The 57,671-nt window shown below is 61.5% G+C and carries 47 protein-coding genes (1 of these 47 running past the window's edge); 35 read left to right on the top strand and 12 right to left on the bottom strand.

All coding sequences use genetic code 11. The features are described from left to right. Positions 1 to 1,167, top strand: partial view of an ABC transporter ATP-binding protein gene (locus VSX56_RS17170; RefSeq protein WP_350938867.1) — the 3' portion only. The gene continues 513 nt to the left of window position 1, outside the view; only the last 1,167 of its 1,680 coding nucleotides appear in the window; the start codon falls outside the window, past its left edge; its stop codon occupies positions 1,165 to 1,167. 30 nt (positions 1,168 to 1,197) lie between these two features. On the opposite strand, the gene VSX56_RS17165 is transcribed toward VSX56_RS17170, so the two are convergent. Continuing rightward, complete coding sequence (locus VSX56_RS17165; protein WP_339115188.1) at positions 1,198 to 1,692, bottom strand: Lrp/AsnC family transcriptional regulator; 495 nt, start codon at positions 1,690 to 1,692, stop codon at positions 1,198 to 1,200. A gap of 165 nt (positions 1,693 to 1,857) precedes the next feature. Between VSX56_RS17165 and VSX56_RS17160 the strand changes: the two genes are divergently transcribed. The 4 genes from VSX56_RS17160 to VSX56_RS17145 all read left to right on the top strand — a co-directional run bounded on the left by VSX56_RS17160 (position 1,858) and on the right by VSX56_RS17145 (position 7,299). Then, complete coding sequence (locus VSX56_RS17160; RefSeq protein WP_350938864.1) at positions 1,858 to 3,183, top strand: NAD(P)/FAD-dependent oxidoreductase; 1,326 nt, start codon at positions 1,858 to 1,860, stop codon at positions 3,181 to 3,183. A gap of 119 nt (positions 3,184 to 3,302) precedes the next feature. After that, positions 3,303 to 4,766 (top strand): aldehyde dehydrogenase family protein, encoded by a 1,464-nt coding sequence (locus tag VSX56_RS17155; protein WP_350938862.1) that lies wholly within the window; start codon positions 3,303 to 3,305, stop codon positions 4,764 to 4,766. Between the two features lie 18 nt (positions 4,767 to 4,784). Further along, entirely contained in the window at positions 4,785 to 5,831 is a 1,047-nt protein-coding gene (locus VSX56_RS17150) for a tartrate dehydrogenase (protein ID WP_350938860.1), read from the top strand. Position 5,832: 1 nt separating this feature from the next. Then, a complete protein-coding gene (locus VSX56_RS17145; protein ID WP_350938858.1) occupies positions 5,833 to 7,299 on the top strand; it encodes an NAD-dependent succinate-semialdehyde dehydrogenase in 1,467 nt (488 codons plus the stop codon). A gap of 150 nt (positions 7,300 to 7,449) precedes the next feature. Here the strand turns inward: VSX56_RS17145 and VSX56_RS17140 are convergent, their stop codons facing one another. The 7 genes from VSX56_RS17140 to VSX56_RS17110 form a co-directional block, all read right to left on the bottom strand. Continuing rightward, entirely contained in the window at positions 7,450 to 10,581 is a 3,132-nt protein-coding gene (locus tag VSX56_RS17140) for a M10 family metallopeptidase C-terminal domain-containing protein (RefSeq protein ID WP_350938856.1), read from the bottom strand. A 326-nt stretch (positions 10,582 to 10,907) separates the two neighbouring features. Beyond that, positions 10,908 to 12,173, bottom strand: a complete 1,266-nt coding sequence (locus tag VSX56_RS17135) for a cytochrome c (RefSeq protein ID WP_349295112.1) — start codon at positions 12,171 to 12,173, stop codon at positions 10,908 to 10,910. Between the two features lie 12 nt (positions 12,174 to 12,185). Continuing rightward, the gene (locus VSX56_RS17130; protein ID WP_339115181.1) at positions 12,186 to 13,958 is read right to left on the bottom strand and encodes a GMC family oxidoreductase; all 1,773 of its coding nucleotides are present in this window, start codon (positions 13,956 to 13,958) and stop codon (positions 12,186 to 12,188) included. A 29-nt stretch (positions 13,959 to 13,987) separates the two neighbouring features. Next, positions 13,988 to 14,731 carry a gluconate 2-dehydrogenase subunit 3 family protein gene (locus tag VSX56_RS17125; RefSeq protein WP_349295111.1) on the bottom strand — a complete coding sequence of 248 codons (744 nt, stop codon included), beginning with the start codon at positions 14,729 to 14,731 and terminating at the stop codon, positions 13,988 to 13,990. A 635-nt stretch (positions 14,732 to 15,366) separates the two neighbouring features. Then, complete coding sequence (locus VSX56_RS17120) at positions 15,367 to 16,713, bottom strand: TRAP transporter large permease (RefSeq protein ID WP_350938853.1); 1,347 nt, start codon at positions 16,711 to 16,713, stop codon at positions 15,367 to 15,369. After that, complete coding sequence (locus VSX56_RS17115; RefSeq protein WP_350938851.1) at positions 16,710 to 17,213, bottom strand: TRAP transporter small permease subunit; 504 nt, start codon at positions 17,211 to 17,213, stop codon at positions 16,710 to 16,712. The genes VSX56_RS17120 and VSX56_RS17115 overlap by 4 nt, the downstream gene beginning before the upstream one ends. Positions 17,214 to 17,260: 47 nt before the next feature. Beyond that, the gene (locus VSX56_RS17110; RefSeq protein WP_350938850.1) at positions 17,261 to 18,304 is read right to left on the bottom strand and encodes a TRAP transporter substrate-binding protein; all 1,044 of its coding nucleotides are present in this window, start codon (positions 18,302 to 18,304) and stop codon (positions 17,261 to 17,263) included. A 735-nt stretch (positions 18,305 to 19,039) separates the two neighbouring features. Between VSX56_RS17110 and VSX56_RS17105 the strand changes: the two genes are divergently transcribed. The 14 genes from VSX56_RS17105 (at position 19,040) to VSX56_RS17040 (ending at position 30,965) form a co-directional block, all read left to right on the top strand. Further along, entirely contained in the window at positions 19,040 to 20,197 is a 1,158-nt protein-coding gene (locus VSX56_RS17105) for an amidase (RefSeq protein ID WP_350938848.1), read from the top strand. Continuing rightward, positions 20,194 to 21,336 (top strand): acyl-CoA dehydrogenase family protein, encoded by a 1,143-nt coding sequence (locus VSX56_RS17100; RefSeq protein WP_350938846.1) that lies wholly within the window; start codon positions 20,194 to 20,196, stop codon positions 21,334 to 21,336. Before VSX56_RS17105 ends, VSX56_RS17100 begins: the two co-directional genes overlap by 4 nt. 31 nt (positions 21,337 to 21,367) lie before the next feature. Next, the gene (locus VSX56_RS17095) at positions 21,368 to 21,730 is read left to right on the top strand and encodes a hypothetical protein (RefSeq protein ID WP_339115175.1); all 363 of its coding nucleotides are present in this window, start codon (positions 21,368 to 21,370) and stop codon (positions 21,728 to 21,730) included. After that, positions 21,727 to 22,251, top strand: coding sequence for a nuclear transport factor 2 family protein (locus VSX56_RS17090; RefSeq protein ID WP_349295107.1), 525 nt, complete (start codon positions 21,727 to 21,729; stop codon positions 22,249 to 22,251). Before VSX56_RS17095 ends, VSX56_RS17090 begins: the two co-directional genes overlap by 4 nt. Positions 22,252 to 22,262: 11 nt before the next feature. Then, positions 22,263 to 23,537, top strand: a complete 1,275-nt coding sequence (locus tag VSX56_RS17085) for an aromatic ring-hydroxylating oxygenase subunit alpha (RefSeq protein WP_350938843.1) — start codon at positions 22,263 to 22,265, stop codon at positions 23,535 to 23,537. Beyond that, positions 23,534 to 24,028, top strand: a complete 495-nt coding sequence (locus tag VSX56_RS17080; RefSeq protein ID WP_350938841.1) for an aromatic-ring-hydroxylating dioxygenase subunit beta — start codon at positions 23,534 to 23,536, stop codon at positions 24,026 to 24,028. The genes VSX56_RS17085 and VSX56_RS17080 overlap by 4 nt, the downstream gene beginning before the upstream one ends. A gap of 11 nt (positions 24,029 to 24,039) precedes the next feature. After that, a complete protein-coding gene (locus VSX56_RS17075) occupies positions 24,040 to 24,789 on the top strand; it encodes an SDR family NAD(P)-dependent oxidoreductase (protein WP_350938839.1) in 750 nt (249 codons plus the stop codon). A 14-nt stretch (positions 24,790 to 24,803) separates the two neighbouring features. Continuing rightward, a complete protein-coding gene (locus tag VSX56_RS17070) occupies positions 24,804 to 25,763 on the top strand; it encodes a PDR/VanB family oxidoreductase (RefSeq protein ID WP_339115171.1) in 960 nt (319 codons plus the stop codon). Between the two features lie 9 nt (positions 25,764 to 25,772). After that, positions 25,773 to 26,258 carry a flavin reductase gene (locus VSX56_RS17065; protein WP_339115170.1) on the top strand — a complete coding sequence of 162 codons (486 nt, stop codon included), beginning with the start codon at positions 25,773 to 25,775 and terminating at the stop codon, positions 26,256 to 26,258. A 72-nt stretch (positions 26,259 to 26,330) separates the two neighbouring features. Beyond that, positions 26,331 to 27,362, top strand: a complete 1,032-nt coding sequence (locus VSX56_RS17060; protein WP_350938836.1) for a TRAP transporter substrate-binding protein — start codon at positions 26,331 to 26,333, stop codon at positions 27,360 to 27,362. Continuing rightward, on the top strand, positions 27,359 to 27,889 hold the full coding sequence (locus VSX56_RS17055) for a TRAP transporter small permease (RefSeq protein WP_350938834.1): 531 nt from the start codon (positions 27,359 to 27,361) through the stop codon (positions 27,887 to 27,889). Before VSX56_RS17060 ends, VSX56_RS17055 begins: the two co-directional genes overlap by 4 nt. Before the next feature lie 3 nt (positions 27,890 to 27,892). Beyond that, positions 27,893 to 29,173: a TRAP transporter large permease gene (locus tag VSX56_RS17050; RefSeq protein WP_350938832.1), complete on the top strand. Its 1,281-nt coding sequence runs from the start codon at positions 27,893 to 27,895 to the stop codon at positions 29,171 to 29,173. A gap of 9 nt (positions 29,174 to 29,182) precedes the next feature. Beyond that, positions 29,183 to 30,199 carry a ketopantoate reductase family protein gene (locus VSX56_RS17045; RefSeq protein ID WP_349295099.1) on the top strand — a complete coding sequence of 339 codons (1,017 nt, stop codon included), beginning with the start codon at positions 29,183 to 29,185 and terminating at the stop codon, positions 30,197 to 30,199. Between the two features lies 1 nt (position 30,200). After that, positions 30,201 to 30,965, top strand: a complete 765-nt coding sequence (locus VSX56_RS17040; RefSeq protein ID WP_350938830.1) for a class II aldolase/adducin family protein — start codon at positions 30,201 to 30,203, stop codon at positions 30,963 to 30,965. A 60-nt stretch (positions 30,966 to 31,025) separates the two neighbouring features. Here the strand turns inward: VSX56_RS17040 and VSX56_RS17035 are convergent, their stop codons facing one another. Then, complete coding sequence (locus VSX56_RS17035) at positions 31,026 to 31,991, bottom strand: nucleoside hydrolase (RefSeq protein WP_350938828.1); 966 nt, start codon at positions 31,989 to 31,991, stop codon at positions 31,026 to 31,028. Positions 31,992 to 32,155: 164 nt separating this feature from the next. On the opposite strand from VSX56_RS17035, the gene VSX56_RS17030 reads away from it, so the two are divergent. The 6 genes from VSX56_RS17030 (at position 32,156) to VSX56_RS17005 (ending at position 37,710) form a co-directional block, all read left to right on the top strand. Continuing rightward, positions 32,156 to 33,130, top strand: a complete 975-nt coding sequence (locus VSX56_RS17030) for an isopenicillin N synthase family dioxygenase (RefSeq protein ID WP_350938826.1) — start codon at positions 32,156 to 32,158, stop codon at positions 33,128 to 33,130. A gap of 55 nt (positions 33,131 to 33,185) precedes the next feature. Next, positions 33,186 to 34,232 carry an ABC transporter substrate-binding protein gene (locus tag VSX56_RS17025; protein ID WP_349295097.1) on the top strand — a complete coding sequence of 349 codons (1,047 nt, stop codon included), beginning with the start codon at positions 33,186 to 33,188 and terminating at the stop codon, positions 34,230 to 34,232. A 73-nt stretch (positions 34,233 to 34,305) separates the two neighbouring features. Continuing rightward, positions 34,306 to 35,352, top strand: a complete 1,047-nt coding sequence (locus VSX56_RS17020; protein WP_350938823.1) for an ABC transporter ATP-binding protein — start codon at positions 34,306 to 34,308, stop codon at positions 35,350 to 35,352. Further along, the gene (locus tag VSX56_RS17015; RefSeq protein WP_350938821.1) at positions 35,349 to 36,197 is read left to right on the top strand and encodes an ABC transporter permease; all 849 of its coding nucleotides are present in this window, start codon (positions 35,349 to 35,351) and stop codon (positions 36,195 to 36,197) included. Before VSX56_RS17020 ends, VSX56_RS17015 begins: the two co-directional genes overlap by 4 nt. Beyond that, the gene (locus VSX56_RS17010; RefSeq protein WP_350938819.1) at positions 36,194 to 36,976 is read left to right on the top strand and encodes an ABC transporter permease; all 783 of its coding nucleotides are present in this window, start codon (positions 36,194 to 36,196) and stop codon (positions 36,974 to 36,976) included. Before VSX56_RS17015 ends, VSX56_RS17010 begins: the two co-directional genes overlap by 4 nt. A gap of 53 nt (positions 36,977 to 37,029) precedes the next feature. After that, the gene (locus VSX56_RS17005) at positions 37,030 to 37,710 is read left to right on the top strand and encodes a GntR family transcriptional regulator (RefSeq protein ID WP_339115158.1); all 681 of its coding nucleotides are present in this window, start codon (positions 37,030 to 37,032) and stop codon (positions 37,708 to 37,710) included. Here VSX56_RS17005 and VSX56_RS17000 read toward each other — a convergent pair. The 3 genes from VSX56_RS17000 to VSX56_RS16990 form a co-directional block, all read right to left on the bottom strand. Beyond that, positions 37,707 to 38,171, bottom strand: a complete 465-nt coding sequence (locus VSX56_RS17000; protein WP_339115157.1) for a MarR family winged helix-turn-helix transcriptional regulator — start codon at positions 38,169 to 38,171, stop codon at positions 37,707 to 37,709. The genes VSX56_RS17005 and VSX56_RS17000 overlap by 4 nt on opposite strands. A 337-nt stretch (positions 38,172 to 38,508) precedes the next feature. After that, positions 38,509 to 41,823, bottom strand: coding sequence for an error-prone DNA polymerase (locus VSX56_RS16995; RefSeq protein ID WP_350938816.1), 3,315 nt, complete (start codon positions 41,821 to 41,823; stop codon positions 38,509 to 38,511). Next, entirely contained in the window at positions 41,820 to 43,289 is a 1,470-nt protein-coding gene (locus VSX56_RS16990) for a Y-family DNA polymerase (RefSeq protein WP_350938814.1), read from the bottom strand. Before VSX56_RS16990 ends, VSX56_RS16995 begins: the two co-directional genes overlap by 4 nt. Before the next feature lie 218 nt (positions 43,290 to 43,507). Between VSX56_RS16990 and VSX56_RS16985 the strand changes: the two genes are divergently transcribed. The 10 genes from VSX56_RS16985 to VSX56_RS16940 all read left to right on the top strand — a co-directional run bounded on the left by VSX56_RS16985 (position 43,508) and on the right by VSX56_RS16940 (position 57,509). Then, positions 43,508 to 44,665, top strand: coding sequence for an ABC transporter substrate-binding protein (locus VSX56_RS16985; RefSeq protein WP_406871203.1), 1,158 nt, complete (start codon positions 43,508 to 43,510; stop codon positions 44,663 to 44,665). A gap of 80 nt (positions 44,666 to 44,745) precedes the next feature. Further along, positions 44,746 to 47,517 (top strand): methyl-accepting chemotaxis protein, encoded by a 2,772-nt coding sequence (locus VSX56_RS16980; RefSeq protein WP_350938812.1) that lies wholly within the window; start codon positions 44,746 to 44,748, stop codon positions 47,515 to 47,517. 1,361 nt (positions 47,518 to 48,878) lie between these two features. Next, complete coding sequence (locus tag VSX56_RS16975) at positions 48,879 to 49,907, top strand: LacI family DNA-binding transcriptional regulator (protein ID WP_339115152.1); 1,029 nt, start codon at positions 48,879 to 48,881, stop codon at positions 49,905 to 49,907. A 234-nt stretch (positions 49,908 to 50,141) separates the two neighbouring features. Continuing rightward, entirely contained in the window at positions 50,142 to 51,086 is a 945-nt protein-coding gene (locus tag VSX56_RS16970; RefSeq protein ID WP_350938809.1) for a sugar ABC transporter substrate-binding protein, read from the top strand. Between the two features lie 52 nt (positions 51,087 to 51,138). Further along, positions 51,139 to 52,668 carry a sugar ABC transporter ATP-binding protein gene (locus VSX56_RS16965; RefSeq protein WP_350938807.1) on the top strand — a complete coding sequence of 510 codons (1,530 nt, stop codon included), beginning with the start codon at positions 51,139 to 51,141 and terminating at the stop codon, positions 52,666 to 52,668. 36 nt (positions 52,669 to 52,704) lie between these two features. Then, on the top strand, positions 52,705 to 53,724 hold the full coding sequence (locus tag VSX56_RS16960; RefSeq protein WP_350938805.1) for an ABC transporter permease: 1,020 nt from the start codon (positions 52,705 to 52,707) through the stop codon (positions 53,722 to 53,724). A 71-nt stretch (positions 53,725 to 53,795) separates the two neighbouring features. After that, a complete protein-coding gene (locus VSX56_RS16955; RefSeq protein ID WP_350938803.1) occupies positions 53,796 to 54,722 on the top strand; it encodes a sugar ABC transporter substrate-binding protein in 927 nt (308 codons plus the stop codon). 45 nt (positions 54,723 to 54,767) lie between these two features. Further along, a complete protein-coding gene (locus tag VSX56_RS16950; protein ID WP_350938801.1) occupies positions 54,768 to 55,661 on the top strand; it encodes a sugar phosphate isomerase/epimerase family protein in 894 nt (297 codons plus the stop codon). A gap of 14 nt (positions 55,662 to 55,675) precedes the next feature. After that, a complete protein-coding gene (locus VSX56_RS16945) occupies positions 55,676 to 56,686 on the top strand; it encodes a Gfo/Idh/MocA family protein (RefSeq protein WP_350938799.1) in 1,011 nt (336 codons plus the stop codon). Positions 56,687 to 56,708: 22 nt separating this feature from the next. Continuing rightward, positions 56,709 to 57,509: a TIM barrel protein gene (locus tag VSX56_RS16940; protein ID WP_350938797.1), complete on the top strand. Its 801-nt coding sequence runs from the start codon at positions 56,709 to 56,711 to the stop codon at positions 57,507 to 57,509. Positions 57,510 to 57,671: the final 162 nt, after the last annotated feature.

Raw genomic sequence — 57,671 nt, 5'->3', positions numbered from 1 at the left:
GCAGCGGCAATGGCCCTGATCGGAAGCCCCAAGCTGGTGATCTTCGACGAGCCCACCACCGCTCTTGATGTGACCACCCAGATCGAGGTTCTGCGCGCGTTCAAGCGCGCCATGGCCGAGGTGGGTGCGGCGGGCGTCTATGTCAGCCATGATCTGGCCGTCGTGGCCCAGATCGCGGACCGGATCATCGTGCTCAAGGGCGGCGAGATTCAGGAAGAGGGCACCTGCGAGCAGATCCTGCATCAGCCCGCCCATCCCTATACCAGGGAACTTCTCTCGGCGTTCGAGCCGGTGGTTCATGAGCCTTCGGGTGTGCCGGATCGTGCCAAACATACGCCGATCCTTGAAGTGCGCGATCTCTGTGCAGGCTATGGCACGCTGCGCGACGGGGTTCCTGCGGCCAAGATCCTGAAAAACGTGAATTTCACGCTGGATCGCGGGCGCAATCTGGGGGTGATCGGGGAATCCGGCTCGGGCAAATCGACGCTCGCGCGCGCTGTGGCAGGGATCCTGCCGCCCTATCGCGGCTACACTCTGGTGGACGGGCAGGAAATGCCGGGGGATCTGTCCAAACGCTCGAAGGAGCAGCTGCGCCGCGCTCAGATCGTATTCCAGCTGGCCGATACCGCACTCAACCCGGCGCAATCGATCGGCAATATCCTTGGCCGTCCGCTGACCTTCTATCACGGCATGCGCGGAGCGGCGCGCGAGAAGCGGGTGATCGAGCTTCTGGATATGGTGCGGCTGCCTGCGGCGCTGCGTCACCGTCTTCCGGGCGAGCTGTCGGGCGGGCAGAAACAGCGGATCAATCTGGCGCGTGCACTGGCCGCCGAGCCCGAGCTGATCCTGTGCGACGAGATCACCTCGGCGCTCGATACGGTGGTGGCTGCGGCGATCATCGAACTCCTCAAGGAGCTGCAGCGCGAGCTGGAGCTGAGCTATATGTTCATCAGCCATGACCTCTCGACGGTGGAGGCCATCTGCGACGAGGTTCTGGTGATGTATAAGGGCGAGGTGGTCGAGGCGCTGCCTGCCGCCAAGATGAGCGCGGAGGCGACGCATCCCTATTCGCGGCTCCTGATCTCCTCGGTGCCGCAGCTCGATACCAACTGGCTCAATTCGCTGGAACAGGATCCCGAGCTCATCGCCAAATTCGCCAATCGTTGAACAAAAAGCCCCGCTCTTGGCGGGGCTTTTTCATAGCCTGTCAGCGAAGATCCGCGTCAGCGGGATCTGGGTTTTGACGAAGGGCGTCTTCATCACCACGAAACTGAAATATTTGTCGATCCCGATATCGCGGTCCACCAACCCCTCAAGGATGGTCTGGTAATCGCCGATCGAGGCGGTGACGAATTTCGCCAGATAATCGTATCCGCCCGAGACCAGATGGCATTCGACACAGCTATCGACCTTCTCGAGCGCCTCCTGAAATCGGGCGAAATCGATCTGGCGGTGGTTTTTCAGGGTGAATTCCGTAAAGACGGTGAGCGTCTCACCGAGCTTTGTCATATCGATCTGGGCGGCATATCCGCTGATATAGCCCGCTTGCTGGAGCTTTTTCACCCGCATCAGGCATGGCGAGGGCGAAAGTGCCACGAGATCTGCCAGTTCCACATTGGTGATCCGGCCATTGCGCTGCAGCTCCGCCAGAATCTTCAGATCGATCCTGTCCAGTTTATAAGCCGTGCTCATATTCGTTCCTGCGCCTTTACCTGCCCTAGTCATAGCGGATTTTTCCGCGCAAGGAAGGGCATGCGGCATCCGGTATACAACATGATATGCCACAAATGGTTGAGATTTGGCAGATGTGGCTGCGGGGTGACGTGTAGCGTGGGGCCAACGATCGAGGAGACCCCCATGCCCGCACCGCTTTTCACATTCGATACCCCCGCCGATCTGCCGACCGATGCCGATTGCGTGGTGATCGGGGCAGGGATCGCGGGGGTGAGTGCGGCCTATTGGCTGGCGCGCGCGGGCCAGAAAGTCGTGCTGTTGGAGAAGGGCCGGATCGGGGCCGAGCAATCGAGCCGCAACTGGGGCTGGTGTCGCCAGCAAAACCGTGATGCGCGCGAGTTGCCGCTTTCGACGAAGTCTCTGGAACTATGGGAGGAGATGACTGCCGACATTGGCGAGGATATGGGGTTCCGGCGCTGCGGGCTTCTGTATCTCTCCAAAGATCAGGCCGAGATCGAGGGCTGGGCCAAGTGGGGCCGTTTCGCTCGTGGCGAAGGGGTCGATACACGGATGCTGACGGCGGAGGAAGCGGCCGAACGGGGCGCTGCAACCGGCCAGACTTGGGCAGGCGGGGTCTGGTCACCCAGTGACGGGACGGCCGATCCCTCGCGCGCGGCGCCGATGATTGCCAAGGGCGTGATCAAACATGGCGGGGTCGTCTTGCAGAACTGCGCCGCGCGAGGGCTGGAAACCAGTGCCGGCCGGGTCAGCGGCGTCGTGACCGAACGTGGTACCATACGGACCGCGCAGGTGGTGATGGCGGGCGGCGCTTGGGCGTCGAGCTTCCTGCATCAATACGGGCTGGCCTTCCCGCAGGCCTCGGTGCGCAGTTCAATCCTTTCCGTTGCGCCGGGGGCCGAGGGGCTGCCCGATGCGCTCCATACCGCCGCCGTATCGGTGACGCGGCGCGGCGACGGCGCCTATACGCTTGCCATCTCGGGCAAGGCCGCCGTGGACCCCACGCCCGGAATGATCGTTCAAGCGAAACATTTCCTGCCGATGTTCACCAAGCGCTGGAAAAGCCTCGGCCCGGGCGGGTTGCAGGCATGGAAGGCAGGGTTCGAGACCCGCAAGATCTGGGCGCTCGACCGGATCACGCCGATGGAGCGGATGCGGGTTCTGGATCCGACGCCCGCAAAGGGACTGATCGATATGACGCTGAGCCGCGCCCGTGCGCTGCTACCCGCGCTGAAAGCGCTGCCGGTTCAGGCAACATGGGCGGGTTTCATCGATTCTACCCCCGATGGTGTGCCCGTCATCGACACCGAGACCGGCCTGCCCGGTCTGACGCTGGCCGCAGGGCTGTCGGGCCACGGGTTCGGTATCGGGCCGGGGGTCGGGCATCTGGTGGCCGACATGCTTCTGGGACGGACGCCGATCACCGAGATCGCACAATACAGGCTCTCCCGCTTTAACGAGAGCCAATGGGGCAAGGTTTCAAAATTCTGACGCGGCATAATCTGCCGCAAAGCGGCCCGCGCAGTGGAAAATGCTGCGAAGAGGGCCGTTTTAATCAGAATTGATGCGCCAGTCCCGCTTAGGCTGGGGCGAAGAAAGACGAGGATAGTATGAGTTTCGCATTCGACCCTTCCACCGTTGCCCTTCCTTCGGGCCATTTCATCGGCGGGCAATATGTTGCGGCCCCCGAGGCGATCGAGGTCATCTCTCCCTCGACCGGCCAACGTATCGGTGCGATTGCCTGTGCGGATGCGCAGATGGTGGATCGTGCTGTCAGGGCGGCGCGTCAGGCGCTGAAACTGTCGAACTGGGGCGGGATTGCGCCCCGCGACCGTGCCAAGGCGTTGCATAAATGGGCGGATCTCATTGAGGCCGAGGCACCCTATCTGGCACAGCTTGAAGCGATCTGTTCCTCGCGCCCTTATGCGCAGGCGCTCGCGGGCGATGTGATGGTGACCGCCGAGCAGATCCGCTTTTTTGCCGAATTTGCCGATAAGGAATGCGGCGATCTGGTGCCGACGTCTGACAGCCAGTTCGGCTATATCTCGGATCATCCCTATGGGGTAATCGGGGCCGTGACGCCCTGGAACTTCCCGATTTCCATGGCGGGCTGGAAGCTTGGCCCCGCGCTTGCGGCGGGGAATGCCGTAGTGATCAAACCCTCCGAAATGACGCCCTATACCACGCTTTATATGGCGGAACTCTCGGTGCGTGCGGGCATTCCTGCGGGGCTCATCAATGTGGTGCTGGGCGATGGTCCGACTACCGGCAATGCGATTACCGGCCATCCGGGCATCGACAAGGTGTCTTTCACCGGCTCGACCCGCGCAGGCGCCGCGATCATGGAAAATATCGCGCGCCATGGCGTCAAGCCGATGACGCTGGAGCTGGGCGGCAAAAGCCCGATGCTGGTCTTTGCCGATGCCGATCTGGATAAGGCCGCCGCATGTCTGGCGCGGGGTATTCTGCCCAATGCGGGGCAATTCTGTGTGGCGGGCTCGCGCATCCTTGTGGCGGCATCGGTGGCTGATGAGCTGGCCGCCAAGCTGATGGTGGAGTTCGCCAAGCAGGTGCCCGACGTGACCCATGCGGGCAGTGCGGGCTTCTCGCCTATCATCTCGGCCCGTCAGATGGGGCGGATCGATTCCATCGTGCAGGCGGCTCGCGCACAGGGCGGCGAGATCCTCTGTGGCGGCGCGGCGTTTGACCGCGAGGGCAGCTTCTATCAGCCAACCCTCATTGGGGGCGTGGACGAGACCAACCCCGCCGTGACCGAGGAAATCTTCGGCCCCGTGGCGACCTTCCAGACGTTTGAGAGCGAGGAAGACGCCATGGCGCAGGCCGCCCATGACACCTATGGTCTTTGCGCGGGGCTGTTTACGCGCGACCTCAGCCGCGCGCTGCGTCTGGGCGGGCGGCTCGAGGCGGGGACCGTCTGGATCAACCGCTATGGCCGCTCGCGCGATCACATTCTGCCGACGGGGGGCTGGAAAGCCTCGGGGCTCGGCAAGGACTTGGGCCGCGAGGCCTACCGCGCCAACCGGCGCACGAAATCTGTGCTGATCGATCTGTGATCGACCAAAGGAGTGACGATGAAGACCTATACGCTTGCCCTCATCCCCGGTGACGGGATCGGTGTCGATGTAACGGATGCCACGATGGAGGTGCTGGATGTGGCGGCGGCCAAATTCGGCTTCGCTCTCGCGCCCACCACCTTCCCGTGGTCCTGCGAGTATTATGTGGAAACCGGCAAAATGATGCCCGAGGACGGGATCGAGCAGCTGCGCCCCTTCGATGCGATCTATCTGGGTGCCGTGGGCTGGCCGAAAACGGTGCCGGATTCGGTGTCGCTGCACGGGCTTCTGCTGCCGATCCGCAAGGCCTTCACCCAATATGCCAATATCCGCCCGCACCGTCTGTTGCCGGGCGTCGAGGGCCCGCTGAAGGCCGAAGGCTTCGATATTCTGTGCATCCGCGAGAATACCGAAGGGGAATATTCTGGTGCCGGTGGCCGCGTGCATCAGGGACAGGACAATGAGGTGGCGACCGAGGTTGCGATCTTCACCCGCAAGGGCGTCGAACGTATCCTTCGTTTCGGTTTCGAGCAGGCGCGGGCCCGGCGCAAGCATCTGACCTCTGTCACCAAATCCAATGCCCAGAAATACTCGATGGTGTTCTGGGACGAGATGACCGACAAGATCGCCGCTGAATATCCCGATGTGACCGTCAGCCATATGCATATCGATGCGATGGCCGCCAAGATGGTGATGGCGCCGCAGGATCTGGATGTGATCGTGGCCTCGAACCTCTTTGGCGATATCCTCACCGATCTGGGTGCGGCCATTCAGGGCGGGCTTGGCTTTGCGGCCTCGGCCAATATCTGCCCCGATCCGTCGGTGCCCTCGATGTTCGAGCCGGTGCATGGCTCGGCCCCCGATATTGCCGGTAAAAACATCGCCAATCCGATTGCCGCGATCTGGTCGGGCGCTATGATGCTTGACCATCTGGGCGAGAAAACCGCCGCAACCGCAATTCTGTCGGCCATCGAGGCCGCCACTGCCAAGGGCATCGGCACCCGTCCGGGCGCCAGCTCGACCGATGAAATCACCGCGGCCGTGAAAGCCGCATTGGAGGCCTGATATGACCGTGCATGAAACCTTCGACCTGCGCGCCCAGCTGCGCGACCCCGCCCTCTTCATCGAGGCGGCGCTGATCAATGGCGAGTGGCGCGCGCAGGCCGATATGCCCGTGATGAACCCCGCGACCGGCGACGTTCTAGGCCATATGCCCGACAATACCGCCGCCGAGACCGAGGAGGCGATTGCCGCCGCAGCCGAGGCGATGAAGTCGTGGAAGGCCAAGACCCATGCCGAGCGCGCCGATATCCTGATGGCGTGGTATGATCTGATGCTGGAGAATGCCGATGATCTGGCGCTGATCCTGACCGCCGAACAGGGCAAGCCGCTGGCCGAGGCCAAGGGCGAGATCGTCTATGGGGCCTCCTTTATCCGCTGGTTTGCCGAAGAGGCCCGCCGCATCAACGGTTCGATCATCCCGAGCCCCGTGAAGGGTAAGAAGATCTTCGCGATGAAAGAGCCGGTGGGTGTCTGTGCGATCATCACGCCGTGGAACTTCCCGACCGCGATGATTACCCGCAAGGTGGCACCGGGTCTGGCGGCAGGCTGCACGATGGTCATCAAACCTTCCGATTTCACACCCTATTCGGCGCTGGCGCTGTGCCTGCTGGGCGAGCGTGCGGGCATCCCCAAAGGTGTACTCAACTGCCTGACCGGTCGACCCGAGGCTATTGGCGGCGCGCTGACCGCAAGCCCTGTTGTGCGTAAGCTGTCCTTCACCGGCTCGACCCGTGTGGGCGCACTTCTGGCCGAACAATGCGCCCCGACGCTGAAGAAGATGTCGCTGGAACTGGGCGGTAACGCGCCCTTCATCGTGTTCGATGATGCCGATCTGGATGCGGCTGTGGAAGGCGCGATGGCGTCGAAATTCCGCAATGGTGGCCAGACCTGCGTCTGTGCCAACCGTCTGCTGGTGCAATCGGGGATCCATGACGCCTTTGTTGCCAAGCTCGCGGAGAAGGTCGATGCGCTGAAGGTCGGCCCCGGCACTGCCGAGGATACGACCATCGGTCCGATGATCAATGCGGCCGCGATCGACAAGATCAACCGCCATGTCGAGGATGCGCTGTCCAAGGGCGCAACCCGCGCGACCAAGAAACGCGATCTGACGGCGCAATATGCCGATCCGACCGTGCTGGTGGGGGCGACGCTGGATATGCAATGTGCGGGTGAAGAGACCTTTGGTCCTGTTGCTCCGGTCTTCAAATTCGAGACCGAGGAAGAGGCGCTGGCAATCGCCAATGGCACGCCCTTCGGTCTGGCGGCCTATTTCTACACCACCGATATGGCCCGTGCCTTCCGCTTCGGCGAGGCGCTGGAAACCGGTTTGGTGGGGCTCAATACCGGCGCGGTCAGCCATGCCGAAGCACCCTTCGGCGGTGTGAAAGCGTCGGGTCTGGGCCGTGAAGGCGCGCAGGAAGGGATCGAGGAATATCTCGAGACCAAAGCCTTCCATTTCGGCGGTCTCTGATCCACACGATCAAAAACACCGGCACCTCGAGGGGTGCCGGTGTTTTTTTATGGCGACGGCCAAGAGAGCCTTGTCACGGCCTTGATCCGCAGGGGCTGCCTTGTCAGAAGGCACTCCCCGGGCGGAATTGCACCCTTGATCCGCGGATATTCACAGGACGAGATCATCCACGAAGGAGGTCATGTCCGAACCGGCAGCAGCCAATACGGGCTCGTCGGCAGCCGCATCGTCAAGATCGATCAACTCATAGCGGCCTTCGCCAATCGTGATCCAGGAGACCGTTTCATAGACATGCCCTGTCTCGCTATCCTTGGATTGTTCTTCCTGCAAATAGAGCTTGGTGCCATCATTGGTCTCTTTGCTGCGCAAGACGATCGTATCCGCTCCCCGATAGGACTGTGTATCCGCAAAGAGCGCCAAAGTGCTGTCGACGGAAATCTTGGCGGCGGCGCTGCTGATCAGGGCCGAACCCTCGGAGACCGATGATCCGGGTGCCTCCTCGATGGCGGCCCATTGCACAACGCGACTGGTTGCGCTGGAGACCCCGCCATCGGCTTCCTCTGCCGCGAGTCTCAGCTTGGGGCTCTCGGTGCCGACCGAAACGATACGTTCCGTCACGATCTGACTGCCCTCGCCCGACACCGATGCGATGAGGGTCGGCGTGCCATCGAAGCCGTCATAGGAAATCGCGGCGGTCTGGTTGCCTGTGACCTGCTGTGTGCCGAGCGTGATCTTGGTGCCATCAGACAGCATGTGCTGGCCCTCGGTGCCTGCCATCCAGGAGAGGCTTTCCACTATATGGGCTCCATCCAGATAATCCCATTCGGAAAGGCGCACATCGAAGCCTTCATCCGTGATATTTCGCAATTCTGTTGTGACGGCTTGGCCGCCATTTGTTGTCACCGGTCCGAGCACGACGACGGCATCTGCGATCGTCTCGCCAAAACTGACATGGATCCAGCCATCGTCCGATTTGCTGCGGCTCAGGGATAGCGTTCCGACCTCGAGGGCACTTTCAACGGTGTTGTATTCCTGAGGGTCGGATGTCAGGAGACTATAGCTTCCGGTCTCGAGGCTGGTATAGGCGACGCTTTCGTTCATATGACTGGTTTCTGCGTCGTAGGACTGTTCTTCGACAAGTTTCAAGTAGGTTGTGTCTTTGACTGTTGTCTGTCTCAGGCTCGTCGTATCGCCGCCCCGATAGGTCTGCATGTCCGCGAAGACCGCGTTACTGTCCGTATCTCCGATTGCTCCCCAGTTCGACGCAAGGTTGAGGGCACTATTGTCGACCAGGGTGCCACCGTTCTCGATCACCACATAGTCAAAAGTCCGGATCTCGGTGGAAACCGTGCCTTTTTCTGCTTCTTCTGCCTGCATCCTGACTTGCAGACCATCGGACGATATATTTGCCATACGATGGGTCAGAACCTGATCGCCCGTCCCCACGAGGCTGCCATAGGCCGTCACCGTGGCGGAACTATCGAAACCGTCAAGCGTGATGGTCGTGTTTCTTGCGCCGTTGATCTCGGCCGATCCGAAGGTGATCTGGGTGCCGTCGGCCAGATAGTAGCTACCCGCGCTCCCTGCCATCCAGGAGATCTGTTCCTGCACATGCGGTCCGTCGAGATAGTCCCATTCCGCCAGCCGGATCTCGAAGCCCGAACTTGTGATGTTGCGGATCTCGGGCACAACCTGCTGGCCACCATTACTCGTGATCGGGCCGACGACGACAATCGCGTCCTCGATTGCTGAGGCGAAGCTGACCGTGATCCAGCCCTCATTCTTGGTCGATCGCGCAAGGCTAGTGGTTCCAACCTCCATATGCGAGGCGACCGAGGTCGTGGCTGCGACCGTGCTCGTGGTGGTGGCAGGATCTGTCACGCTGGTTTGCGTTTTCGCGGCCGTCTGCAGCGCCGTTCCGTCCAGGATGCTCGAGGCATCGATCCAGCCTTTATTGGCCAGCGTTGCCAGATCCGACACGGCGCAGCTTCCGTCATTGAAGGCAACGGTTTCGATTCCGTTGAGATAATCGATGTCGCTGCCATGTTTGATCTGAAGCTGCGAACCGGAATAGTAGATGAAAACATCTTCCGACTGCAGGTCGTAGACGACCGTATCGTCTCCTTCGGCACCGTTCAGGGTGTCGCTGCCGGAGCCTGCGATCAACGTGTCATTCCCCGATTGCCCGTTGAGGAAGTCATCGCCATCCCCTCCGATCAGCACGTCGTTATTATTGCCGCCCCAGAGGCTGTCATTTCCATTGCCGCCCCATAGCGCATCATTGCCGTCCTGACCGGCAAGATAATCCGCCCCCGCACCGCCGGAGATTTCGTCATTGCCCGCACCGCCATACAGGATATTCCTAGCCGCATTCCCGATGATGGTATCATCGCCACTGCCGAGATAGGCATTCTCGATGGTCGTGTTGAGCGCGATCGCGAGGTTTTTCTCGCGCCCGCCAAGATCCGAGAAGCTACCCGGGGTCAGGTCGATCTTCTGGTCCGCGCTGCGCGAGCGTAGATCGATGGTATCGGTGCCGCCGGCATCGACGATGGTCTGGGCGCGCGCATCCAGAAGTTCGACCCCGCTATCCCCATAGGTCGTACTGCCGCTATGGACAGAAGAGGACGTGCCATACATCTGCTGGATCGCGAGAATATCGGCGATCTGTGGCGTGACGACATAGGCAAAACTGGCATCGGTATCGCTGCTGAGGGTCTGGTAGAAATAGGACATGATCGAATATTGCCAGGTATCATTGGCATAGGCGGCATCGGTCGCAAAACTTGCGGAGCCGTTGTAATCGCCCGAATGGCCAAGCCCCAGCGCATGACCGATCTCGTGGATATAGGTCTGCAGCATGTAGGCGCTGGAGGCGAACGTCTCGTTTATATTGATTCTGGCCGAGCTGGTCACGGAGCCCGAATAGCTTGTCGAGGTATAGGCGCCGGAATTGCTATCGGTAAAGGTGATCTGGGCATTCGCCGTCGTCTCCTTGAACCGGATACCCGAGGCATCGGTCCATGCCTCGAGGGCTGCACGGGCATAGGCGGCGCTGGTGTCGCTCAGGCCCGACAGGTTGACCGTCAGGGTGCCGGAAGAGGTGATCGCAAATTTATGCGCGGCACTGCCTTTGTCGGCCCAATAGCCGGTGCTTAGATAGGTCGCGATCTGCTGAACACTCCAGACGGGTTTGCCGCTGGATGCACTATCGGATGTAATGCTCGCCGCCATGTCGATGAGCGGGGCAATATGATCTGTGCTGCCGCAAATTGTGCACATAAACGCAATCCTTCAGGATAACGGCCGTAACAACGCCGGAAATACCTGTACTGGCCGAAAGGGACGCGGATTCACCGCCAGAATTGCGCGCATTTTGCACTCGCTCGCGCGGCGCCCGGGGCGTCTTCGCTGCGAGGAGGACAGATGCAAACTGCCCGAGCCGCAAGGAACGGCCTTGCCAAAAAGCTGGCAAGAATATGGCGATTGGATTCACCTTTAATCGAAAGTGAATCTATCTATCCTTATATTCCACCCTGCTTATCAACTGAAACGGGGCGCATCATGGATGCGCCCCGTCAGGGATAACCCGTCTTTGGCGGACCGGATCAGTCCTGGGCCAGGGTCGCGCGGACCGACGCCACATCCGACGTGCTGACCTTGCCGGCATTGTTCGTCCATGCGCCGCGCAGGAAGGTTGCGAGATCCGCAACATCCTGATCGCTCAGACGGCCGGCAAAGCCCGGCATCAGATTGACCGAAGGCGCCTTCTCGACCGAGGGCGTCTTAGCGCCGGCGAGGATGGTATGCACAAGACCTGTCGCGCTCGGCGCGTTGACGATGCTCGCGCCATCCAGCTCGGGGAAGATGTCCTTGCCGCCCTTGCCGGTGACGAAGTGGCACGCACCGCAATTGTCGATATAGACGCGCTCGCCATTGGTCAGATCCTTGGCCGCCGTCAGGGTGGCGATCGTGGCTTGGGCATCGGCTGCAGGCTTCAGCGAGACCAGATCACCCGAGGGCGCCATGGTCTTGAGATAGGCCGCGACCGAAGCCAGATCGTCATCGGTCATGTGGCTCGTGCTGTGCTCGATGACCGAGGTCATCTCGCCGCCCACCGCCGCCTTGTCATTGCGACCCATGGCCAGATAGTCGACGATCTCCTGATCGGTCCAGCCTGCGACACCTATGCCACTGTCTGCATCGGCGCGCAGCGAGGGCACGCTCCAGCCGTTCAGATCGCCGCCAGCGAGATAGTCGTCGCTGCCGTTATCATAGGCTTTCTCCTGCATGCCGATCCCGCGCGGGGTATGGCAGCTGCCGCAGTGGCCTGCTCCTTCGACGATATATTTCCCGCGGTTCTCGGCATCCGAGAGCTTGGGATCGGGTGTGAAGCCCACGCTTTCGCTGAAGGCGAGGTTCCACAGGGCCATCCCCCAACGCTGGTTGAACGGGAAGCCCAGATGCGTTTCCGGGGCTTTCTCGGCCACCGGTTCTACATCCTGCATGATATAGGCGTAGAGCGCCTTGATATCGGCATCCGTCATTTTGGCATAGGAGGGGTAGGGCATCGCCGGATAGAGATGCGTCCCGTCGGGGGTGACACCTTTGCGGACGGCCTTGGCGAAATCCTCCTCCGAATAGCTGCCGATACCGGCCTCTTTGTCGGGGGTGATATTGGTGGCGTAGATCGTGCCCAGATCGCTCTTGATCGGCAGGCCACCGGCATAAGGCGCGCCGCCCGGTGCGGTATGGCAGGCCATGCAATCGCCCAGCCGCGCGACATAGGCGCCCTGTTTGACCAGATCGGCATCCTGCGCCATGGCCATCCCTGCGCCCAGCGATAGGGCGGCGGACATCATTACGAGTTTCATATCCAACGCTCCTTATGCCTGGACCAGCGGGCCGGGGTTCTTGATGTAATCCTTTACGATGGTTTCGGCCGCGTGATAGGTCAGCGCGCCGATCATATCGGTCGGGTTTGCCTGGAAGTTCTGCGGGAAGGCATTGCCGCCCGGCACGAAGACGTTATGCACATCCCAGCTTTGCAGATACTTGTTGAGCGCCGAGGTCTTGGGATCATCGCCCATCACCGCACCGCCCACATTATGGGTCGAGACATAAGGGCGCATGTCGTAATGGCTGTCGGGCTTGAGGAAGCTATCATGGCTGATATCGGGGCCCATTTCGCGGGCGATATTGTTGCATAGCTCCTTGAGATACTGCTGCAGCTTCAGCTCGTTCTCTTTCCAGTCGAAGGTGATCCGCGCCATCGGATTGCCCAGATGGTCGGTATAGGTCGGATCCAGATCCATGTAGTTGCCGCGATAGGACATGCAGGTCGTGGTGATCGAGATCTTCATCGAATGGCCATACCAGTCGCGCATACCCTGTTTCCAGCCCATGCCCCAGCCGGGCACGTCCTTGGGAAGGGCGGTGCCAATCGGGTTGCCGTTCGATTGCGAGGAGTGGATCTTCGCGCCGCCCAGGAAGCCGTATTTCACGCCATCCTCGAAGCCCGGACGCGGCGAGACATCGTTGAACATCACACCGGTCGCGCCGGCGGTCGCGAAGGGGTTGAACTCCTTGTCCTTGAAGAACATGGTCACGCCGCCATTCGACAGGAAGGCATAGTTCCGGCCCACGACGCCCTCGCCCGTCATCGGGTTATAGGGCTGGCCGATACCCGACAGCAGCATCAGGCGCACGTTCTGGAACTGGAACGAGCACAGGAAGACCATCTTGGCAGGCTGGAAGACCTCCTCGCCATTCTCGTTGACATAGGTCACGCCCTTGGCGGTCTTTTTGTCGTCATGCAGATCGACGCGGACCACTTCGGCATTGGTCTTGTAGTCGAAGTTTTTGTGCAGCTTCAGCGCATCCAGAATAGTCGTCTGCGGCGAGGCTTTCGAATAGTTCAGGCAGGGGTATTTCGAGCAGAACCCGCAATAGTTGCATGGCGCGATGTTCTGGCCATAGGGGTTGGTCCAGGCTTGCGATACGTTTGCCGAGGGGTTCGAGAAGGGGTGGTAGCCCATCTTCGTGGCCTGTTCGCGGAACATCGAGCAGTTCAGCGTGTCTTCCAGTGCCGGCAGCGGATAGGGGTTCGAGCGCGGGCCCTCGAAGGGGTCGCCGCCCGGCTGGATCTCGCCATTGAGGTTGCCGGTGGTGCCGGACTGGCCGCAGACTTTCTCGAAGAAGTCGAAATGCTTCTCCATCTCGTCCCAGGTCACGGGGAAATCCTGCACCTGCATGTCTTCCTGCAGCTGGCCGGGCGCGTAGGTTTCATCGGCATAGGTCTTCAGTTTCAGGTCTGTGGGCGTCGGACGCAGCATCACTGCCGTCCAGTGCAGACCGGCCCCACCTACGCCATTGCCAGGGCAGAATGACCCCCATTGGCGGGTCGGAAGTGCATTGTCATCAGTGGTGTGACGCACCGTGACCGCTGCCGATTTCGGTTTGGCAAAGATTTTATACTGCTTGTCATAGCCATATTGGTCGGCGGGTTTGGGATAGGCGAAGTCCTCGCTCGACTGGTCCTCGCCCCGCTCGAGCGCGCGCACTTTCAGGCCTGCACGGGCCAGTTCCATCGCCATGATCGAGCCGCTCCAGCCCAGACCCACGACAACGGCATCCACTTCATCATTCACAATAGCCATTGCTATCTCCTTCTTTCCGTTGTCGCGGTTTACGCGCGCATGCCTTTGACGCTGACAGGGCCCAGCGGGTATTTCACATTGTGCTGGGTGACCCATTCGCGGAAGCTGGCGCGGGCGCCCGGGTAGCCGATCATGATCCACGCCCCCATACCCTTGTTGCCGCCATACATCGGATCGGCGAGATAGCCGTTACGGGTATCGGAAAGCAGCTGGCTGAAGAAATTGCCAGCGGTCAGGTAATCCTCGCCCTGTGCGAGGAAATCGATCTTGTCCTTCTGCAGATCGGTCAGGAAGGCGTCCTGCTCGTCTGCGGTCAGCTCGGCAAAGGCCTTGCCATGCGCGTCCTGTGCGGCCTTGGCGGCCATCGCGAGCCCCTTGCGGTAGATCTCGGCGGGCATATAGGGCATCTGGTAGCCCATCAGCGGATCGGGGTTCTTGGGGAAGGGACCCTTGAGATACCAGTCCTGACCGTAATCGCCACCGACCTGCATATCGAGGAAGACGGGAACATTGGCCTCGAGGGCGCCGGGCCCGATTTTCTCGCCATCGCCGTCACCCGGGATCAGGCGGTCGACCATGGCGCAAAGGAGCGCGAATTCGTCCTTGGTGAAGAAGGTGGGCTGATAGGTGGCGAGATCCGGAGCTGCCTGATCGAGTACGGTGGCCGCGCTGACGCTCTCGAACGGATAGCCCAGTGCCGCGGCTGTGGCGATGGCTGCTGTGCCCAGCATGAACCCGCGCCGCCCGACATGCGGGCCTGAAGTCTGTGTCATGATTTTTCTCTTTTGTATCGGGGGGACCGCGCCGGACGAAGTCGGGGGAGCCTTTTCGCCAAGCAACGGATCGCTTTTGGGAGACAGTAGAGCACGGGCCGCCTGCGCCTTGGCATCGGAACGTTGGACCGGGGATCCGACTGTCGCACCATCTGAGACCGTCCTCACTGGCACAGATAGTTTGAAATTGAACCATTTAAGCGCGACGCGGATGACGGGAAAAGAATCCCTTTTCTGCCTCACACGTCACAGTTTGCTTCATTCAGAATGTTTCAATTTGACGCAATATTGCCAACGTCGAAGTCACCGTATCGTGATGTATGCGCAAACTAGCGGCTAGAGAGCTTACTGGAAGCGGGGTTCATTAAATACTTTAATAAGAACAAGAAGATAATGGGGAAAATGTTATAATTTGATGCCTTGGCGGAGAGAATATGCACATTTCAGCCTCGTGGATTGTTTAAATGTGAACAGTCAAGAATATGACCTGATGTCAGTAAGCTATGGGGTGGCGCTCTATAAGGAGGTAACCGAAATATACGGTTCGGAGTTAATGGATGCGCATTCTCTGATGTAATGAAAGCACGCTTATATTCAAATAAGCATGCTCGAAAATCGTTCACATATAACTGGTGCTAGTTCTGGAGTGATGGCAACCAAAGCACCAATGAGGGGAAGGCGGCCACAATCGCCAGTGTCGCCAACTGTAACAGCACGAAGGGAATGACCCCGCGATAGATCTCGCCGATGGTTGCCCCCGGCACGGCCGAGCGTAGATAGAATAGCGCCATGCCCACGGGAGGCGTCAGGAACGAGGTCTGCAGCACCAGTGCCAGAAGGATCGCGAGCCAGACCGGATCATAGCCGAAACCGGTCAACACTGGCATCACCAACGGGGCCACGATCAGCACGATCTCCATCCAGTCGAGGAAGAACCCCAATAGGAAGACCACAAAGATGACGAAGGCCAGCACCCCGTGCGGGCCGAGCGGCAGCGCCTGCAGCGCCTCTGCCACCACATCATCCCCGCCATAGCCGCGCAACACGACCGAGAAACAGGCCGCCCCGAAGATCAGCATATAGAGGAAGGCGGTGGTGCGGGCACTCTGGTAGCAGACCTCGCGGAAGTCCTGCCAGCCGAGCTTGCGGTTCATCGCGGCCAACAGTGTCGCGCCTGCCGCGCCGATCCCCGAGGCCTCGGTAGGCGAGGCGATGCCCGCGATGATCGAGCCCAGCACCGCGAGCACCAGTGCCAGAGGGGCGAGCAGGGCGCCCGCAAATTCGCGCAGAAGCACCGTGACGGGCAAGGCGGCACCGCTGCGCTGGTATCTGGGCATGGTCCCGGGCACCAGAAGGGCGGTAACCACGATAAAGAGCACGAAAGCCAGTGCCAGAGCTGCTCCCGGAAGGATTGCCCCCATAAAGAGATCCCCCACCGGAATGCGGAGCTGGTCGCCCATCACCACCAGCATGATCGAGGGCGGGATCAGGATGCCAAGGCATCCTGTTGCCCCTACCGTGCCGAGGCTCACGCGGCGGGAATAGCCCGCCTCGAACATGGTGGGAACGGCGATCGTGGCGAGCAAAACCACGGAGGCACCGATGATGCCGGTCGAGGCCGCGAGCACCACCCCGATCACCACAACGGCAATCGCCAGCCCGCCCGGTGCCGGACCCAGAGCCGCCCGCATCGACTTGAGGAGCCGCTCGGCAATGCCCGAACGGTCCAGCATGAAGCCCATGAAGATGAACATCGACATCGGGATCAGGGAATAGCTCGAGACCGTATCGAAGACACGGTTGGCCACAAAGCCGATCATCCGCAACTCGGCCACATCGGCGATATCGAGCGGGGCGATCACCGTGCCGAGGGCCGCAAAGAGCACCCCCACTCCCCCCAGCACGAAGGCCACGGGGAAGCCCGAGAACAGGATGCACAGGAAGGTGGCGAAAAAGAGGAAGATGAAAAGCGCATCCATCATGCGGCCCTCCGGTTAGGGCCGAAGAGCCGTGTGGCGGCTTTCAGGAAAAGCCCGATACCTTGCAAAAGCAGCAGGCTCAGCCCGAAGCCCATGATCCCCTTGATGATATAGCGCGCGGGCAGGCCCGAAGGCATGGGCGAGCCTTCCTTGAGCGCCCATGAATAGGAGAAGATCGTCCACGCATTCCACGCGACGAGCCCGATGAAGGGAAAGAAGAGGAAGATCAGCCCGAGCACCTCCACCAGGGCCTGACGGCGCGGCGACATTCTGGCATGGAACATGTCCACCCGCACATGATCCTCGCACTGATAGGCCCAGGCGAGGGTCAGCAGGACCGCTACGGCATTGAGATGCCATTGCAATTCCTCGAGCTCGATCATGCCGATGGAAAACACATAACGTAGGGTGACATTGACGAGGATCGTCACGATCAGGAGCGGCAGGAAGAAGGCGCCTATCTTGCCGATCGTGGCGCAGAAACGGTCGATGAATTGGATCATGGATCACCTTTCAGACGGAAGGGCGGGGATGACCCCGCCCTCCGGCCTTATTCCTTGTGTTCGGTCCAGTCCTGCACCGAGGCCCGATAGGCCTGCAGCGACTCCCATGTGCGTTTGAAATCGGGATCCTGCTCGGATTGCGCGGCCATGACCTCGTCGGTTGCCTGTCTGAAGGCGGCCAGAACTTCCGGCGGGAAGGTGCGGATCTCGGTGCCGGCGGCCTCGAATTTCTTGACGGCTGCGGCATTGGCCTGCGCGGTGGAGGTCAGCGACCAGATATTGGTCTCGCGGCAGGTGGTCTCGATGAGTCCGCGTTGGGCATCATCCATACTGTCCCATTTGGCCTTGTTGATGATCAGCTCGTTGATCGCAGCTGGCTGGTGCCAGCCGGGCAGATAGTAGTATTTGGCGACTTTCTCGAAGCCCATGGCCTCGTCGATGGCGGGCATCGAGAATTCGGTGCCATCGATCACATGACGTTCGAGATTGGGATAGATATCGCCCCCCGCCAGCAGCACCACCGAGGCGCCCATCTTCTTCATGACCTCGCCTGCAAGACCTGCGAAGCGGATCTTCTTGCCCTTCAGGTTTTCGACGCTGTCGATCGGGAAGGTATACCAGCCACCGGCCTCGGCATCCATGACCCCGCAGGGCACGGTGACCACGCCCTGCTTGGCGTAGATCTCGCGCCAGATGTCGAGCCCGCCGCCATTATAGATCCAGCCGATATAATCCTGCGCATCCGGCCCGAAGGGTACGCCGCCGAACAGCTGCACGGCAGGGAAGCGGCCCGCCACATAGAGCGGCGAGGTATATCCCATATCGAGCGTACCCTGCTGGACGGCGTCGAAAATCTGCAGCGGCGGGACCAGCTTGCCCGCGTCATAGAGTTTGACCGAGACCTGACCGCCGGAAATGGCGTTGATCTCGTCGGTGAAGTGCTGGGCGTTCTGGCCGGAGGCGGGCAGGGTCAGCGTCCATGCCGATTGGAGGTCCAGTTTGGCCTCCTTGGCGGCGGCGGGTTGAAGGCTGGCGGTCAGGATCAGAGCGCCGAGCGCTGCGGTCACGAAGGGCGGAAAGCGGAGAAACATGGCGGGCCTTTTGATTGGAAGGGATAGGGGGCCTCGGGATCGTCCGGTGATCCGGTTGCGGGTCTTTGTGGCGCTTGCCACCCGATCCAGAGGGGTCAATACCCCCCTACTCATGCCGTGATCTCGGCGTGAGGTGCATCCTCCATCGTGCCTGCGGGGATGCGGAAACACGGTTTGGTCAAATAAGAAGCATGAAAATTCACCTAAAGAATGAATCTTTGGCATATTTAGATGAATTATCATATAAATACTCACGTAATGTGACTATTGCTGCGCTGCGGCTATGGGTATTTGCGCGTAGGGATGAAGCAGGACGAAAAGCCGAGGCGACTCAGGGTGCTTGCGGCGAAGTCCGAAATAAAAATATAGCAAAAACAACATAGTATATTTCCGCATTTTGGAGCGATTGTCCTGAAGCGGGGTAAGGCTCGGCATCCGCCGGGCGGACCGATTCCGGAAACGGATTTCCCAGACATAAATTGCGTAACTTTCACGCATCATATGTTAAATAACTGGTGATAATGGGTTATATTCTCGGGAATCGTGCCGGAACAGGCCCGTTCCCGCAAAATGCACCGCGCGCCGCGATATACCCTATGGTCAGCCGTAATATTTACGGTAATCTTCACATATTAACTCGCCAGCCGGACCGGCCAGCCCCTCCAGCATCCATCGCGGAAAAGGGCGCTCCGGCACAGAAGATCTTTTGAAGATAGCAACCCCAAGGGACGCCAGATGTCTGATAAAAAGACGATAAACGCCGTGACTACCCCGCTTGCATTGGGGGATCAGGGGCGGGATGCGCCGCAGGTTCTGATCAAGGAATGTCTCGGGATCGCGGGGCTCACCACGCGCTGCGGATCGCGCGGGTTCAAGGATGCGCCGCCCGAGACGGAGCATTCCGCAATCGTCGCCCATCTGCTTGCGCAGGGTGCGGCCATCACCGGCACCGTCACGATGCACGAGCTGGCTTTCGGGGTAACAGGCGTGAACACCTTCGCAGGCACGGCCCTCAACCCGAACTGGCCCGACCGTATTCCGGGTGGCTCGTCCTCGGGGTCGGCCTCGGCCGTTGCGGCGGGGCTTTGCGATTTTGCCGTTGGCACAGATACGGGCGGCTCGGTGCGCCAACCGGCCTGTTGCTGTGGCGTTTACGGGCTCAAACCGACCTACGGCGCAATCGACCGGCGCGGCGCCATTCCGCGCGGTTCCTCGCTCGACGTGATCGGGCCGTTTGCCGCGAGTGCCGAAGCCCTGACCCGTGCGGCGTCGATGATGCTGCCGTCTTTCACACCCGCTGAAATTACCGCGCCGAAGCTCAAGCGGATCAGCGTCGAGGCCGATGCCGATATCACCGCGACCCTCGATAAAGCGCTTGCGGGCTATGACGTGCCAAATGTAACCCTCTCGAGCTTCAAGGCCTCCTATGAGGCGGGCCTGACGGTTATCAATTACGAGCTCGCTTCCGAATTCGGCCAACTCGCTCGTTCGGATGCCTCGCTCGGTGTCGATGTGAAGGGTCGCATTCAGGCGGCGCTTTCGGTGACTCCTGAGGCGCTGGCGGAAGCAGAAACGGTGCGGGCGGTCTTCACCCGCGAGGTCGATGCGGCACTTGAGGGGGTGGATGCGCTCGTGCTGCCTACCATGCCCTGCGTGCCGCCAACCTTGGCCGCCGCCACCGATCCGCGCGCCCTTTTGCCTCTGACCCGCCTTGTGCGCCCGTTCAACCTGTCCGGCCATCCGGCGCTGACCCTGCCTCTGACAACCCGCGAGGGCCTGCCCGCGGGTCTGCAACTGGTCGGTCGCAAAGGGGCCGAGGCCACGCTCTGCGCCATTGCCGAACATCTGTCGCGGGCCCTGGCCGCCCGTTCCATGCCGGAGATGCTTTCATGACCCGTTTCGAACCCAAACTCGCGCAGGCCGCCGAACTGGCCACGCTGTGCGAGGATATCCGTTCCCGCCGTGCCGAATTCGACGCGCTGCGCCATATCCCACGGGATATCGTCGATGGTTTCAAGCGCATCGGCATCTATTGCGCCTTCGTGCCCACGCGCTTTGGCGGCGATGCGATCAGCCCGATGGAGTTCCTGAACCTGCTCGAAATTATTTCGGCCGCGGACCCTTCGGCGGGTTGGGTGGCAAGCTTCGGCGTTTCCTCAACCTATCTCGCGGCGCTGCCCCCCGAGACCTTCGCGCAGATTTACACCGAGAACCCCGATACGGTCTTTGCAGGCGGTCTTTTCCCGCCGCAGAAAGCCACCCGTGTGGCGGGCGGGATTGAGGTGAGTGGCCGCTGGTCGTGGTGCTCGGGCTCGATGGGGGCCGATTTGCTGGGCGGCGGCATCAAGGTCGAAGGCGATGCCACGCCCCTGCCGCGCACCGCCGTCATGCCGCGCGACAAGGTGACCATCGACGAGACATGGCACACGATCGGCCTCAAGGCCACGGGCAGCCATGATCTCGTAGCCCACAAGGTTATCGTGCCGGAGGACTGGACGTTCATTCGGGGCGCGCGCTCGGAAATGACCGACCCGATCTTCCGTTATCCGGCCATGGCGCTGGCGGCGCAGGTGCTGGCGGTGGTGGCGCTGGGGGCCGCGCGCGAGGCGCTCGATTTCATCCGCTCGGATGCGGCACAGAAAGCCTCGATCACCGGTGCCCCAAATCCCGGCGAGCGCCCCTATGTGCAAGCCCATCTGGCCCGCACCGAGGCCACGCTCGCCGGTGCGCGCGCGCAATTCTATGACATCACGGCGCAGGCCTGGGACGAGCTGGCCCATAATGAGGCCGTTACCCCCGAGACGCATGTGAAGCTGCGCTTGGCGGCTACCTCGGCGGCCCATGATGGGGCGGCCGTCGCCCGCGAGGCCTTCGTGATGGGCGGGGCGGGCGCGATGATGCAGGGCCACCCCTTGGGCCGGATGATGGTCGATGCGGCCTGTGTGGCCCAGCATGCCTTCATGGGCGAGGGCACATGGACGGCTGCGGGGGCGGCCATGTTTGGCCAGCACACGCCTCCCGGCTTCCCGTAATCAGAGAAAATTCCCGAAGAAAGACAGTGACATGAGTGATACCCCCAAAATCCGCACCCTTTTGTGCTTCAACAACCACCCGACCTTCTTCTCGCTCCCCTTCGACCAGATCGGCCCCGTATGGAAGGCGACCCAAGAACTGATGTCGGGCATCAACAAGATGGAAGGTGTCGAGATCGTCGGCACGTTCGATGATGACCAGACGCTGGTCGGTGCGACGCAGGGCTTCCCCTATACTTGGTATATCATGGCCGATTTTCCGACCCGCGCCGATGTGCAGGCCGCGTGCAACCTGCTTCGCACCATCGTGGTGGGCGAGGGCAATGACCGGCTGTGGAAATACATGACGGTCGAGGCCCGTATGGGCCGCGCGCTGGAGATCCCCGACCTATGAGCGATCTCGCCGCCCTTGCCTTACGTATCGAGCGCCTCGAGGCCGAGAGTGCCTGCCGCAAATGCCTGTCGGATTACATGGAACTCTGTGACCGATTGGACGAGACGACAGATCTGGAGGCTCTGGGCGCACTGTTTACCCGTGATGCCGTCTGGGGCGGGGCGGGCGACCGCTATGCCAAGGATTTTGGCGCGCATCAGGGGCGGGCGGCCATCGTGGGCTGGCTCGCCACCTTCTGCACGCCCCCGCATTTCGCGATGAACGCGCATTTCCTGTCCTCCGAGGCCCTCCACCACACGGATGAGGGCGTGACGGGGCGCTGGATCATGGCGCAGACCCCCACCTTCCATGACGGGCAGAGCTTTTTGATGGCCGCTCGTCTGGAGATCGATTTCCGGCAGGAGGAAGGCGCATGGCGCATGCACCGCTTCTCGACCCGTAACCTCTATGCGCGCCCGGTCAGCGACTGGACCGCGCCCATGCAAATTCCCGCACCCCGCCCCGTGGCGGTCGGTCAGTGAAAGGATAGACCATGTCTCTCGATACGTTTCCCGCCGGTCCGATGGATACGGACGCGCTGATGAAAGGCGACCGCGTCGCCACGCCCATGTATGAGGATCCCGCGATTTTCGATGCCGAGATGGAGAAGATCTTCGGGCGTGTCTGGGTCTGGGTCGGCCATGTCTCCGAAGTGCCGGGCAAGGGCAACTTCAAACTCAGCTGGGTCGGCACGCAGCCGGTCATCATCTCGCGCGACCGCAAGGACGAGGTCCATGTCTTTGTGAACCGCTGCCGCCACCGCGCCGCGACCGTCTGCGAGGTAAAAAAGGGCAAGACATCCTCCTTCCAGTGCCCCTATCACGGCTGGGGCTACGGCCTTGACGGGAGCTTGCGCGCGATCCCCTATACCGAAGGCTATTCGACCGATTTCGACAAGCAGAATTACGGTCTGAAAAAGCTGAAGGTCGGGATTTTCGAAGGCATGATCTTTGCCTCCTTCAACATGGATGTCGAGCCGCTCGAGGATTTCCTCGGCAATGCCAAACCTTGGATCCGCCTCTTCATGAAACAGGGCGGCGGCTTCCCCGTGAAGACGCTGGGCGAGCACCAGTTCAAGGTGCCGATGAACTGGAAAATCCAGCTCGAGAACACCACCGACGCCTATCACTTCCCGATCGTGCATAAATCCTTCCTGCAATCGCTCGACGGCGAGGCCAACGAGACCTTCTCCTTCATGGATGACGACGATGGCTATGTGGAGGATCTGGGCAATGGCCATTCGGTCATGGTGATGATGCCGGAGCTCGTCGATCTGGATCATGACCCCGATGCGCCGATCCCCGAGCGGTTCAAGGAACTGGCCGAGAGCCTGCGCGGCGAGTATGACGAGGCGCAGGTCAAGCGGATCGTGCGCGCCGTGGGCGGCTGCGGCTTCAACCTCAACCTCTTCCCCAATGTGGCCTGCTCGCTCTCGTTCTTCCGCGTGCTGCGCCCCGTCTCGGTGCATGAGACCGAGATCCGCCATATCGCGCTCGGTATGGAGGGCGGTCCCGAGGCCGCCAACCAGATGCGTCTGCGCCTGCACGAGCATTTCCAAGGGCCGATGGGCTTCGGCTCGCCCGATGATGCCGAGGTCTGGGAACGCGTGCAGCGCGGCTCGGCCGGTGCGGGCGATGTGGATGTGATGGTCAACCGTGGTCTGGGCCTCGAGAAGACCTCGGAGAACGGTCTGCCGGTGGGCGATATCTCCGCCGAAACCGGCATGCGCTCGGCCTATAAAATGTGGAAAAAGGTGATGGACCAATGAAGGATCTCCCCGCAACCCAAACAGTCCCGCTGCAAGCGGTGACCGAGTATCTCTGGGCCGAGGCCGATATGCTGGACGCCCGCGATTATGACCGTTGGCTGGGTCTCTGGGCCGAAGGGGGTCACTATGTGATCCCCGTCGAGAAGGAGGGCGATGATTTCGCCAACCAGCTCAACATCGCCTATGACGATGCCACCATGCGCGAGATGCGCGTGCGCCGGCTGCAGGGGGGCTTCTCGATTTCTGCGGCTCCGCCTGCGGAATCGGTGCGCACGCTCTCGCGCTTCGTGATGGAAGAGGTCGACGAGACCACGCTCAAGGTCCGCGCGGCGCAGCATGTCGTCGAGGATAAATTCGGCCGTCAGCGCGTCTTCGCCGCCAATGTCGAATGGGTGCTCAAGGTGACCGATGAGGGGCTGATGATCCGCGACAAGGTGATCCGCCTGCTCAATTCCGATGGAATGCTGACCTCGATCAGCTATCTGTTCTGATGGGGAAGCCTTTGCCTGATATTATCCAGACGGCTGTGATCACGGGCGGTGCCAGCGGTTTTGGCGCGGTGGCCACCCGTGCGCTCCATGCGGCGGGCTTCCGTGTTGTGATCACCGACCTCGACCAGGAGGCGGCAGGCGCTCTGGCGCTGGAGCTGGATCTGGCGGGGGAAACCGCCGTAACAGCCACGCTTGATGTGTCGAAACCGGAAGATTTCCAGACCGTGCTGACTAAGGTCATCGAGCGCTGGGGCTCGGCCGAGGTGTTGGTCAATAATGCCGTCCGCACCGAGGCCAAACCGGTGCTGGAGATCGATCCGCATGTGTTCAACGAGGTGATGGCCACCAATGCCGGTGGTGTCTTTGCCGGATGCCAGACCTTCGGGCGGCATTTCAAGGAACGCGGCTACGGGCGCATCGTCAACATGGCCTCGCTAGCGGGCCAGAATGGCGGCACAGCGACAGGGGCGCATTACGCGGCCTCGAAAGGCGCGATCCTCACGCTCACCAAGGTCTTTGCCCGTGATCTGGCGGCGTTTGGCGTGACCTGCAACGCCATCTCTCCGGGTCCGATGGATACGCCCATGGTGCATGGGATCGTGCCAGAGGACCGGATGGCGGGGTTTTTGCATAACATCCCTGTCGGGCGGCTCGGCTCGCCCGAGTTTGTTGCCAAGATGGTCACCATGCTGGCCTCCCCCGAGGCCGAATTCGTCACTGGCGCCTGTTGGGACGTCAATGGCGGCCTGTTCATGAGGTAAGGACAATGAAGGACATGCAGTCTAACGCCCTCGTTCTGACCGTGGCCGAGCGCCTAGATGATCGGGGCGATATCATGCAGCTCACGCTGCGCGGCGCGGGCGATCTGCCCGCCTTCACCGCAGGCGCCCATATCGACCTTCTGGTGGAGACCGCAGAAGGCCCCGTCTGGCGGCAATATTCGCTGGCGGGCGATCCCTCGGACCGCTCTGCCTACCGTCTTGGCATCCTGCGCGATCCGGCTTCGCGGGGCGGCTCGGTGGCCTTGCATGACACGCTGAAAACCGGTGCAAGCGTGCATGTGGAAGGCCCGCGCAACCATTTCCCGCTGGCCGAGGCATCGTTCTCGGTGCTCTTCGGAGGCGGGATCGGGATCACTCCGATGCTGGCCATGGCGTGGGAGCTCTCTGCCAAGGGGGCCGATTTCATCCTGCATTACGCGACGCGATCGCAAGATCGCACCGCGTTTCTCGATCAGATCAAGAGCTTCCCGTTTGCCGAGAAAATCGTTCTACATCATGATGATGGCGCAGGTGCGGGCCCGGTTGATCTGGCGCGTGATCTGCCCGAAGCGGCCGTGGGCACCCATATCTATGTCTGCGGCCCGCAGGGTTTCATGGAGTGGGTGATCAAGGGTGCCGAGGCTGCGGGCTACGCCCCCGCCAACATCCACCGCGAATATTTCTCGGCGGATGTGGATGTGACGGGCGACAGCTTCGAGGTCGAATGTGCGGCCTCCGGTATCACCGTGACGGTCGGCCCCGAGGATACCATCGTCAAGGCGCTGGCCCGCGGAGGGATCAAGATCGAGGTGAAATGCGAAGAGGGCATCTGCGGCACCTGTGTCACCGATGTCATCGCGGGCGAGATCGATCACCGCGACCAGTTCCTGACCGAAGAGGAGCGCGAGGAGGGCGACCAGATCTGTGCCTGCTGCTCGCGTGCCTGTGGCAAACGTATCGTGCTGGACATCTGAGGGATCATCATGGAACTCAAGGATCTTTTCCGCGAAGGCATGTCGCGTCTGGGGGCGTCGGTCACCGTGCTGACCACTGATGGTCCGGCGGGCCGCCACGGGATGACCGCTTCGGCCGTCTGCTCGGTCACCGACACGCCGCCCACGCTTCTGGTCTGCGTCAACCGCTCGAACCGCAGCCATGACATGTTTGTCCAGAACGGCACGCTTTGTGTGAACGTGCTGGGCGGGCAGCATCGCGATCTGTCGGGGCGGTTTGCCAGATCAGGGCTCGAGGACCGCTTCGAGGGCACGCTCTGGTCCACCCATGCCACCGGAGCGCCGGTCTTGGGCGATGCGGTTGCCGCCTTTGATTGCGTGATCAGCGCGCGGCAGGAAGTGGGCACACATTCGGTCTTCTTCTGCGAGATCCGCGATATCGCGCTGGCTGAAGGCCCCTGCGAGACGCTCGTCTGGTGCAACCGCGACTTCCACCAGCTGGCGATGGCCTCCTGAGGGCCCCGTATAATTCTGCAAGCCTCCGCCCAAGAGGGGCAAAGCCATCCACTTTTCACAGGGAAACGCGACATGAATATGCGACTTGGACTGACTTCACTGGGCCTTCTGCTGGCGGGCACCGCCATCGCACAGGCCAATACCGTGCTGACCGTGGCCAACTGGCTACCGCCCGCGCATCCGCTGGTGTCGGAGGTGATCAAACCGCTGACCGAAGAGATCGCAAAAGCGACCAATGGCGAGGTGACGGCCAATATCCTGCCTGCGCCGCTCGGGCCGCCTGCCGCGCATTTCGACTTTGCGGTCAATGGGGTGGCCGATATCACCTTCGGCGTGCAGGGCTATAATGCGGGGCGGTTCAAGACCACCAATATCGCCGAGCTGCCCTTCCTGGGCGACAGTGCCGAGGCCAATTCGGTCGCCTATTGGCGCGTGTTCAAGGACAAGCTGGAGGCTGCGGGCGAATATAAGGGCGTGCATGTGCTGGGTGTCTTTACCCATGGTCCGGGCGAGATCTTCCTGAAAGAGGGCGATGCGGGCGCGACCGATGTCCTGAAAGGCCAGAAGATGCGCGTGGGCGGCGGCATCATCAACGAGGTGGCCAACAAGCTGGGCGCGGTCTCGGTGGAAGGGCCGTCCTCGAAATCCTACGAGCTGCTGAACCAGGGCGTGGCCGACGGGATCTTCTTCCCCTATGAATCGGTCAACTTCTTCAAGCTGATCCCGCAGCTCTCGGAAGGCATCTCCGTGCCGGGCGGGCTGTATAACACCTCCTTCTATGTCGTGATGAACGAGAAGAAATGGGAGAGCCTGACCCCCGAGCAGCAGAAGGAGATCGATAGCGTGACCGGCGAGGCGCTTGCGCGTATGGCGGGCAAGATGTGGGACCGTGCCGATGCGCAGGGCATCGAGGCGATGAAGGGCAAGATCGATGTGACGCCCGCCACCAAAGAGCAGATGGCCGCGTGGCATGAGGCGCTGCAGCCGATCATCGATGCCAAGATCGCCGAAGTCTCGAGCACGGGCGTCGATGGTCAGGCCGCCTATGACGAGATGAAGGCCCAGATCGAGACGGTCTCGGCCGAGATGAAGGCCGCGCAATGAAACCGGCCGATCTGAGCCTTCGGGACAGTGGCGAACAGGCGGGGGAGGGGGCAGGGTTCCCCTCCGCCCATACCGTTCTGGCGGTCCTTGGCTGTATCCTGCTGATGGCGATGATGGGACTGACGGTGGTCGATGTGGTGGGCCGCTATCTGTTCAACGCGCCGCTCAAGGGGGCGGCAGAACTCACCGAGCTTCTGCTGTGCGCTACAATCTTCCTCGGCCTGCCAGCGGTGGCATTGCGCAACGAGCATGTGACGGTCGATCTGGTCACCGACGCGATGCCCGACCGGTGGCAGCCATGGCGGCGTATGGCCTGCGGGATTTTCTCGGCGATGGTGTTGGGGGTCGTGACATGGCGGATCTGGGTCTATGCGGACCAGATCGCGGGCTATGGCGGCGCCACGACCAACCTGTTGCTCCCCATCGCCCCGCTGGGCTATTTCTGCGCCATTTGCACCGCTGTGGGGATGATCATGGCGGTTTATGTGCCATTTCAGGCGCTGATCACGCGCGCCACGAAGGGATAGAGTATGGAATATTGGCCAATTGGTATGGCGGTGGTGATGGGGCTTTTGCTCTGTGGCGTGCCGATCGCCTTTGCGCTGGCAGGTGTGGGGGTCGTGGGCGTTGCCTCGATCATCGGCTGGACACCCGCGCTCTCGCTTATGGGTTCGGCGTTTTTCGACAATGGCCGTGATTACTCGCTCTCGGTGCTGCCGCTGTTCCTGATGATGGGCAATTTCGTGGTGCAATCGGGGATCGCGACAGAGCTTTATAACGCGGCCTACGCATGGCTGCGCCACCGCAAGGGCGGGCTGGCCACGGCGACCGTGGTGGCCTGTGGCGCGTTCTCCTCGGTCTGCGGCTCGTCCATGGCCACCGCCGCCACCATGACGCGGATCGCGCTGCCTTCCATGCGGCGCTTCGGCTATCCCGACCAACTCTCGACGGCCTCCATCGCGGCAGGCGGCACACTGGGCATCCTGATCCCGCCTTCGGTCATACTGGTTTTCTATGGCATCATGACCCAGCAGGATATCGGCAGGCTGTTTCTTGCGGGGCTGATCCCGGGCATTCTGGGGATCATCGGCTACGCCATCGCCGTGCGCATTACCATCGCGCTCAAAGGCATCGATCTGCCGGTCGAGGAGAAGCTGCCGCTGGGCGAGCGGATCCGCGCGCTCAAGGGCACGGCCGGCGCGCTGGTCCTCTTCGTCTTCGTGATGGGGGGCATTTATCTGGGCGTTTTCACCCCCACCGAGTCCGCGGGCATGGGGGCGGCTGGTGCTCTTTTGCTGGTGGTGCTCTCGGGGCGCTTCACATGGGCGGGGCTCGTCAATGTGTTCTATGACACGATGAAAACCACCGCGATGATGTTCTTCATCCTGTTCGGCGCGCTGACCTTCACCAATTACGTCAACATGTCGGGCATGACGACTGATATCCAGAGCTTCCTCGGCCTGTTCGGCACCACGCCGATCGTGACCATTCTGGTGATCCTGTGCATCTATCTGGTGCTGGGATGTGTGCTGGAAAGCCTGTCGATGATCATGCTGACGGTGCCGGTCTTCTATCCGATTGTCGCGGCACAGGGGATCGACTTGATCTGGTTCGGGATCTTCGTCGTGATGGTCACCGAGATCAGCTATATCACACCGCCGGTGGGTATGAACGCTTTCGTGCTGCGCTCGGTGGTGCCGGATGTGCGGTTGGGCACGATCTTCCGCGGGCTCGGGCCGTTTGTGGCGATGGATGTGGTGCGGGTCGCGATCCTGACCATTTTCCCGACGCTTGTTCTGATCCTGACCTGAGGGGGCAGCATGGAAAGCAGGATGAAAATCGCGGTGATCGGGGCCGGTAATATCGGCACGGCGATGGCTGCCCTTCTGGGAGGCTCCGGCGCCGAGGTCACGGTCACGGCACGCGGGCTCCGGCTCGAGCAGATCCGCGCCCAAGGGGTGGCGCTATGTGACCGTGGCACATGGCACCGCGCCCGCCCGCAGGCGAAACAGGCGCTGGAGCAGGTGCAGGATGCCGTGTTCTTCTGTGTGAAGGCGCAAGCCCTGCCGCAGGCGGTGGCCGAGAACATCGCGGGGATCGGGCCGGACACGCTCGTTATCCCGATGGTCAATGGTCTGCCCTTCTGGTTTTTTGCGGGCGGGGCCGAGGTGCCCTTCGTCGATCCCGAGGCGATACTGGCCCGCCATCTCGATCCGCAGCAGGTGCTGGGGGCGGTGCTCCTGATGACCGTGCGGATGGAGGCGGGCGAGGCGCTGTCTTCCAATACGCCGACGCTGTCGCTCGGACCCGCGATGGGGGCGCATGACCGCCCCGCGATCGCGCGGCTGGCCCGTGTGCTGGAGGCGGGGGGCATCCTCACCGATGTGACGCCCACCATCCGGCAGAAGGTGTTGGTGAAGCTTCTGGCCAATATTACCACCAATCCGCTCTCGGCGCTGCTGGGAGACCATCTCTCGACCATCGGGAACAGTCCCGAGCTTGCTGCGCTTGCCTGTGCTGTGGCCGATCCGTTCCGCGCATGGGCCGGGGATCTGGGTTACGCTCTGCCCGATAACCGCTGGCTCACCGATCTCTATATCGATGCCGGAGATTTCCCGACCTCGATGTTGCAGGATGCCCGTGCGGGCCGCGCCCTCGAGCTGGATGCCATTGCCCGGGCGCCCATGGCGATGGCGGAGGCGGCAGGCCATCCGAACCCCGCGCTCGCCGCCATTCTCGCCGCACTCGACACCCACTGCACTTTGCCGCTCTCGGGCTCCGAGGCGCAGATCGCCCGACATTCCCTCATGAACACCATTTCTCTGGAAAGGATCTGACATGAACGACCTGACCCCGATCCATAAGCCGCTTGCCGAAATGACCGAAGCGGAGCTGCGCGTGCAGCTTGCCGATTTCTACCATCTTGTCAGCTACATGGGCTGGACCGAGCTGATCTTCAACCATATCTCGGTGCGTCTGCCGGGCGATGAGCATGCCTATCTGGTGAACCCGATGGGGCTGCATTACGACGAGGTGACGCCCGAGAACCTGCTGGTGGTGGGCGTGGATGGCAAGCTGAAACGCGAGAGCCCCTACAAGCCCAACCCCGCCGGTTTCGCCCTGCATGGCGTAATCCACGAGCATCGCCCCGATGTAGGCTGTGTGGCCCATACCCATACCACGCCGATCTCGGCCATCGTGGGCAAGATGGCCCCGATCTCGCATGACAATTTCAACGGGGCGCAGCTTTATGGGCGCGTGGCCTATCACGAGTTCGAGGGGATCACGATCTACGATACCGAGCGCGAGCGGATGCTGGCCTCGCTGGGCGATAAACATGTGCTCGTTCTGCGCAATCACGGGATCGCAGTCTGCGAGGCCGATATTCCGCTGACCTTCTTCCTGTTGTGGACGGTCCAGCGTGCCGCCGAGATCCAATGCGCGACCGCCGGTATTCCGGGGCCGGACAGCACCCTGCCCGAAGGGATCAAACGCAAATGTGCCGAGGATGCGCAGCGGTTGAAGGATAATTCGTCCTTCGCGACGCTGCTGTTTGACGCGACGGTGCGCAAGATGAAGCGCGACTGCCCGCATTTCGCCTGAGTTATACGCCCGAGGCCCATCGGGTGTTGACCCTCCCCGCATAGGGGAGGGTCTTGGCGTTCAGGCGGGGACGTTGCCCGGAAGGGTGGCAAGAGCCGCCGCCATACGGGCATAGACCTCCGCCGCATCATGGCAGCCATTGAGCCACAGGCAGTTATCGGGCCGGCCCGTCTGGCGCAGCCAGTCGACGACGGTCATACCGGTGGTCAGCTCGCCTGCGCATTCCACATCGACGGGGCAGAGCTTGCCGGGGAACAGATCGGGCCAGATCGTGGCGGCAATCGCCACCGCATCATGCAGCGGCCGCGTCTTTGTGCCGTATTTCTTGTTTCCGTATTGTTCGAAGAATTCCATCATGCCGGCACAGGCCTGCATGACCTCCGTGCCCGTCTCACGCAGGGTCGTGGACCAGCCCAGAGGTGCGGCGCAGGCATGGGTGCAATCCAGCGGCACGGCGGTGACCGGAACTCCGGCCTCCCCCGCCGAGGAGAGCACGATCCGCACGGCCTCGGGATCGACGAGGATGTTGTATTCGGCGGCAGGGGTCATATTGCCGCCCTCGAAGAAGCCGCCCCCCATGAAGCTGATCCCTGCCATGTTCTGCAAAATCTCGGGGGCGCGGCGGATCGCCAGTGCCAGATTGGTCTGCGGTCCGAGGCAGATCATCTGCACCTTTTGCGGATGCGCGAGGATGGTTTCGATGATGAAATCCACCGCATGGGTTTTGGCGGGGGGGAAGCGGGCCTCGGCCCAGTCCCAGCCGTCAATCCCCGTCTCGCCGTGGATTTCGGGCACGGGACGCGGCTTGCGGATCAGCGGGCGGGCGGAGCCGGCATGGACGGGGGTCTCGGGCAGGCCGGCCAGCTCGACGATACGGCGGGCGTTATCGGTGGTCTGCTCGAGCCCCATATTTCCGGCCACCGTCGTCAGGCCCAGAACGTCCAGCTCGGGCACCGCGAGAGCGAGCAGGATTGCAAAGGCGTCGTCTTGGCCCGGATCGGTGTCGATGATGACGGGAAGCGCCATGGAATACTCCTTGTGACCGGAACTCCGGCATTGATGGTATAAATGTGATGCATCTTTGGGCATATCCGGATTGGTATACCGAAAATTGCGATATGCCATCGCAAACCACTTCCATCAAAAGATCAAGTCTCGAATACTGTATACAGAAAATGCTGGAGGAAAGTATGAAGGGCGAATTCGACAATATTCCGATCGTGGATCTGAGCGCCTTGGTTGCGAGTGCCACCCCCGAGGCGCGCGCCGAGACGGTTGCGGCACTCAAATCGGCTCTGGAGACGTCGGGCTTTGCCTATCTGTCCGGCCATGGCGTGTCCGAGGATCTGGTCGAGAAAATGCGCCAGATGAACATGGCCTTCCATGATCTTCCGATGGAGGAGAAAATGGCGCTCAAGATCAACGAGTTCCACCGTGGCTATATGCCGATGTCGTCCTCGACTATCGTGACCTCCTCGGTGGCCAAGGTCACCAAGCCGAACCGTTCCGAGAGCCTCATGGTAATGCATGATGTGCCCGAGGATGCGTCCTATGCAGGCGAGCCGATGCATGGCCCGAACCAGTTCCCCGCTTCCCTGCCGGAAGTCGAGGAGACCGCGCTGGCCTATATGCGCGAGATGACGGGGTTGGGTGAGCGGATCGCCGAGGCGCTGGCCGAGGCGCTTGGCCTCGAGCGCGACTGGTTCGCGAAGTATTTCGACACTCCGACGCTGTTCCTGCGCCTGCTGCATTATCCCGAACAGCCCGATGAGGAAGAGCTCTTCGGCTCCGCTCCGCATACCGATTACGGCTTCATCACGCTTCTCAAGCAGGATAATGTCGGCGGGCTCGAGGTGCGCAACAAGCGTGGCGACTGGATCCCCGCGCCGCCGATCGAGGGCACTTTTGTTATGAATGTTGGCGACATCCTGTCCAAATGGTCGAATGGGCGGTTTGTGTCCACGCCCCACCGCGTGCGTAACCTCTCGCGCAAGGACCGCTATTCGCAGCCCTTCTTCTACGATCCGTCGATGCGCGCGCTGGTGGAATGCCCCGAGGCGATGCTCGAGGCAGGCGAGACCGCGCAGATGGAGCCGGTGCTCTATGGCGATTATTTGCTTGAACGTCTGAACAAGAATTACGACTACCGCAAAAAAGCCTCCTGAGGCGATCCGGGCGGCAAGATCCGGCACCCATCAAGGCACCAATAGGGACATGACCATGACTGATCTGAATCGTCGCAAATTGCTCACGGCGCTCGTTGCCTTGGGCGGGGCCTCCGTGCTCAATATTCCGGCCGTCTACGCGGCCACCAACGAGTTGGTGATCACCACCTATGGTGGCTCCTGGGAGAAGTTCTGGCGTGATACGCTGATCCCCGGTTTCACCAAGGAGACCGGGATCACCCCCAAGCTCGATATCGGGCTTGGCCGGGTCTATACCGCCAATATGCGGGCCGCTGGCAAGGAAGATCCGCCCTATGGCTGCCTGATGTTCAACGAGATCTATGCGCAGGTGCTGCGCAAGGAGGGGTTCTTCGAGAAGCTCGACCAGTCGTTGCTGCCGAACTACCAGGACCTCTATCCGGTCGCGACCAAGGCCTCCGACGGTTATGGCGCGGTCGGTCTGATCTCGCCTATCGGGATCGGTTACCGCACCGATATGATTTCGGCCCCGCCGACCTCGTGGAAGGATCTGTGGGAGAACGAGGAGCTGAAAGGCCGCCTCGGTCTTTACAATATCGTCAACTCCGCGGGTAAGATGTTCCTGATGCTGGCGTCCAAGATCTATGGTTCGGGCATCGACGATCTGGAAACCGGCTTTGCCAAGCTGAAAGAGTTGGGCCCTGTCTACCAGACAGATTTCAACATGAGCACGGCCATGGCTACCGGCGAGATTGCCGTCGCGCCGTTCGATTTCGGCGAGATCGCGCGGCTGCGTGAGCAGGGGCTGCCGGTCGATTGCATCATCCCCGACGAGGGCCTGATGATGTGGGACCAGACCTTCAGTATCTGCGCCAATACGCCTGCCCGTGAAGAGGCCTATAAATATCTCGATTTCGTCTTGGGTCCTATCGGTCAGGATCTGTTGATGCGCGAATTCTTCGTCTCGCCAGTCAACAAGACCGTTGAAGTACCGGAAGACCTGCAAAAGGATGTGCCTGTCTTCGGGGCGGCCATGGACCAGTTTATCGAATGGGACTGGGAGTTGATGAACTCCAGATCCGAAGAAATTGCGCGCCGCTGGAACGAGATCTTCGGCGCCTGACCCCTTCCCCTCTCCTGTCCCTTCGGGTTTACCCCGTTGGGGCAGGCTTTTTCTTTTCCGACCCCGGTAACAGATGACCCAGGTAACGCTCCAGTCTCTTGTGAAGACCTATGGCAAGACACCCGCCCTCAAATCCGTTTCGCTCGAGATCGGCGATGGCGAGTTTGTCTCTCTTCTGGGCCCCTCGGGATGCGGTAAATCCACCACGCTTCGCTGCATCGCGGGGTTCGAGGATATCACCGGCGGGCAGATCCTGTTCGACGGGCGTGATATCTCGCGCAAGTTGCCCGAGGAACGCGATATCGGCATGGTGTTCCAGTCCTATGCGCTTTTCCCGCATATGACGGTCGCGCAGAATCTGGCCTTCGGGTTGCAGATGCGCAAGATCGCCAAATCCGAGATCACGCGCCGTGTCGCGCGCGCCCTCGATATGGTGCAGCTCACCCCCTATGCCGAGCGCTATCCCAAGGCGCTGTCGGGCGGCCAGCAGCAGCGTGTGGCGCTGGCACGGGCTCTGGTGATCGAGCCTGCGATCTTGCTGCTGGACGAGCCTCTGGCCAATCTCGATGCCGCATTGCGTGACGAGATGCGCGGCTTTATCCGCGACCTGCAGCGCCGTGTGGGCATCACCACGATCTATGTCACCCATGACCAGAACGAGGCGATGACCATGTCCGACCGCGTGGTCGTGATGTTCAATGGTGAGATTGCCCAGCAGGGCAGCCCCGAAGAGGTCTATGACCGCCCGCAGACCGAGGCCATCGCGCGGTTTGTCGGCAATGCCAATATCCTGTCGCTGCCGGTCTCGGCAGATGGCGAGGGGGTGGATCTGCCGCAGGGACGCAACCTGCCGCTGGTGGGGGCGCATCTGCCCGCAGGGGCCAGCCTGCGTCTGATGGCGCGACCCGAGCAGATCGGCATTTGCGCGCCCGAGGAGGGCGATCTGGTGGGGCAGGTGATCTCCTGTGCCTTCAGCGGCGGGCATCTGGAATATGTCATCGAGACCGATCTCGGGCCGATGGCGGTGATCTCGCCCACGACCTATCGCGCGAATGAGGGCGAACGCGTGGGGCTCAGCCTCGATCCGGCACGGCTCTGGCCGCTCGGAGCGGACGCATGACGATCTCGCGCACGCGCTCCATGCTGTTGATCCTGCCGGCGGCCATTCTGGTCTTCGGCTTCATCATGCTGCCCTATATCTCGGTGCTGGTGATGAGCTTCCGGCTGCCGGGCGAGGGCCAGACGCCTTATGGCGAGGGCTTTGGTCTGATGGCCTACCGGTCCTTCTTCTCTCAGCCCTATTATCTCGACAGTCTGCCGCAGACGCTGTGGATGGGGGCGCTCACCACCTTCCTGTGTCTCGTGCTGGCCTATCCGGTGGCGCTGCATATCGCGCTGGCCTCGCGGCGCTGGCGGGGGCTTCTCTACGGGCTGGTGCTGTCGCCGCTTCTGGTGGGGATCGTGGTGCGCAGCTATGGCTGGACGATCCTTCTGGGCAATGCCGGTGTCATCAATACGGTTTTGCGTGACTGGGGACTGATTTCGCGGCCTATTCCACTGATGTATAATGATTTCGGCGTAATCCTTGCGCTGGCGCATGTGTTCTTGCCCTTCATGGTGCTGCCGCTTCTGTCGACGCTGTCCCAGATGGACCATTCGGTGGCGCAGGCGGCGCGTTCGCTGGGGGCGAAGCGCTTCACCGTCTTTCGTCGCGTGACGCTGCCGATGTCGATGCCCGGCATCCAGTCGGGCTGTATTCTGGTCTTCGTGCTGGCGGTCTCGTCCTATGTGACGCCCGCGCTGATCGGCGGGATGCGGGTGAAGACAACAACCATCCTCGTGGTGGATGCGCTTCTGGACCAGTATCAATGGCCGTTTGGTGCGGCGATGGCACTGGTGCTGGCGGTCTCGGCGGGGATTATCGTGCTGATCTTCTCGCGCCTGACGCGAATGAAGTGGAAATGACCATGCGGCTTGCCTCTCCCCTCCTGGGTCTGTTGCGCTTCGGCGTCTATGCCTTTTTGCTCGCGCCCATCGTCATCGTCGTGCTGGCCTCGCTCAATGCCGGAAACTTCCTGACCTTCCCGCCGCAAGGCCTGTCCTTGCGCTGGTTCTGGACCTTCCTGGGCAATAAGGTCTTCATCGACGCGATCATCTATTCGACCATCCTGGCGGGCTCGGCCACGGCGGTGTCGATGGTGATCGGCACGATGGCCGCGCTTTATGTGGTGCGCCATGCCGGGCCTGCGCGCGAGGGCTGGCGTATCCTGATGCTCCTGCCGCTGATCCTTCCCGAGATCCTGACGGCGATCGCGCTTTTGTTCTTCTTCTTCGAGATCGGGGTGGGGACCGAGCACAAGATCGCGCTCTTCACGGGCCATGTGCTGATGACGCTGCCCTTCATCTTCCTCAATGTGGTGACGGTGCTACAGGGGCGCGATGATGCCTGCGAGCTGGCCGCGCGCACCCTGGGGGCTACCCGCATGGTAGCCTTCCGCCGCATCACCCTGCCATTGATCGCGCCGGGTCTTGCGACGGGGGCGGTCTTTGCCTTCATCATTAGTTTCGATACTTTCGGCATCTCCTATATGCTCAAGGGCACGGGTTCTGCTCCTCTCCCGATCCAGCTCTATGATTACCTGCGCTTCAACTTCACGCCCGAGGCCGCCGCCGTTTCCACAGTATCGATCATCGTCTCTCTCGCCCTTGTCGTCGTGACGGACTTGCTGTTTGGCCGGAAATGACGCAGCAAGAACATCTTGGATGATTGCCGGATGATGGGACGCGGAGAGGTGTGATGGACGAGATAGGCGGGCCGTTGAAGCTGCGCTCGATCGGAGCGGAGATTGCAGACCGGCTGGAAGCGGCTATCGTCCGTGAGGCGTTCCGCCCCGGCGAGAAGCTGCGCGAGATCGAGATATGCGAGCGGTTCGGGATCTCGCGTTCGCCTCTGCGTGAGGCATTCCAGATCCTCGAAGGGCGCGGGCTGGTCGAACGCAAGCCCCGGCTGGGGACCAGCGTGACGCCCATGTCGCTCAAGGCGCTCGATGATATCACCCTGTGCCGGATCCCGCTCGAGGGCAGCTGTGCACGGCTTCTGGCCGAACATCCCGATCACGAGGCCATCGCGTTGCGTCTCGAGACCTGTCTTGGCGAGATGCGCACCGCATTGGTGGCGCAGGATCTGAGCGAGGGATTCGAGGCCAATGTCCGCCTGACCATGATGCTGCACGAGACCTGCGGCAATCCGGTTCTGGCGCGGCTTTTGCGTCAGCTCGATACCTCGGCGCTACGTTACCGCTATGGTGCCTATATCCGCGATGCGGGTATGCTGGAGCGGATGATCGAGGCCAATGCCGCGATGATCGCCGCGATCCGTGCGGGGAATGGCGATGCGGCCTCCGATCTGACCGAGGATCTGGTGCGCAGCGCATGGCAGGCCACGCGCCGTATCCATAGCGATGCGGGCCGCGCCTAAGCGGTCAGCTCGCCGAGATTGACGAAGACCTTCTCGAGAAGCAGGTTCATCACCAGCTGTTCCTCACGGGAAAACCCCGTGAAGGCATGGGCGAAGATCTCGTCGGCGATCTTGCGTGCGCGCATCCGCATCTCGTTTCCGGCATCGGTCAGGGTCACTTCGGTGACACGGCCATCGCTGGCCCGCGGTCCAGTCATCACCAGCCCCTGTGCCGTCATCCGCTGGATGATTTTCGTCGCCGTATTGGCCTTGATGATACAATGGGTCGAGATTTCCGAGATCGACAGTGCCTTGTCCTCGTAAAGCGACATCAGCACCCGCCAGTAGGCGATGTCCATCCCTTCGGCCTTCAGCCGTGCCTCCATCACCTGCATGTAGCGCGAGGACGTCTGTGTGATCCAGTAGAACGGCCATTCGGCTTTGTTGAAGCCGGCTTCATGCGGAGGAGGCGATGTGGTCATGGGCGGAACAGGTCTCTGGCAGATAGGGAAGGGCGGGCCTTGCAGTCCATACAACCTGATTTGCCGGACTGGCAATAATCCAGAGCCCGAAACAACCCGATTATGCGATTTCGTGAGGATCGATTAAAGCAAGAGGAGGTTAGAGCGGCGGCGATCTCAGGGAGGAGGAGGAGATCGCCGCCTGTTTCCAAGGCTCAGGGAGGAGGAGAGAGCCTTCGAAATTCTGGGCAGCGCTTGGCTGCGTTGGAGTTAAACTACCCAATGTGCCGCGTTGCAGAAAGCCCGATTCTTTGCAGAGCCGCCTTGCATCTGGTGCATGGCCCGCCATCGTGGCACCTTAATGGAAATCGCGGCTGGGAAAGAGCCGTTTGGCCTGCTCGCGCGGGTGGCGGGCCGAACCACGAGGCTGGGACGGGCGGGCGCGGGGCGCATCATCGGCCTGCGGTTGGGTCTGGCCGATCACATCTTCCAGCGGATGGCCCAGATCCGAGAGCCTGTGCGACAGATCCTCGATCCGTGCAGCGATCAGATGGGTGACGATTCCCTCGCGCTGCAGTTTGCCGGTCACGCGCAACAGGCGCCCTCCCATTACGGCGCGGCGGAACTGTTGATAGACCTTGGGCCAGACCACCACATTGGCCACCCCCGTCTCGTCCTCAAGCGTGAGGAACACCACGCCAGAGGCGGTGCCGGGGCGCTGGCGGGTGATCACGAGGCCGCAGATCTTGGTCAGACGCAAGGGCGCGTCCGTCAGCCGGTCATGGGGCAGGGTCTCGGGCAGGGAGGGGCGCAACAGCTCCATCGGATGGGCGCGCAAGGTCAGCCGCATGGCGACATAATCCTCCACCACCTCCTCGCCCAGATGCATATTGGGGAGCGTGACCACAGGCTCGCGCAGCCCTTCGCCATCAAGCGGGTCCGAAAACAGCGGCAAAGGCGCGGGCGCCCGGATCGCCTTCACCGCCCAGAGCGCATCACGCCGTGTCAGCCCCATCGCGCCGAAGGCATCGGCCTCGGCCAGCCGTTCCAGCACGGCAGGCGCGATGCCCGCCCTGAGCCACAGGCTCTCGGGGTCGGGGTAGCCATTGCCGCGTGCCCCCGTGATCCAGTCCGCATCCTCGGCGCGGAAGCCCTTGATCTGGCGGAACCCGAGCCGCAGGGCCAGCGTCCCATCGGCACGGCGTTCCAGCCGGTTGTCCCAAGCGGAATGGTTCACACAGATGGGCCGCACCTCCACCCCGTGCTCGCGCAGATCGCGCACGAGCTGGGCGGGCGCATAGAACCCCATCGGTTGCGAATTGAGAAGCGCACAGGTGAAGATCGCGGGATAGGTGCATTTGAACCACGAGGAGACATAGGTCAGCATGGCAAAGGCCGCCGCATGGCTTTCGGGAAAACCGTAATCGGCAAAGCCTTCGATCTGGGCGAAACAGGCCTCGGCCACCGCGTCGCTATAGCCGCGCGCCTTCATTCCGCGGACGAAACGATCGCGATGCTCGCCGATCGTGCCCATCCGCCGGAACGAGGCCAGCGAGCGGCGCAGCTTGTCGGCCTCTTCTGCCGTATAGCCCGCCCCGATCACTGCGATCTGCATGGCCTGTTCCTGAAAGAGCGGCACGCCCAGCGTCTTGCGGGTCACGGCCTCCAGCTCGGGACCGAAGGGCTCTGGCGCCTCCAGCCCCTGACGGCGGCGTATATAGGGTTTGACCATGCCGCCCTGGATGGGGCCGGGCCGCACGATGGCCACCTCGATCACCAGATCGTAGAACTCCTTCGGCTTCATCCGCGGCAGGAAGTTCATCTGTGCGCGGCTTTCCACCTGAAACACCCCCACCGCATCGGCGCGCTGGAGCATCGCATAGGTTGGTCCGTCGTCCTGCGGAACGCTGTCGAGGCTATGCCGGATGCCTTCGTGCTCCTCCAGCAGATCGAAACTCTTGCGCAGGCAGGTCAGCATGCCCAAAGACAGCACATCCACCTTGAGAATGCCGAGCGCGTCGATATCGTCCTTGTCCCATTCGATACAGGTGCGCCCCTCCATCGCGGCATTCTCGATCGGGCAGAGGTCATCGAGCCGCCCTTGGGTGATGATGAAGCCGCCCACATGCTGGCTCAGATGGCGCGGAAAACCGATGATCTCGCCAATGAGCCGCAATGTTAGCGCGAGGCGATGATCGCTCGGGTCGAGGCCCAGCTCGCGCACGCGGTCAAGGTCGGTTCCGGCATTCGACATCCCCCAGATATCGCCCGAAAGCCGCGCCGTGACATCCTCGCTCAGCCCCATCACCTTGCCCACCTCGCGGATGGCGGCGCGGGTGCGGAAATGGATGACGGTGGCGCAGAGCCCCGCCCGCTGGCGCCCGTAGCGCTGGTAGATCCACTGGATCACCTCCTCGCGCCGTTCATGCTCGAAATCGACGTCGATATCGGGCGGCTCGCCCCGATGGCGCGAGATGAACCGCTCGAAGACCATCCCGATCATATCGGGAGAGACATCGGTGATGCCGAGAAGGTAGCACAGGATCGAATTGGCCGCAGAGCCCCGCCCCTGACACAGGATGCCACGGCTGCGTGCCTCGGTCACGATATCATAAACGGTCAGAAAATAGGGCGCGTAGCCCAGATCGCCCACCAGTTCCAGCTCCTTGGCCATCAGCCCGTAGACCCGCGCCGTTGCCCCGCGCGGATAGCGCCGCGCCAGCCCCTCCTGCGCCAGCCGTTCGAGGCGGGTCTGGGGTGTTTCCTCGCCGGTCTCCTCGAGCGGATATTGGTAGCTCAGCTCGCTCAGGCAGAAGCTGCAGCGCGCCGCGATTTCGAGACTGCGTTTAAGCGCTGCCGGATGGCGGTGATAGAGCCGCGCCATATCGGGCGCGCCTTTCAGGCGGCGTTCGGCATTGGGCAGGGCGCGTGTGCCGATACCGTCGATCTTCATCCCCTCGCGCAGGCAGGTCAGCACATCGGCCAGCTGGCGGCGATGGGCGCGGTGCATGAGCACATCGCCCACCGCCACCATCGGCGCCGAGGCCCGTAGCGCCAGACCTGCGCAGGCATCGAACCACGCCTGATCCGAGCCGTCATAACGCGGCGCTGCGCCGGTAAAGACATAGCCCGGATAGCGGCGCTGCATCCGGCCCAAGGGGCGGGCGGCCAGTGCAGGATCGGCGGGGGGCAGGGCGATGAGGATCACCCCCTCGCAGTGCTCCAGCAGATCGGCCAGCTCCAGATGGCACTCGCCCTTTCCCGCGCGCCTTTTACCAAGGCTGATGAGCCGCGAGAGCCGCTGATAGGCGGCCAGATCGGTGGGCAGCGCCACCCATTCGACCGGATCATCGCGCAGCACCAGCCGCGCCCCCACGATGAGCCGCGGTAGTCTGGGCGCGGGCGGCACCGGCAGATCCTTGGGCTGGCCCATCTCCTGGCGCGAACAGGTATCGACCTGCGAAGAAGATCGCACCCGCAGGCTTTGTGTCATCTCCTCGCGCAGCGCCTTGAGCGCCGAATAGGCCCGCACCACACCCGCCAGAGAGTTGCGGTCGGTGAGGGCAATCGCCTCGAGCTCCAGCTCGGTCGCGCGCAGCATCAGCTCCTCGGGATGCGAGGCACCGGTGAGGAAGGTGAAATTAGAGGTGACACAGAGTTCGGCATAGCTCATGCGAATTCTCCCTGGACGAACCATGCGGGATTTTGCGGCGTATAGAACAGCCAGAGCCTGCGGCCCTCGCGCGTGTCCACCTGCCAGTAATCGCGCAGCCCCGCATGGCGGCCCTCATCGGGCAGCCACCATTCGGGGGCGATGCGTTCGGGGCCGGTGGTGCGACCGGTCTCGAAGCCCATGCGCCGCCAGCGGAAACGGGCGGGCGGGCGCGGGGTCTCCTCTCCCATGGTGCCGGTGACCGGCTCGGGCGGGAAAATCTGCACGGGGCGCGGGCGGGGCGCGCTCCATGCCGGATCGGGCGTGCTGAAGGCGGCGGCCGCAAGGGTGAAGGCGCGTTCGGGGATATGGCTTTCGGCGGGCAGGAAGCGCTGGATGTTCTCCAGCCCGATCCGTGTGCCCAGACGGGTTACCAGATCGTCTAGCTGGTCGGGATTATGGCGCGCATGGCCCAGCTGGACCATAGCCAGAGGTTCGATCCCCACCGCTTCGAGGCGCAGCATATCGATGCCGAACCCTGCATCGACTTCCGCCACCCCGCGCGCGAAAAGCGGCAGGATACGGGCGGGATCGCGCATGGGGGCAGCCAGACGCAACTCGACCTGCTGGCTCGCCTGATCGACACGGCGCAGCGTCAGGAGCAATCGGCGTGCGCCTTTCTCATGGCGGGCGAGCTTGTCGCAAAGCGGCACCAGCAACCGCTCGACCCCGCCCATGACATCGGCGCTGAGCCCGATCGGCTCGGGCAGGCTCATGCGGGTGGCAAAGCTGGGGGCTTCCTCCTCGGGAGTGACCGGTTCGGGCATGATGCCCATCGCCTGATCGAGCCGTTCCATCAGCCCCACCCCGAAACGCCGCGCCAGAGGCGCGCGGGCCGCGCTCTGCAGATCGCCGATCTGGCGCAGCCCCAGCCGCTGGAGGGCGGTGACAGTCTGCGGATCAATCCGCAGCGCGGCCACCGGCAGCTCGGCCAGATCCTGTATATGTCCTTGCCCGTAATGCGCAAAAGCCCATGCCGCGCCGCGGGTATGTCCGGCCCCCAACCGCAAGGTCAGACCGGTGCGGAGCGCGCGCGCGCGCATATCCTCCAGCATCTGCGCCTCGCCGCCAAAGAGATGCGTGGAGCCCGTCACATCCAGCACCAGCCCATCCGCGCCCTCGCGCCCGACCCAAGGACAATAGCGCAACGCCCATCGGCGCAGCCCCGACAGGAAACGGGCATCGAGATCGGGGCGGGCAGGGGCAGTGAGGAGATCGGGGCAGAAGGCACGGGCATCGGCCGCACTCATCCCGCACGCCAGACCTGCCTTCTCGGCCGCATCGTTCAGGCAGCTGAGGCGCTCGGCATTGACCACGCGAAGCGTCAGTGCGAAGGGGCCCGTGACGGAAGAGCCGCGTAAAACGCGGTCTGTGGCCAGTCTTGGAAACCACATGCTGATGATGCGTCTGTCCTGTGCAGCAAACATGACAGGTCCTTTTTGTTCCTGTTATGTTCTTATAATTTTATCGATCCGGAGAGTCGAGGATTCGCTTTGGCACCGAGGCGGATCCGCGTCTCCGTTGAGGGATGGTCCCTGCATTTCGGGAATTGTTTACCACGTTCTCCAAAAACGTGTGCCGATAAGGGATAAAAAACTTTTGGTTGTCATCCTGCTGCCGACATCAATCGCGGGAAGGGATGAGAATGATCAAGTCATTTTGGGGTGCGCTGACGGCAGCATCCGTCATTGCGGCGGCGCCGGTCTGGGCAGAGCAGGGTGTGACCGACAGTTCGGTGAGCTTTGCGCAGGTGGCGGCAATGGAGGGGCCTGCAGCCGCTCTGGGGACGGGGATGAACCTTGGCATCAAGGCCGCCTTCGAAGAGGCTAATGCCGCAGGCGGCGTCAACGGGCGCAAGGTTTCGGTCGAGGGCTTCGACGATGGCTACGAACCCGACCGCTCTGTCGAGCAGGTGCGCAGCGTCATCACCGGCAACGACTATCTGGGGCTGATCGGTCCGGTCGGCACCCCCACGACACAGGCCACACAGCCCTTGGCCACCGAGGCGGGCATGCCCTATATCGGCCCGTTCACCGGTGCGGGCTTCCTCCGCGACCCCAAATTGACCAATGTGGTGAATATCCGTGCGACCTATGGCGCCGAGACCAAAGTCTGGATCGATTATCTGGTGGGCACTCTGGGCCTGAAAGATATCGCCATTCTTTATCAGGATGACGGGTTCGGCCGCGTCGGGCTCGAAGGCGTGACCAAGGCGTTGACCGATCGCGGTATGTCGCTGGTGGCAGAGGGCACCTACACCCGCAACACGGTCGCGGTGAAGACCGCGCTTCTGGATATCCGCAAGGCCAATCCGCAGGCCGTTGTGATGGTGGGGGCCTATAAACCCATCGCGGAATTCATCAAACTGGCCCATAAGATGAAGATGGATGCGGTCTTCGTGAATATTTCCTTCGTGGGGTCCGATGCGCTCTCCAAAGAGCTCGGAGCAGAAGGCGAGGGCGTCATTATCAGCCAGGTCGTGCCCTTCCCGTGGGATGACAGCCTGCCGCTCGTGAAGCAATATCAGGCCGCCCTGAAAACGGTCGCGCCCGATGCTGCACCGGGCTTCGTGACGCTCGAAGGCTATATCACCGGCCGTGTTGCATTGGCTGCGCTCGAAAAAGCGGGGACCGATGTGACCCGCGAAAGCTACCTAGCCGCATTGCAGGATCTGGGCACACTCGATCTGGGGGGCTTCTCGCTCACTTATGGCGCCGGCGACAATCAGGGCTCGGATGACGTGTTCCTGACCGAGATTCAGGCGGATGGCTCCTTCAAACCGCTCGCATTGGGCGATGGCTGATATCTGATAGCTGCCCCCGCTTGTAGATCAAGCGGGGGACATCGATCTCTCCGATTTCTAGAGTTTGGAAAGTTCTCTGCATGCCACTGGCGAAGAAGTTATTTGGAAGTATCATGCTGCGCGTCATGATGATCATTGCCGTTATCGGTGCGATGACAATCACCGCAGTGGTCATTGGATGGACCGTGTTCCAGTCCATTTCAGGTGCAGTGACGGACTTTACAGCAAACCGTTTGCCGCTTTTGCAAGATAGTGCTCGAATTACAGCAACGGCAGGCAAGATGCGGGGACATCTGATTGATCTGATGACGGCCCCGTCTGCAGAGGCGCTGCGCACGATCGGAGAAGAGACCGAGAAAACGCTTGATGAGACAAGAGAGATCATCTCGGGTCTGCCGGCGGAGCGCCAGCAGGCATTGATGGACGCTTTAGCCAAAACCGATGCCGCCCTGAACACCCTGCGTGCCGCGCGCGCCGACGAATACCAGCAAGAGGAGATGATTTCCCATGCTGTCGAAGAGGCGGCCGGGCTTGAGGTCGATGTCGCCACGGCGCTGGCGGATGCGGTAGACAACGCCTATTTCGACATGGTCCTGAGCGGGGAGGACACGATATCCCAAGTGGATGAAAACCTGACAACCCTTTTGGATCAGGATGTAGCGCAGCTGACGACCGCTTTACAGGCACGGGCGGAAATGAACCTGATCTCGGGACTTGCGCTGAGCGCGGTACAGACGGCAGATCCAGCGATCCGGTCCATTCTGGCGGATATTGCGCAGGCCTCGAGCAACAGCCTGACGGAGCTTTTGCAAGACCTGGCAACATCCGAGCAGACGCAACCTGCCGCCGCCGCAGTCACAAATTTGCAGACCCGCCTGATGCCCGTCTTTACCTCATGGAGTGCGGCGAGCTCCGTGGATACCGCCGAAATCTTCGAGTTGCGGCGCCTGGCAGAACTCGAACTCAACACGGCCCTTGATGATATCGGCTTCGATCTGATTATTAAAGGTGACGATACAAAAACGGCCAACCAGACGGCGTTACGTTCCCTTCTGGACGAACAGGTCCGGATGATCCGGAACATGGGCGCATTGGACGCTAGCACGAAGCACTTCTTTGCCGAGGCGCTTCACACCGCCTTGGCACGAGACCCGCTCGAGTTGGCACGCCGGCAAAGCGTACTCGTGACAGCGGGAAGAGAGCTGACCGCCCTTAGTGCGACCGCAGATCCCGAACTACAGGGCCGGATCGGCCATCTGGTAAAACTGGCGGACCCCGAGACCGGACTTGCGGCCAACCGTGCCCTCGGTTTTGCGGCAAGCACCCGTGCGGGCGAAGCCCAGATAGATGCCGCGCAAAACGTCACGGAAATTGCCGATCTGATTGCAACGGAGGCGAATGGTGCACGCTCAGCCATCATCGAAATTTCCAAGATGATATCGGCAGACGTCTCGTCCGCACAGACGCAGATTGGCGGCATCGGTATACTTGCTCTTATCATTATCGTGATCGCTCCGGCATTTGCATGGGTCATGATCATCAAGCCGCTCAATCTGATCACACGCGTGACGGAACGCCTTTCCCAAGGCGATCTGGCTCCGGTAAACGGGCTGCCCAGTAGCGGCGAGTTGGGCCGGTTAGCAACGGCCCTATCGATTTTCCGCAACAACGCACTTGACCAGAAACGCCTGCAACAGGAAGAAAAAGACCGCGAACTCGCAGATCGTGCCCGCGAGAAAGCCGCTGCCGAGGAGGCGCGCCGCCGAGAAGAGGAAGAAGAGGCCCGCGAGAAACAGCGTCAGGCCGATGAGGATGCGCGCGCGCGGGAGGATGCTGCGCGGATCGAGGCGCAACGTCAGCAGGAAGAGGCTCGACAGGCACAGCAAGCCCGCGAGACGAGACAGGTCGTCACGGCCCTCGCCCAAGGGCTGGCCGCTTTGTCGCAAGGTAATCTCGCGCATCGCATCAACGAAGAATTTCCGACCGATTACGAAGCCTTGCGCCATGACTTCAATGTTGCGATCGGTAATCTGGGCGAGGTCATCCGGCAGGTGACGGATTCTGTGTCGGTTATCGGCGCCTCGTCCACGGAGATCGCGCAAGCCTCCTCCGATCTATCCCGGCGCACGGAATCCACCGCGGCCACGCTCGAAGAAACAGCTGCGGCGCTGAATGAGTTGACGGCCTCCGTTTCGTCTTCGACCGAAAGCGCAAAACGTGCGAATATGCGGGTCATATCGGCCCGTGAAAGTGCCGAAACGAGCCGAAGCATCGTTACCGACGCCGTCTCTGCAATGGGCAGCATCGAACATTCGTCACAGGAAATCAGCAAGATCACCTCGGTTCTCGACGATATCGCATTCCAGACTAATTTGCTTGCGCTCAATGCAGGGGTCGAAGCAGCACGGGCGGGTGAAGCAGGGCGTGGGTTTGCAGTCGTGGCGTCCGAAGTGCGCGCCCTTGCATTACGGGCGGGAGAGGCCGCCAGCCAGATCAACGGTCTGATCGCTGCATCGAACAGCCATGTTCAGAACGGCGTGGCCTCGGTTGGTCAGGTCAGCGAAGCGCTGGAGAATATCGTAAGTTTCGTGAAAGAAATCTCGGAGAATGTCGCGGGGATCTCCGCAACATCGGATGAGCAGCTCTCGGGGATTGGCGAGATCAATTCCGCGGTCGGACAGCTGGACGGGACGACTCAAAAGAATGCAGCGATGTTCGAGGAGACAGCAGCGGCCTGCGGCGCGCTCGAACGCGAAGCGTTGCAACTGACACAGGTCGTGGACCGCTTCCATATTCCGCTCACCGATACGGGTCTGGGAGATCACGATGGGTTCGCGCAAGATGTTGCATAATGCCTGGAAGACCAACTCGGGCTCAGGTTCCATGTGATGGTGTGGTTCCAAAGGGGGCTTGAACTTACTGTCGGGTCGCGCAGGCCGGTCTATTCTTCGGTCTGCTTCCTTCGGATAGCGGCTCGTGCAAGGGCTTACGAAGGCCGAGACCACATGCCTGCTGCTCTTGGCCCATATGGACCAAGGCAATGCGCTAACAATGGCCGTGGCATTGTTGTTATATCGTCGAGAGCCCCTGCGATGTAGCCGCATTTCTACTTGCGTGTGCATTGGATGGGATCAGCTAGACATCGGCAGGCCGCGATGTACACGATCGCGCAAGAACTCGGTCCGGAAGCTCGGCCTCTGACGCCCTTACAGATATTCCCGAAGCTTCATACCTGCTATCGGTCTTACCCCTCACCACAATGGTGACGGCGATGCTGATGAACTCAGCTGGCGCACTTTGATCCTGTTCGTATCGATCCGGAGAAAGGGCCGGTGCCCTCGATGGGTGGTGTCATGAAAAGGCCGACACAATCATCGCCTGTATCAGATTATCTGCGGATCGCCTCGAAACGCTATGAACATAGGCCTCCTCATTAATAGCGATCCGCGCCTTTGCGATCGCTCGACGTGTCCTTAGAGAAAGACAGCCGATACGCACCGGTCCGCGCCAATATCGAACTCCATCAGGTGCTCCGCAGTGACGCCAATCATCTCGCCCAACAAACCGGTATCGCGGCTCAGCGCGAGAAGCGCGAAGGCTCATCATGGATTTGCTTATCAGGTTTCTGGGATCTGATGATGTTTCAGACCCCCTCACAAAAAATCTGATGGCCATCGGAGCTCCATCACCCTCCCCAGAATAAGATCGAGGGTCTGGCACGACCAGTTGGACCTCCATCTCGTCGAGAATATGGATGCGGTGCCGTAGGTTGCCATCGAGTGACTCTGGTCTTGCAAAAACAAGTGTCCCAACATGGGGAACGGCGGGACAATGCCCGCCCATAAACCGAAAATGGCTGTCGAAATTCTATGATCCACCCCCGCAAAAATCGTGGCGGGCGCATGTCATAAAACACGGGGCAGAATCTCTTCTATCCCGACCGATTGTAATGTCTCAGAAAAGCGCGCAATCGCAAAAGAATAGTCGCGCTGTCTTCCATCAGAGGGCGCGGGAGCGTCTTGCCGGACCGGCCACGCGGCAACGGGCTGGCTTGCGACCGTTCAGCATAGGATTTCCGGCTATCCCGCAGGAAACTTGCAGATTTGATAGAAAATGAAAGCCTGATGATGACAGTATTTCATTTTCTGCTGAACTTCCGGCATCAGTAGAGCCGAGGAGACATGTGGGGCTTTTGCTCGGGGAGGGGAAACAGATGGGCAGACCGACGATTACGGATCTGGCGCGCGCCGCTGGGGTCAGTGTGGCGACAGTCGATCGCGTGCTCAACGGGCGCTCGCCCGTGCGCGAGGAGACCGCCAAGAAGGTTCATCAGGCGGCCGTAACTATCGGCTATCATGGCAGCAATATGATCCGGCAGCGCATTCTGGCGGACCGGCCGACCCTGCGCCTTGGGGTGGTGCTGCAAAAACCCAGGCATAGTTTCTATCTCGAATTCATCAGCGCCTTCGAGCGGCAGGTGCAGGCGATCCTGACCCGCCGCATACAGCTTGTCTTCCATCATCCTCAATCGACGGATCCGGCGGAGTTGGCCGATATTCTGGAGGGCCTGACCGGCCGGGTCGATGCGGTTGCAGCCACAGGCGTCGACCATCACCGGATCACGGCGGCCGTGGGGGTGCTCAAGGCCGCGGGTATTCCGGTGTTTTCGCTTTTGTCGGATTTCGCGCAGGGGGTGCGCGAGAGCTATTTCGGCATGAACAATCTCAAGATCGGACGGCAGGCGGGATGGTGTATCTCGAAGATCAGCAAGCGGCCCGGCAAGGTCGCACTGTTTATCGGCAGCTCGCGCTATCATGGGCATGTGATGCGCGAGACGGGGTTTCGCTCCTATCTGCGCGATGTGGCCCCCGAATTCGAGATGATCGACACCCAGATCAATCTGGAAACGCGGGCATTGACCCATGAGGCGACGCTGGAACTGCTCGACCGACATCCCGATCTCTGCGGCCTTTATGTGGCGGGAGGCGGGATGGAGGGCGCGATCTCGGCGCTCCGCGAGACGCGCGGGCCGGAGGAAGTCCTGCTGATCGTGAACGAGTTGACGCCGGAATCACGGCTGGCCCTTCAGGACGGCTATGCCGCAATGGTCTTTGGCACTCCGATCGAGGATCTGGTGCGCGAATTGCTCGATGTCATCGTTTCGACCCATGAGAATGGCACGGCTGCCGTTCCGGGGCAGCGGTTCTTCCCGCCGCAGCTGTGGACCTCGGAGATTGTATGATGATGGGTTTCTTTCATTTCCGCTGTCTCTATCTCTCACGAATGAAGCGCCATGACGTTTCAACATGATTGACGGATGTTAACGGAATAGGGATCTTTCCCTAGCGCCAAAGCGGAGAGGAGCCGCTGCGGTGCTATCGGGGCATGTATCGCGCCGCATGGGAGCGGCCCGTAGTCCCGATCATCCGGCAAGACCTGAGCGACGCTGCCGGACGTCGTATCTGGAGGAGAACATATGAAAACGCTTTTGGTATCGACCGCTTTGGCGGCATCGATGGCTGGTGCCGTGCATGCAGAGAATATCGGCGTGTCCATGGCCCTGTTCGACGATAATTTCCTGACCGTGCTGCGCAACGGGATGATTGGTTATGGCGAGGGGCTCGAAGGGGTGACCCTGCAGGTCGAGGATGCCCAGAATGATGTGGGCAAGCAATTGAACCAGATCCAGAATTTTGTGGCGCTTGGCGTTGATGCGATCATCGTTAATCCGGTGGATACTGACGCCACGATGGCCATGAGCCAGGCCGCAGCCGATGCCGGCATTCCGCTCGTCTATGTCAACCGCATTCCGGTCAATCTCGACCAGCTTCCCGATAACCAGGCCTTTGTAGGCTCGGACGAGAAGGAATCGGGCACGCTGGAGGCGCAGGAAGTCTGCCGCCTTCTGAAAGAACAGGGAAAGGGCGAGGGTGCCAAGGCGCTGGTGATGATGGGGGAGCTGTCCAATCAGGCGGCGCGGATGCGCACGCAGGACATCCATGACGTGATCGCAACCGATGACTGTTCGTTTATCGAGATCGTCGACCAGCAGACCGCGATGTGGTCGCGCACGCTGGGCACCGACCTGATGACCAACTGGCTTTCGGCGGGCCTGCAATTCGATGCGGTGATCTCCAATAACGACGAGATGGCGATCGGGGCCATTCAGGCGCTGAAAACCGCAGGCATCCCGATGGAGGATGTGGTCGTGGGCGGGGTCGATGCCACGGCCGATGCGCTGACCGCCATGTCACAGGGCGATCTGGATGTGACCGTCTTCCAGAATGCGGCGGGGCAGGGGCGTGGCGCGGTTGATGCGGCACTCAGCCTTGCGCGCGGCGAGGATCTGGAGCGCACTGTCTATGTGCCCTTCGAGCTCGTCACCCCCGACAATCTTGCCGATTACACCGCCAAGAACTGAGGCCCAGAGGGGGCGTCCGCGCCCCCTTTCCGTATGCGAGAGGGAGGATCACATGCCAGATGGTGCCAAGGCCTTTGCCCACGAACCCTATCAGGGCGAGTATATTCTGGAAGTCGATAAGGTTCGTAAGGAGTTTCCCGGCGTGGTGGCGCTCGATGATGTGCAGCTGCGCATCCGTCCGGGCACGGTCCATGCGCTGATGGGCGAGAACGGCGCGGGCAAATCGACGCTGATGAAGATCATCGCCGGTGTCTATACGCCCGATCGCGGCGAGGTGCGTTTTGCGGGGCGGCCTCTGGATATCAAGACGCCCGTTGATGCGCTGAACTCCGGTATCGCGATGATCCATCAGGAGCTGAACCTGATGAACACCATGACGGTGGCCGAGAATATCTGGATCCGGCGCGAGCCGAAGAACGGGTTCGGTCTGGTCGATCATGCGCGTATGCGGGCGATGACGCAGGCGCTGTTCGACGATCTGAATATCGGGCTCGATCCTGCGGCGATGGTGGGCGATCTGACGGTCGCGCAAAAGCAGATGGTCGAGATCGCCAAGGCGGTGAGCTACAATTCCGATGTGCTGATCATGGATGAACCCAGCTCGGCGATCACCGAGACCGAGGTCGAACATCTCTTCGCCATCATCCGCGATCTGCGCGCGAAAGGCGTGGGGATCGTCTATATCACCCATAAGATGAACGAGTTGTTCGAGATTGCAGATGAGCTGACCGTCTTCCGCGATGGCCAGTATATCGCGACCGTCAGTGCCAGCGACGTGACCCGCGACGACATCATCCGCATGATGGTGGGCCGCGAGATCACCGATATGTTTCCCAAGATCGACTGCGAGATCGGGGAAACCATCCTCGAGGTCCGCGGGCTCACATTGCCGGGGACGTTCCATGATGTCAGCTTCAGCCTGCGCCGGGGCGAGATCCTCGGGCTGGCAGGGCTCGTGGGGTCGGGGCGCTCGAATGTGGCCGAGGCGATCTTCGGTGTGACCCCTGCCGCTTCGGGCGAGATCCTGATCGACGGGGTGCCCGTCGCGATGGCCTCGCCTCAGGTGGCGATGGAACACGGGCTGGCCTTCCTGACCGAGGATCGCAAGGAGACGGGCTGTTTCCTGCAACTCGACTGTCTGGCCAATATCCAGATGGCGCTTCTGACGCGCGACAAGGTCAGTGGTCTGGGTTTTGTAAAACAGAAGGAAATCAAGGCGCTGGCCGAAGATTATGCCGCCAAGCTGCGGGTGAAGACCCCCAATCTGGCGGAGACGGTGGAAAATCTCTCGGGCGGAAACCAGCAGAAGCTGCTGATCGCGCGCTGGCTTCTGACCAATCCGCGCATCCTCATTCTCGACGAGCCGACGCGCGGGATCGATGTGGGCGCGAAATCCGAGATCCACCGTCTGATCACCCAGCTGGCAGGGCAGGGGGTGGCGGTGCTGATGATCTCGTCGGAACTGCCGGAGGTCTTGGGCATGTCGGACAGGATCATGGTGATGCATGAAGGCCATGTGAGTGGCTTCCTTGATCGGGCGGAGGCCGATCAGGTGCGTGTGATGGAGCTTGCGGCGAAATAACGCCGCAAGTCAGGGGAGTTAGGGAGGAATGCCATTATGGCGACGCAAGATGTAAATATGGAGGATGCGCGGGGCACGGCGCATCGCAAGTTGCCGCAGGAGGTGAATATCCTGTTGGTGCTTGTCGGGATTGCCATTGTTTTCGAGATTTTGGGCTGGGTCTTTCAGGGGCAGTCCTTTCTGGCCAATATCGACCGTCTGAAGATCATGATCCTGCAGGTCTCGGTGGTGGGGATCATCGCCGTGGGGGTGACGCAGGTCATCATCTCGGGGGGGATCGACCTGTCCTCGGGCTCGGTCGTGGGGGCCGTCGCGATGGTCTCGATGTCCTTCGCGCAATCGGCGGAATATGCGCGGGCGGTCTATCCGGCGCTGACCGATATGCCGGTGATCGTGCCGATCCTGATCGGGCTTGCTTGCGGGGCGGTGGCCGGTTTCATCAATGGCTGGCTTATCGCCTATACCAAGATCCCGCCCTTCATCGCGACTTTGGGGATGATGGTGGCGGCGCGCGGTTTTGCCAAATGGTATACCAAGGGACAGCCGATCTCTTTCCCCACCGAGAGCTATGCGATGCTCGGCAGGGGAATGACGCCCGTCTATATCTTCATCGCGGTGGCTGTAATCTTCCATATCGCGATGAAATATACCCGCTATGGCAAGTTTACCTATGCGATTGGCGCCAATCCGCAGGCCGCGCGTGTCTCGGGGATCAATGTCGAGCGCCATATTATCAAGCTCTATATGGTCGCGGCCATGCTTGCCGCGCTTGCGGGCATCGTGGTCGCCGCCCGCGGCCAGACCGCGCAGGCCGGCATGGGCCTGATGTATGAACTCGACGCCATTGCGATGGCGGTGATCGGCGGCACGTCTCTGGCAGGTGGACGCGGCTCGATCATCGGGACCTCGATCGGCATGGTGATCTTCGGGGTCATCATCTCGGGGTTCACCTTCCTCCGGCTCGACGCCTATTACCAGGAAATGATCAAGGGCGTGATCATCGTGGCCGCCGTGGTCGTGGACACCTACCGCCAGAAAAAACGCATCAAGAAATAACCTCCCCCGCGGGGCGGCGAGAGGCCGCCCCGTGTGAGCCATGACGATTATCTATCAACGGGAGAGAGACAATGAAGACCAGACTTGCAGCCCTCGCGCTAGGCACTGCCCTGACGGCGGGGATGGCCCATGCCGAGACAACCGTGGGTGTGTCGATGACCAGTTTCGATAACCCCTTCCTCACCATTCTGCTGGACGGTATCCGCAGCGAGGCCGCGACCCATTCCGATCTGACGCTCTCGGTCGAGGATGCCCAGCTCGATGTGGCCCGCCAGCTCAATCAGGTGCAGAACATGGTGGCCAATGGCGTCGATGCGATCATCGTCAATCCGGTGGATGGGGCGGCCACGCCCGCGATGACGGCGGTCGCGCGCGATGCGGGCATCCCCATCGTCTATGTCAACCACCCGCCCGCCGAGCATGAGAACATGCCCGAGGGCGCCTCCTTCGTGGGCTCCGACGAGAAACAGTCGGGCACCATGCAGACAAAGGCCGTCTGCGAGATGCTGGGCGGGAAGGGCAAGGTGCTGGTGCTGATGGGCCCTCTGGAGAACGAGGCCTCGATGGTGCGCACCCGCGACATCGAGGAGGTGATCTCCCAAGCCCCCTGTGACGGGATGGAGATCGTCGACAAGCAGGTGGGCAACTGGAACCGCACCCAAGGCGCGGATCTGACCACCAACTGGCTGACGGCGGGCATCCCCTTCGATGCGATCATCTCGAATAATGACGAGATGGCGATCGGGGCGATCCAGTCGCTGCGCGCGGCAGGGGCCGATATGGACCGGATCGTGGTGGCCGGTATCGATGCCACGCCCGACGGGCTGGCCGCGATGCGCGCGGGCGATCTGGATGTGACCGTGTTCCAGAACGCGACGAAACAGGGGCAGGTGACGTTGCAGACCGCGCTCGACATGGCCGCGGGCCAGAGTGTCGAGGGCAATATCTGGGTGCCGTTCGAGCCCGTCACCCCCGACACGCTCGACCAGTATAACTGACACAGCGTGGCGGGGCCTGCCCGCCACAAGACGACCGGAGTTTTCATGAAACATACGCTAGACCCGCATATGATCCGCCATCTTTCGCTGGAGGAGACCTGCCGCAAGACCGCCGAGCTGGGTTACGATTATATCGAACTCTCGCCGCGCCCCGATTTCCTGTCCTGGTGGACGCGCCCCAAGGTCTATCCCGAGCGGATTGCCAGCTTCAAAAAAGCGCTGAAGGACCATGGCGTGGGTCTGGCGACGCTGCAGCCGATGTATCGCTGGGCCAGCCCCTATCCCGATGAATGGGAGAACGCGATCGACAACTGGAAACGCGCCATCGAGATCGCGATCGAGATGGACTGCCCGATGTTCGTCTCCGAATTCGGCCGCGGAGGCTCGCCCAACCGCTCGCTGAATGACCGTTCGGGCGTGCACCGCCCCGAGACCTGCGAGATGCAGTTCTTCCGCGCGATGGATATCCTCGTGCCGATCCTCGAGCGGGAGGGGCTGACCCTGTCGCTGGAAGCCCATCCCGAAGACTGGCTCGAGGAGATCGCGCCGGCCATCGATATCATCAAGACGATCAATTCGCCCGCGGTGAAGGCGTCTTTCATCGCGCCGCATACCTTCTTCTACGGCCCCGATATGGAGGCGAACCTGCGCGCCACGGCGGGCCATCTGGTCCATGTGCGTCTGGCCGACACCTATGACCATAACAAGTCGTCGGAGCTGCGCTATATCGTGAACCCGCCGGAATCCAAGGTGCGGGTGCACCAGCATCTGGATATCGGGCAGGGCGAGATCGACTGGGATCTCTTCTTCAAGACACTGGCCGATATGGAGTTCGACGGTGTGCTGTCGAATTGCGTCTTTGCCTGGGAGGACCGCGCCGAGGCGAGCGCCGCCTCCATGCTGGCCTCGACCAAAAGCTATATCGCGAAATATTTCTGATAAGGATCAATCCTATGACCGTAAGAGTAGGTGTTATCGGCACCGGCATGATCGGGCGCGATCATACGCGCCGTCTGCAACAGGTTCTGGCAGGGGCCCACGTGGTGGCGCTGGCCGATTACAGTTTCGATGCGGCCCGCGCCGCGCAGGCCGATCTCGCGCCCGAAGCCACCGTCTATGCCACGGGCGAGGAGCTGATCGCAGCTGCGGATGTGGACGCCATCCTCGTCACCTCGACGGGCTCGACCCACGAGGCCTATGTTCTGGCCGCGATTGCCGCGGGCAAACCCTGTTTCTGCGAGAAGCCGCTGGCCACGACCGCCGAGGGGGCCAAGCGCATCGTCGATGCGGAAGTGGCGCATGGCACACGCCTCGTGCAGGTCGGGTTCATGCGCCGCTATGATGCGGGCTACCGGATGCTCAAGGAGGTGGTCGACACCCAGATCGGCACACCGCTGATGGTCCATGCCGCCCATCGCAACCCGTCCGTGCCCGAAGCCTATCTGACGCCGATGGCGATCCATGACACGCTGATCCACGAGATCGATGTGCTGCGCTGGCTGCTGGATGATGACTATGTCTCGGCGCAGGTGGTGTTCCCGCGCGCCTCCTCGAAGGCCCATGCCAAGCTGCGCGATCCGCAGGTGGTTCTGCTGGAAACCGCCAAGGGCGTGCGCATCGATGTCGAGGTCTTCGTGAATTGCACCTATGGCTATGACATCCAGTGTCAGGTCGTGGGCGAGGAGGGGCTTGCCAATCTGCCCGAGCCGATGGCCATCACCAAGCGTCTGGGTGCCGAGCTGAAGAACGATATCCTGACCGACTGGAAGGACCGTTTCGTCGCGAGCTATGATGTCGAGCTGAAGGACTTCATCGCGGCCGCGCAGGCGGGCACCGCCTCGGGACCCTCGGCATGGGATGGCTATGTCGCGGCGATCACCTCCGATGCCTGCGTCACCGCACAGGATAACGAGGGCACGATCATCCCGATCACCCTGCCAACCCGCCCCGCTCTCTATAACTGAACCCTTTGCCAAAGGTGAGATCATGCGTTTTGCACTCAATCATATCTGCACACCGAAACTGTCGCTGGCCGAATTCTTTGCGCTGTGCCGCCGTCAGGGCGTGACCGAGGTCGAGATCCGTAACGACATTCCCGATATCCTGGGCACGATGGCCCCCGCCGAGGTGCGGGCGCTGGCCGAGGAATACGGGATCACGATCCTCTCGATCAACGCGCTCTATCCGTTCAATGTCTGGTCGGGCGACCTGCCTGCCCGTGCCGAGGCGATGGCCGATTATGCCGCCTCCTGCGGGGCCAAGGCGCTGGTGATGTGCCCGCTCAATGACGGCACGCCGGTCTCCTTCGAGGACACCGTCGCGGCGCTCCAGGCCATGAAACCGGTGCTCGAGGCGCGCGGCCTCACGGGGCTTGTCGAGCCGCTGGGCTTTCCGGTCTCTTCGCTGCGTCTGAAATCGGTGGCGGTGAAGGCCATCGAGGCGGCGGATGGCATGGGCACCTACAAGCTGATGCATGACACTTTCCACCATCATCTGGCCTCCGAGACCGAGTTCTTCCCCGAAATGACCGGTCTGGTGCATCTGTCGGGCGTGACCGATCCGGAGGTGGCCGTCGAGGATATGCTCGATGCGCATCGGGTGCATGTCGATGGCGCGGACCGGCTTGAAAATATCGCCCAGATCCGCAAGCTGATCGAGCTTGGCTATCAGGGAGCCTTCTCCGTCGAGCCTTTCGCGGAGGAGGTGCATCTGGCCAAGGATCCCGAGGCGCAGATTGCGGCGAGCCTTATCTATATGCGCAAGGCAGTCGCCGCCGCGGATGCCTGAAACGCGGTATCACCGCAGGTAAAAGCCCGGTCGGAAGCGTGGTCTTCCGGTCGGCCTATGGGCCTCACCAGCGCCCTGCAAGAATTGGACGGACATTATGAAACCATTGGATGTAATTACGATTGGTCGCGCTGGCGTTGACCTTTACGGCTCGCAGGTTGG

Source organism: Thioclava kandeliae (assembly GCF_040297545.1).
GTDB lineage: Bacteria > Pseudomonadota > Alphaproteobacteria > Rhodobacterales > Rhodobacteraceae > Thioclava > Thioclava kandeliae.
This window is presented reverse-complemented; position numbering and strand designations above follow the sequence as displayed.

What these genes read in the sequence shown, in the direction of transcription:
- VSX56_RS17020 (WP_350938823.1), top strand. Translation starts at nt 34,306, where the DNA reads ATGACCCAGGTAACGCTCCAGTCTCTTGTGAAGACCTATGGCAAGACA.
- VSX56_RS17145 (WP_350938858.1), top strand. Translation starts at nt 5,833, where the DNA reads ATGACCGTGCATGAAACCTTCGACCTGCGCGCCCAGCTGCGCGACCCC.
- VSX56_RS16975 (WP_339115152.1), top strand. Translation starts at nt 48,879, where the DNA reads ATGGGCAGACCGACGATTACGGATCTGGCGCGCGCCGCTGGGGTCAGT.
- VSX56_RS17135 (WP_349295112.1), bottom strand. Translation starts at nt 12,173, where the DNA reads ATGAAACTCGTAATGATGTCCGCCGCCCTATCGCTGGGCGCAGGGATG.
- VSX56_RS17030 (WP_350938826.1), top strand. Translation starts at nt 32,156, where the DNA reads ATGAAGGGCGAATTCGACAATATTCCGATCGTGGATCTGAGCGCCTTG.
- VSX56_RS16985 (WP_406871203.1), top strand. Translation starts at nt 43,508, where the DNA reads ATGATCAAGTCATTTTGGGGTGCGCTGACGGCAGCATCCGTCATTGCG.
- VSX56_RS16960 (WP_350938805.1), top strand. Translation starts at nt 52,705, where the DNA reads ATGGCGACGCAAGATGTAAATATGGAGGATGCGCGGGGCACGGCGCAT.
- VSX56_RS17085 (WP_350938843.1), top strand. Translation starts at nt 22,263, where the DNA reads ATGTCTCTCGATACGTTTCCCGCCGGTCCGATGGATACGGACGCGCTG.
- VSX56_RS17105 (WP_350938848.1), top strand. Translation starts at nt 19,040, where the DNA reads ATGTCTGATAAAAAGACGATAAACGCCGTGACTACCCCGCTTGCATTG.
- VSX56_RS17095 (WP_339115175.1), top strand. Translation starts at nt 21,368, where the DNA reads ATGAGTGATACCCCCAAAATCCGCACCCTTTTGTGCTTCAACAACCAC.
- VSX56_RS17040 (WP_350938830.1), top strand. Translation starts at nt 30,201, where the DNA reads ATGAACGACCTGACCCCGATCCATAAGCCGCTTGCCGAAATGACCGAA.
- VSX56_RS17090 (WP_349295107.1), top strand. Translation starts at nt 21,727, where the DNA reads ATGAGCGATCTCGCCGCCCTTGCCTTACGTATCGAGCGCCTCGAGGCC.
- VSX56_RS17065 (WP_339115170.1), top strand. Translation starts at nt 25,773, where the DNA reads ATGGAACTCAAGGATCTTTTCCGCGAAGGCATGTCGCGTCTGGGGGCG.
- VSX56_RS17120 (WP_350938853.1), bottom strand. Translation starts at nt 16,713, where the DNA reads ATGATGGATGCGCTTTTCATCTTCCTCTTTTTCGCCACCTTCCTGTGC.
- VSX56_RS17165 (WP_339115188.1), bottom strand. Translation starts at nt 1,692, where the DNA reads ATGAGCACGGCTTATAAACTGGACAGGATCGATCTGAAGATTCTGGCG.
- VSX56_RS16945 (WP_350938799.1), top strand. Translation starts at nt 55,676, where the DNA reads ATGACCGTAAGAGTAGGTGTTATCGGCACCGGCATGATCGGGCGCGAT.
- VSX56_RS17080 (WP_350938841.1), top strand. Translation starts at nt 23,534, where the DNA reads ATGAAGGATCTCCCCGCAACCCAAACAGTCCCGCTGCAAGCGGTGACC.
- VSX56_RS17035 (WP_350938828.1), bottom strand. Translation starts at nt 31,991, where the DNA reads ATGGCGCTTCCCGTCATCATCGACACCGATCCGGGCCAAGACGACGCC.
- VSX56_RS17100 (WP_350938846.1), top strand. Translation starts at nt 20,194, where the DNA reads ATGACCCGTTTCGAACCCAAACTCGCGCAGGCCGCCGAACTGGCCACG.
- VSX56_RS17110 (WP_350938850.1), bottom strand. Translation starts at nt 18,304, where the DNA reads ATGTTTCTCCGCTTTCCGCCCTTCGTGACCGCAGCGCTCGGCGCTCTG.
- VSX56_RS17055 (WP_350938834.1), top strand. Translation starts at nt 27,359, where the DNA reads ATGAAACCGGCCGATCTGAGCCTTCGGGACAGTGGCGAACAGGCGGGG.
- VSX56_RS17140 (WP_350938856.1), bottom strand. Translation starts at nt 10,581, where the DNA reads ATGTGCACAATTTGCGGCAGCACAGATCATATTGCCCCGCTCATCGAC.
- VSX56_RS16955 (WP_350938803.1), top strand. Translation starts at nt 53,796, where the DNA reads ATGAAGACCAGACTTGCAGCCCTCGCGCTAGGCACTGCCCTGACGGCG.
- VSX56_RS17000 (WP_339115157.1), bottom strand. Translation starts at nt 38,171, where the DNA reads ATGACCACATCGCCTCCTCCGCATGAAGCCGGCTTCAACAAAGCCGAA.
- VSX56_RS17025 (WP_349295097.1), top strand. Translation starts at nt 33,186, where the DNA reads ATGACTGATCTGAATCGTCGCAAATTGCTCACGGCGCTCGTTGCCTTG.
- VSX56_RS16940 (WP_350938797.1), top strand. Translation starts at nt 56,709, where the DNA reads ATGCGTTTTGCACTCAATCATATCTGCACACCGAAACTGTCGCTGGCC.
- VSX56_RS17070 (WP_339115171.1), top strand. Translation starts at nt 24,804, where the DNA reads ATGCAGTCTAACGCCCTCGTTCTGACCGTGGCCGAGCGCCTAGATGAT.
- VSX56_RS16995 (WP_350938816.1), bottom strand. Translation starts at nt 41,823, where the DNA reads ATGAGCTATGCCGAACTCTGTGTCACCTCTAATTTCACCTTCCTCACC.
- VSX56_RS17060 (WP_350938836.1), top strand. Translation starts at nt 26,331, where the DNA reads ATGAATATGCGACTTGGACTGACTTCACTGGGCCTTCTGCTGGCGGGC.
- VSX56_RS16965 (WP_350938807.1), top strand. Translation starts at nt 51,139, where the DNA reads ATGCCAGATGGTGCCAAGGCCTTTGCCCACGAACCCTATCAGGGCGAG.
- VSX56_RS17045 (WP_349295099.1), top strand. Translation starts at nt 29,183, where the DNA reads ATGGAAAGCAGGATGAAAATCGCGGTGATCGGGGCCGGTAATATCGGC.
- VSX56_RS16970 (WP_350938809.1), top strand. Translation starts at nt 50,142, where the DNA reads ATGAAAACGCTTTTGGTATCGACCGCTTTGGCGGCATCGATGGCTGGT.
- VSX56_RS17130 (WP_339115181.1), bottom strand. Translation starts at nt 13,958, where the DNA reads ATGGCTATTGTGAATGATGAAGTGGATGCCGTTGTCGTGGGTCTGGGC.
- VSX56_RS16950 (WP_350938801.1), top strand. Translation starts at nt 54,768, where the DNA reads ATGAAACATACGCTAGACCCGCATATGATCCGCCATCTTTCGCTGGAG.
- VSX56_RS17125 (WP_349295111.1), bottom strand. Translation starts at nt 14,731, where the DNA reads ATGACACAGACTTCAGGCCCGCATGTCGGGCGGCGCGGGTTCATGCTG.
- VSX56_RS17150 (WP_350938860.1), top strand. Translation starts at nt 4,785, where the DNA reads ATGAAGACCTATACGCTTGCCCTCATCCCCGGTGACGGGATCGGTGTC.
- VSX56_RS17015 (WP_350938821.1), top strand. Translation starts at nt 35,349, where the DNA reads ATGACGATCTCGCGCACGCGCTCCATGCTGTTGATCCTGCCGGCGGCC.
- VSX56_RS17155 (WP_350938862.1), top strand. Translation starts at nt 3,303, where the DNA reads ATGAGTTTCGCATTCGACCCTTCCACCGTTGCCCTTCCTTCGGGCCAT.
- VSX56_RS17160 (WP_350938864.1), top strand. Translation starts at nt 1,858, where the DNA reads ATGCCCGCACCGCTTTTCACATTCGATACCCCCGCCGATCTGCCGACC.
- VSX56_RS16990 (WP_350938814.1), bottom strand. Translation starts at nt 43,289, where the DNA reads ATGTTTGCTGCACAGGACAGACGCATCATCAGCATGTGGTTTCCAAGA.
- VSX56_RS17050 (WP_350938832.1), top strand. Translation starts at nt 27,893, where the DNA reads ATGGAATATTGGCCAATTGGTATGGCGGTGGTGATGGGGCTTTTGCTC.
- VSX56_RS17005 (WP_339115158.1), top strand. Translation starts at nt 37,030, where the DNA reads ATGGACGAGATAGGCGGGCCGTTGAAGCTGCGCTCGATCGGAGCGGAG.
- VSX56_RS17010 (WP_350938819.1), top strand. Translation starts at nt 36,194, where the DNA reads ATGACCATGCGGCTTGCCTCTCCCCTCCTGGGTCTGTTGCGCTTCGGC.
- VSX56_RS17115 (WP_350938851.1), bottom strand. Translation starts at nt 17,213, where the DNA reads ATGATCCAATTCATCGACCGTTTCTGCGCCACGATCGGCAAGATAGGC.
- VSX56_RS16980 (WP_350938812.1), top strand. Translation starts at nt 44,746, where the DNA reads ATGCCACTGGCGAAGAAGTTATTTGGAAGTATCATGCTGCGCGTCATG.